Source organism: Streptomyces sp. Act143, assembly GCF_003143935.1.
Lineage (GTDB): Bacteria > Actinomycetota > Actinomycetes > Streptomycetales > Streptomycetaceae > Streptomyces.
Window position 1 is genome coordinate 2,019,587 of the sequence record NZ_QFRX01000001.1, and the last position, 55,108, is coordinate 2,074,694.

56 protein-coding genes (1 of these 56 only partly in view) are annotated in these 55,108 nt (G+C 72.1%); 24 read left to right on the plus strand and 32 right to left on the minus strand.

The features are described 5' to 3' along the window. Together DI272_RS45195 and DI272_RS09020 are read left to right on the plus strand one after the other, a co-directional pair. Nucleotides 1–958, plus strand: a 958-nt coding sequence (locus DI272_RS45195; RefSeq protein WP_309221650.1) for a glycoside hydrolase family 48 protein, incomplete at its 5' end; no start/stop codon positions are given. A 178-nt stretch (nucleotides 959–1,136) separates the two neighbouring features. Beyond that, nucleotides 1,137–3,809, plus strand: coding sequence for a cellulose binding domain-containing protein (locus DI272_RS09020; protein WP_109494839.1), 2,673 nt, complete (start codon nucleotides 1,137–1,139; stop codon nucleotides 3,807–3,809). 64 nt (nucleotides 3,810–3,873) lie between these two features. Here DI272_RS09020 and DI272_RS09025 read toward each other — a convergent pair whose 3' ends face one another. Both DI272_RS09025 and DI272_RS09030 read right to left on the minus strand, forming a co-directional pair. After that, the gene (locus tag DI272_RS09025) at nucleotides 3,874–5,766 is read right to left on the minus strand and encodes a rhamnogalacturonan lyase (protein WP_109494840.1); all 1,893 of its coding nucleotides are present in this window, start codon (nucleotides 5,764–5,766) and stop codon (nucleotides 3,874–3,876) included. A gap of 70 nt (nucleotides 5,767–5,836) precedes the next feature. Next, entirely contained in the window at nucleotides 5,837–6,769 is a 933-nt protein-coding gene (locus DI272_RS09030) for a YafY family protein (protein WP_109494841.1), read from the minus strand. A 72-nt stretch (nucleotides 6,770–6,841) separates the two neighbouring features. On the opposite strand from DI272_RS09030, the gene DI272_RS09035 reads away from it, so the two are divergent. After that, the gene (locus tag DI272_RS09035; RefSeq protein ID WP_109494842.1) at nucleotides 6,842–7,321 is read left to right on the plus strand and encodes a hypothetical protein; all 480 of its coding nucleotides are present in this window, start codon (nucleotides 6,842–6,844) and stop codon (nucleotides 7,319–7,321) included. Continuing rightward, complete coding sequence (locus tag DI272_RS09040; protein ID WP_109494843.1) at nucleotides 7,318–7,779, plus strand: hypothetical protein; 462 nt, start codon at nucleotides 7,318–7,320, stop codon at nucleotides 7,777–7,779. The genes DI272_RS09035 and DI272_RS09040 overlap by 4 nt, the downstream gene beginning before the upstream one ends. Here the strand turns inward: DI272_RS09040 and DI272_RS09045 are convergent. Both DI272_RS09045 and DI272_RS09050 read right to left on the minus strand, forming a co-directional pair. Further along, nucleotides 7,763–8,506 (minus strand): class I SAM-dependent methyltransferase, encoded by a 744-nt coding sequence (locus DI272_RS09045; RefSeq protein ID WP_109494844.1) that lies wholly within the window; start codon nucleotides 8,504–8,506, stop codon nucleotides 7,763–7,765. The genes DI272_RS09040 and DI272_RS09045 overlap by 17 nt on opposite strands. A gap of 4 nt (nucleotides 8,507–8,510) precedes the next feature. After that, nucleotides 8,511–8,816: a 4a-hydroxytetrahydrobiopterin dehydratase gene (locus DI272_RS09050; RefSeq protein WP_109494845.1), complete on the minus strand. Its 306-nt coding sequence runs from the start codon at nucleotides 8,814–8,816 to the stop codon at nucleotides 8,511–8,513. A 152-nt stretch (nucleotides 8,817–8,968) separates the two neighbouring features. Between DI272_RS09050 and DI272_RS09055 the strand changes: the two genes are divergently transcribed. Beyond that, a complete protein-coding gene (locus DI272_RS09055; RefSeq protein ID WP_109494846.1) occupies nucleotides 8,969–9,772 on the plus strand; it encodes a helix-turn-helix domain-containing protein in 804 nt (267 codons plus the stop codon). On the opposite strand, the gene DI272_RS09060 is transcribed toward DI272_RS09055, so the two are convergent. Beyond that, a complete protein-coding gene (locus tag DI272_RS09060) occupies nucleotides 9,754–10,179 on the minus strand; it encodes a hypothetical protein (protein WP_109494847.1) in 426 nt (141 codons plus the stop codon). The two genes, DI272_RS09055 and DI272_RS09060, sit on opposite strands and share 19 nt — an antisense overlap. 227 nt (nucleotides 10,180–10,406) lie before the next feature. Here DI272_RS09060 and DI272_RS09065 point away from each other — a divergent pair, with 227 nt between their 5' ends. The 6 genes from DI272_RS09065 to narI all read left to right on the plus strand — a co-directional run bounded on the left by DI272_RS09065 (nucleotide 10,407) and on the right by narI (nucleotide 18,729). Further along, a complete protein-coding gene (locus DI272_RS09065) occupies nucleotides 10,407–11,270 on the plus strand; it encodes a helix-turn-helix transcriptional regulator (RefSeq protein ID WP_109494848.1) in 864 nt (287 codons plus the stop codon). Between the two features lie 40 nt (nucleotides 11,271–11,310). Beyond that, on the plus strand, nucleotides 11,311–12,126 hold the full coding sequence (locus DI272_RS09070) for an SAM-dependent methyltransferase (protein ID WP_109494849.1): 816 nt from the start codon (nucleotides 11,311–11,313) through the stop codon (nucleotides 12,124–12,126). 102 nt (nucleotides 12,127–12,228) lie between these two features. After that, nucleotides 12,229–15,912, plus strand: coding sequence for a nitrate reductase subunit alpha (locus DI272_RS09075; protein WP_109494850.1), 3,684 nt, complete (start codon nucleotides 12,229–12,231; stop codon nucleotides 15,910–15,912). Further along, the gene (narH, locus tag DI272_RS09080) at nucleotides 15,912–17,519 is read left to right on the plus strand and encodes a nitrate reductase subunit beta (protein ID WP_109494851.1); all 1,608 of its coding nucleotides are present in this window, start codon (nucleotides 15,912–15,914) and stop codon (nucleotides 17,517–17,519) included. Before DI272_RS09075 ends, narH begins: the two co-directional genes overlap by 1 nt. Continuing rightward, nucleotides 17,519–18,007, plus strand: coding sequence for a nitrate reductase molybdenum cofactor assembly chaperone (narJ, locus tag DI272_RS09085; RefSeq protein WP_109494852.1), 489 nt, complete (start codon nucleotides 17,519–17,521; stop codon nucleotides 18,005–18,007). Before narH ends, narJ begins: the two co-directional genes overlap by 1 nt. Further along, nucleotides 18,007–18,729 (plus strand): respiratory nitrate reductase subunit gamma, encoded by a 723-nt coding sequence (gene narI / locus DI272_RS09090; RefSeq protein ID WP_109500749.1) that lies wholly within the window; start codon nucleotides 18,007–18,009, stop codon nucleotides 18,727–18,729. The genes narJ and narI overlap by 1 nt, the downstream gene beginning before the upstream one ends. Nucleotides 18,730–18,732: 3 nt before the next feature. Here narI and dnaK read toward each other — a convergent pair whose 3' ends face one another. From dnaK to DI272_RS09110, 4 genes are all read right to left on the minus strand, one after another. Beyond that, nucleotides 18,733–20,595 carry a molecular chaperone DnaK gene (gene dnaK / locus DI272_RS09095; protein WP_109494853.1) on the minus strand — a complete coding sequence of 621 codons (1,863 nt, stop codon included), beginning with the start codon at nucleotides 20,593–20,595 and terminating at the stop codon, nucleotides 18,733–18,735. A 155-nt stretch (nucleotides 20,596–20,750) separates the two neighbouring features. Next, nucleotides 20,751–21,179 carry an OsmC family peroxiredoxin gene (locus tag DI272_RS09100; RefSeq protein ID WP_109494854.1) on the minus strand — a complete coding sequence of 143 codons (429 nt, stop codon included), beginning with the start codon at nucleotides 21,177–21,179 and terminating at the stop codon, nucleotides 20,751–20,753. A 104-nt stretch (nucleotides 21,180–21,283) separates the two neighbouring features. After that, complete coding sequence (locus tag DI272_RS09105; protein WP_109494855.1) at nucleotides 21,284–23,359, minus strand: alkaline phosphatase family protein; 2,076 nt, start codon at nucleotides 23,357–23,359, stop codon at nucleotides 21,284–21,286. 85 nt (nucleotides 23,360–23,444) lie between these two features. Beyond that, complete coding sequence (locus DI272_RS09110) at nucleotides 23,445–23,846, minus strand: hypothetical protein (RefSeq protein ID WP_109494856.1); 402 nt, start codon at nucleotides 23,844–23,846, stop codon at nucleotides 23,445–23,447. Between the two features lie 83 nt (nucleotides 23,847–23,929). On the opposite strand from DI272_RS09110, the gene DI272_RS09115 reads away from it, so the two are divergent. After that, on the plus strand, nucleotides 23,930–24,703 hold the full coding sequence (locus tag DI272_RS09115) for an MBL fold metallo-hydrolase (RefSeq protein ID WP_109494857.1): 774 nt from the start codon (nucleotides 23,930–23,932) through the stop codon (nucleotides 24,701–24,703). Further along, on the plus strand, nucleotides 24,703–25,332 hold the full coding sequence (locus tag DI272_RS09120) for a DedA family protein (RefSeq protein ID WP_109494858.1): 630 nt from the start codon (nucleotides 24,703–24,705) through the stop codon (nucleotides 25,330–25,332). The genes DI272_RS09115 and DI272_RS09120 overlap by 1 nt, the downstream gene beginning before the upstream one ends. On the opposite strand, the gene DI272_RS09125 is transcribed toward DI272_RS09120, so the two are convergent. The 5 genes from DI272_RS09125 to DI272_RS09145 form a co-directional block, all read right to left on the minus strand. Further along, nucleotides 25,329–25,751 carry an ankyrin repeat domain-containing protein gene (locus tag DI272_RS09125; protein ID WP_109494859.1) on the minus strand — a complete coding sequence of 141 codons (423 nt, stop codon included), beginning with the start codon at nucleotides 25,749–25,751 and terminating at the stop codon, nucleotides 25,329–25,331. The two genes, DI272_RS09120 and DI272_RS09125, sit on opposite strands and share 4 nt — an antisense overlap. Further along, on the minus strand, nucleotides 25,748–26,881 hold the full coding sequence (locus DI272_RS09130; protein ID WP_109494860.1) for an MBL fold metallo-hydrolase: 1,134 nt from the start codon (nucleotides 26,879–26,881) through the stop codon (nucleotides 25,748–25,750). Before DI272_RS09130 ends, DI272_RS09125 begins: the two co-directional genes overlap by 4 nt. Then, a complete protein-coding gene (locus tag DI272_RS09135; protein WP_109494861.1) occupies nucleotides 26,878–28,125 on the minus strand; it encodes an aminotransferase class I/II-fold pyridoxal phosphate-dependent enzyme in 1,248 nt (415 codons plus the stop codon). The genes DI272_RS09130 and DI272_RS09135 overlap by 4 nt, the downstream gene beginning before the upstream one ends. Before the next feature lie 134 nt (nucleotides 28,126–28,259). After that, nucleotides 28,260–28,868 carry a hypothetical protein gene (locus DI272_RS09140; protein WP_109494862.1) on the minus strand — a complete coding sequence of 203 codons (609 nt, stop codon included), beginning with the start codon at nucleotides 28,866–28,868 and terminating at the stop codon, nucleotides 28,260–28,262. A gap of 186 nt (nucleotides 28,869–29,054) precedes the next feature. Beyond that, nucleotides 29,055–29,849 (minus strand): RNA polymerase sigma factor SigF, encoded by a 795-nt coding sequence (locus tag DI272_RS09145; RefSeq protein WP_109494863.1) that lies wholly within the window; start codon nucleotides 29,847–29,849, stop codon nucleotides 29,055–29,057. Between the two features lie 239 nt (nucleotides 29,850–30,088). Between DI272_RS09145 and DI272_RS09150 the strand changes: the two genes are divergently transcribed. After that, nucleotides 30,089–31,885 (plus strand): thiamine pyrophosphate-requiring protein, encoded by a 1,797-nt coding sequence (locus DI272_RS09150; RefSeq protein WP_109494864.1) that lies wholly within the window; start codon nucleotides 30,089–30,091, stop codon nucleotides 31,883–31,885. 21 nt (nucleotides 31,886–31,906) lie between these two features. Here DI272_RS09150 and DI272_RS09155 read toward each other — a convergent pair whose 3' ends face one another. Both DI272_RS09155 and DI272_RS44440 read right to left on the minus strand, forming a co-directional pair. After that, the gene (locus DI272_RS09155; protein ID WP_109494865.1) at nucleotides 31,907–32,884 is read right to left on the minus strand and encodes an ABC transporter substrate-binding protein; all 978 of its coding nucleotides are present in this window, start codon (nucleotides 32,882–32,884) and stop codon (nucleotides 31,907–31,909) included. A gap of 121 nt (nucleotides 32,885–33,005) precedes the next feature. Continuing rightward, entirely contained in the window at nucleotides 33,006–33,146 is a 141-nt protein-coding gene (locus DI272_RS44440; protein WP_181387129.1) for a hypothetical protein, read from the minus strand. 131 nt (nucleotides 33,147–33,277) lie between these two features. Between DI272_RS44440 and DI272_RS09160 the strand changes: the two genes are divergently transcribed. The 5 genes from DI272_RS09160 to DI272_RS09180 all read left to right on the plus strand — a co-directional run bounded on the left by DI272_RS09160 (nucleotide 33,278) and on the right by DI272_RS09180 (nucleotide 37,744). Next, complete coding sequence (locus DI272_RS09160) at nucleotides 33,278–33,658, plus strand: DUF2795 domain-containing protein (RefSeq protein WP_109494866.1); 381 nt, start codon at nucleotides 33,278–33,280, stop codon at nucleotides 33,656–33,658. A 263-nt stretch (nucleotides 33,659–33,921) separates the two neighbouring features. Further along, nucleotides 33,922–34,425, plus strand: coding sequence for a CBS domain-containing protein (locus DI272_RS09165; protein WP_109494867.1), 504 nt, complete (start codon nucleotides 33,922–33,924; stop codon nucleotides 34,423–34,425). Next, nucleotides 34,422–35,087, plus strand: coding sequence for a diguanylate cyclase (locus DI272_RS09170; RefSeq protein WP_109494868.1), 666 nt, complete (start codon nucleotides 34,422–34,424; stop codon nucleotides 35,085–35,087). The genes DI272_RS09165 and DI272_RS09170 overlap by 4 nt, the downstream gene beginning before the upstream one ends. A 6-nt stretch (nucleotides 35,088–35,093) precedes the next feature. After that, a complete protein-coding gene (locus DI272_RS09175; protein WP_109494869.1) occupies nucleotides 35,094–35,648 on the plus strand; it encodes a type 1 glutamine amidotransferase domain-containing protein in 555 nt (184 codons plus the stop codon). Next, complete coding sequence (locus DI272_RS09180; RefSeq protein WP_109494870.1) at nucleotides 35,648–37,744, plus strand: catalase; 2,097 nt, start codon at nucleotides 35,648–35,650, stop codon at nucleotides 37,742–37,744. The genes DI272_RS09175 and DI272_RS09180 overlap by 1 nt, the downstream gene beginning before the upstream one ends. A gap of 71 nt (nucleotides 37,745–37,815) precedes the next feature. Here the strand turns inward: DI272_RS09180 and DI272_RS09185 are convergent, their stop codons facing one another. Further along, the gene (locus DI272_RS09185; RefSeq protein WP_109494871.1) at nucleotides 37,816–38,094 is read right to left on the minus strand and encodes a DUF6158 family protein; all 279 of its coding nucleotides are present in this window, start codon (nucleotides 38,092–38,094) and stop codon (nucleotides 37,816–37,818) included. A 67-nt stretch (nucleotides 38,095–38,161) separates the two neighbouring features. Between DI272_RS09185 and DI272_RS09190 the strand changes: the two genes are divergently transcribed. Then, nucleotides 38,162–39,268, plus strand: coding sequence for a Vms1/Ankzf1 family peptidyl-tRNA hydrolase (locus DI272_RS09190; RefSeq protein ID WP_109494872.1), 1,107 nt, complete (start codon nucleotides 38,162–38,164; stop codon nucleotides 39,266–39,268). Between the two features lie 18 nt (nucleotides 39,269–39,286). Here DI272_RS09190 and DI272_RS09195 read toward each other — a convergent pair whose 3' ends face one another. Together DI272_RS09195 and DI272_RS09200 are read right to left on the minus strand one after the other, a co-directional pair. Beyond that, nucleotides 39,287–40,906 carry an ABC-F family ATP-binding cassette domain-containing protein gene (locus tag DI272_RS09195; RefSeq protein WP_109494873.1) on the minus strand — a complete coding sequence of 540 codons (1,620 nt, stop codon included), beginning with the start codon at nucleotides 40,904–40,906 and terminating at the stop codon, nucleotides 39,287–39,289. A gap of 42 nt (nucleotides 40,907–40,948) precedes the next feature. Then, nucleotides 40,949–41,614, minus strand: a complete 666-nt coding sequence (locus DI272_RS09200; RefSeq protein WP_109494874.1) for a histidine phosphatase family protein — start codon at nucleotides 41,612–41,614, stop codon at nucleotides 40,949–40,951. A 68-nt stretch (nucleotides 41,615–41,682) separates the two neighbouring features. Here DI272_RS09200 and DI272_RS09205 point away from each other — a divergent pair, with 68 nt between their 5' ends. The 3 genes from DI272_RS09205 (at nucleotide 41,683) to DI272_RS09215 (ending at nucleotide 44,325) form a co-directional block, all read left to right on the plus strand. After that, nucleotides 41,683–43,176 carry a bifunctional phosphatase PAP2/diacylglycerol kinase family protein gene (locus DI272_RS09205; protein ID WP_109494875.1) on the plus strand — a complete coding sequence of 498 codons (1,494 nt, stop codon included), beginning with the start codon at nucleotides 41,683–41,685 and terminating at the stop codon, nucleotides 43,174–43,176. 114 nt (nucleotides 43,177–43,290) lie between these two features. Further along, nucleotides 43,291–44,112 (plus strand): class I SAM-dependent methyltransferase, encoded by an 822-nt coding sequence (locus DI272_RS09210; RefSeq protein WP_109494876.1) that lies wholly within the window; start codon nucleotides 43,291–43,293, stop codon nucleotides 44,110–44,112. Nucleotides 44,113–44,154: 42 nt separating this feature from the next. Continuing rightward, nucleotides 44,155–44,325: a hypothetical protein gene (locus tag DI272_RS09215; RefSeq protein ID WP_059195288.1), complete on the plus strand. Its 171-nt coding sequence runs from the start codon at nucleotides 44,155–44,157 to the stop codon at nucleotides 44,323–44,325. A gap of 17 nt (nucleotides 44,326–44,342) precedes the next feature. On the opposite strand, the gene DI272_RS09220 is transcribed toward DI272_RS09215, so the two are convergent. The 13 genes from DI272_RS09220 to DI272_RS09280 all read right to left on the minus strand — a co-directional run bounded on the left by DI272_RS09220 (nucleotide 44,343) and on the right by DI272_RS09280 (nucleotide 54,279). Continuing rightward, nucleotides 44,343–44,627, minus strand: coding sequence for a gas vesicle protein K (locus tag DI272_RS09220; RefSeq protein WP_109494877.1), 285 nt, complete (start codon nucleotides 44,625–44,627; stop codon nucleotides 44,343–44,345). After that, nucleotides 44,624–44,812 (minus strand): gas vesicle protein, encoded by a 189-nt coding sequence (locus DI272_RS09225; protein WP_109494878.1) that lies wholly within the window; start codon nucleotides 44,810–44,812, stop codon nucleotides 44,624–44,626. Before DI272_RS09225 ends, DI272_RS09220 begins: the two co-directional genes overlap by 4 nt. Beyond that, a complete protein-coding gene (locus DI272_RS09230; RefSeq protein WP_109494879.1) occupies nucleotides 44,809–45,564 on the minus strand; it encodes a GvpL/GvpF family gas vesicle protein in 756 nt (251 codons plus the stop codon). Before DI272_RS09230 ends, DI272_RS09225 begins: the two co-directional genes overlap by 4 nt. Beyond that, on the minus strand, nucleotides 45,561–45,887 hold the full coding sequence (locus DI272_RS09235; RefSeq protein WP_109494880.1) for a gas vesicle protein: 327 nt from the start codon (nucleotides 45,885–45,887) through the stop codon (nucleotides 45,561–45,563). The genes DI272_RS09230 and DI272_RS09235 overlap by 4 nt, the downstream gene beginning before the upstream one ends. After that, on the minus strand, nucleotides 45,884–47,017 hold the full coding sequence (locus DI272_RS09240) for an SRPBCC family protein (protein ID WP_109494881.1): 1,134 nt from the start codon (nucleotides 47,015–47,017) through the stop codon (nucleotides 45,884–45,886). Before DI272_RS09240 ends, DI272_RS09235 begins: the two co-directional genes overlap by 4 nt. Next, a complete protein-coding gene (locus DI272_RS09245; RefSeq protein ID WP_109494882.1) occupies nucleotides 47,014–47,691 on the minus strand; it encodes a DNA primase in 678 nt (225 codons plus the stop codon). Before DI272_RS09245 ends, DI272_RS09240 begins: the two co-directional genes overlap by 4 nt. Next, nucleotides 47,691–47,951 carry a gas vesicle protein GvpG gene (locus tag DI272_RS09250; RefSeq protein ID WP_109494883.1) on the minus strand — a complete coding sequence of 87 codons (261 nt, stop codon included), beginning with the start codon at nucleotides 47,949–47,951 and terminating at the stop codon, nucleotides 47,691–47,693. Before DI272_RS09250 ends, DI272_RS09245 begins: the two co-directional genes overlap by 1 nt. Before the next feature lie 9 nt (nucleotides 47,952–47,960). Next, a complete protein-coding gene (locus DI272_RS09255) occupies nucleotides 47,961–48,731 on the minus strand; it encodes a GvpL/GvpF family gas vesicle protein (protein WP_109494884.1) in 771 nt (256 codons plus the stop codon). Beyond that, complete coding sequence (locus DI272_RS09260) at nucleotides 48,728–49,159, minus strand: gas vesicle structural protein GvpA (protein WP_109494885.1); 432 nt, start codon at nucleotides 49,157–49,159, stop codon at nucleotides 48,728–48,730. Before DI272_RS09260 ends, DI272_RS09255 begins: the two co-directional genes overlap by 4 nt. Nucleotides 49,160–49,211: 52 nt before the next feature. Beyond that, a complete protein-coding gene (locus DI272_RS09265) occupies nucleotides 49,212–49,565 on the minus strand; it encodes a gas vesicle protein (protein ID WP_109500750.1) in 354 nt (117 codons plus the stop codon). Nucleotides 49,566–49,649: 84 nt separating this feature from the next. Further along, nucleotides 49,650–50,579, minus strand: coding sequence for a non-homologous end-joining DNA ligase (gene ligD, locus DI272_RS09270; RefSeq protein WP_109494886.1), 930 nt, complete (start codon nucleotides 50,577–50,579; stop codon nucleotides 49,650–49,652). Nucleotides 50,580–50,680: 101 nt separating this feature from the next. After that, entirely contained in the window at nucleotides 50,681–52,528 is a 1,848-nt protein-coding gene (locus DI272_RS09275; protein ID WP_109494887.1) for a transketolase, read from the minus strand. After that, entirely contained in the window at nucleotides 52,525–54,279 is a 1,755-nt protein-coding gene (locus DI272_RS09280) for an FAD-dependent oxidoreductase (RefSeq protein WP_109494888.1), read from the minus strand. Before DI272_RS09280 ends, DI272_RS09275 begins: the two co-directional genes overlap by 4 nt. A 139-nt stretch (nucleotides 54,280–54,418) precedes the next feature. Here DI272_RS09280 and DI272_RS09285 point away from each other — a divergent pair, with 139 nt between their 5' ends. Further along, on the plus strand, nucleotides 54,419–55,108 hold the 5' portion of the coding sequence (locus tag DI272_RS09285) for an LLM class F420-dependent oxidoreductase (RefSeq protein ID WP_109494889.1). Its footprint extends 270 nt past the window's final position; 690 of the gene's 960 nt are visible here — the first part of the coding sequence; the start codon lies at nucleotides 54,419–54,421; the stop codon falls past the right edge of the window.

Here is a 55,108-nt window from a genome sequence, read left to right on the forward strand (position 1 = left end):
GGGCTGGGCCTGGCGCATCGGCTCCAGCCACGCGCACGGCGGCTACCAGAACCCCCTGGCGGCCTACGCGCTCAGCTCGTACGCGGACCTGAAGCCCAAGTCCTCGACGGGCGCGGCGGACTGGGGCACCTCGCTCACCCGGCAGCTGGAGTTCTACCGCTGGCTGCAGTCCGACGAGGGTGCCATCGCGGGTGGTGCGACCAACAGCTGGGCGGGCCGTTACGCGACCCCGCCGGCCGGCAAGTCGACCTTCTACGGCATGTACTACGACGAGCAGCCCGTCTACCACGACCCGCCGTCCAACCAGTGGTTCGGCTTCCAGGCGTGGTCGATGGAGCGAGTGGCGGAGTACTACCAGCAGACGGGGAACGCGCAGGCCAAGGCGGTCCTCGACAAATGGGTCAAGTGGGCGCTGTCCAAGACCACGATCAACCCGGACGGCACCTACCAGATCCCCTCCACCCTGCAGTGGTCGGGCCAGCCCGACACCTGGAACGCCTCCAGCCCCGGCTCCAACAGCGGGCTGCACGTCACCGTCGCTGATTACACCAACGACGTCGGGGTGGCCGCCGCGTACGCCAAGACCCTGACGTACTACGCGGACCGCTCGGGTGACACCGAGGCCGCGACGACGGCGAAGAAGCTCCTGGACGGCATGTGGGGCAACTACCAGGACAGCCTGGGCATCGCGGTGCCGGAGAACCGGGCGGACTACAACCGCTTCGACGACACGGTGTACATCCCGTCCGGCTGGACCGGCAAGATGCCGAACGGCGACGCGATCAACTCCTCGTCCACCTTCGAGTCCATCAGGTCCTTCTACAAGAACGACCCGGCCTGGTCGAAGATCGAGGCGTACCTCGCGGGCGGCGCGGTGCCGTCGTTCACGTACCACCGGTTCTGGGCCCAGGCGGACATCGCCTTGGCCATGGGTTCTTACGCGGAGCTTCTCGAATAATCAGCCCCCGCTAAGGGCTCCGCGTATATCGCCGGGTGGCCCCCTCCCGCACTGGGGGCCGCCCGGCACCTCTCACCCCACGGGGAAAGCGCTTACCACGCCTCTCCCCGTCCCTCCGCACGTCCGCACGTCCCCTCCGCTCCATCCCCCACGTCCCCCGGAAAGGTAGGACACCCCCGTGCGAAGAACCCGCATCCTCACGGCCGTCCTCGCGCTCGCGGCCGGTCTGCTCGCGGGCACCCCGCCCGCACTGGCCGCCGGCAGCGCCGCCAAGGTGACGCTCGCCGCGGACACGTACACCTGGAAGAACGCCCGGATCGACGGCGGCGGTTTCGTCCCCGGCATCGTCTTCAACCGCTCCGAGAAGAACCTCGCCTACGCCCGCACCGACATCGGCGGCGCCTACCGCTGGCAGGAGTCGAGCAAGACCTGGACACCCCTGCTGGACTCGGTCGGCTGGGACGACTGGGGGCACACCGGCGTCGTCAGTCTCGCCTCCGACACGGTGAACCCGGACAAGGTGTACGCGGCCGTCGGCACGTACACCAACAGCTGGGACCCGAAGAACGGTGCCGTCCTGCGCTCCTCGGACCGGGGCGCGAGCTGGCAGAAGGCCGATCTGCCGTTCAAGCTGGGCGGCAACATGCCGGGCCGCGGCATGGGCGAGCGGCTCGCGGTCGACCCGAACAAGAACAGCGTGCTCTATCTGGGCGCGCCGAGCGGCAAGGGCCTGTGGCGGTCCACGGACTCCGGCGCGAGCTGGTCGCAGGTCACCGGCTTCCCCAACGTCGGCAACTACGTGCAGGACGCGAGCGACACCTCCGGCTACGCCAGCGACAACCAGGGCATCGTCTGGGTCACCTTCGACGAGAGGACGGGGACGTCGGGCAGCGCGACGCAGACGATCTACGTCGGGGTCGCCGACCTGCAGAACTCGGTGTACCGCTCGACGGACGGCGGCGCGACCTGGTCACGACTCGCCGGTCAGCCGACGGGATACCTGGCGCACAAGGGCGTCCTGGACGCGGCGAACGGCTACCTCTACCTCGCCTACAGCGACAAGGGCGGCCCGTACGACGGCGGCAAGGGGCGGCTGTGGCGGTACGCGACGGCGACGGGCACCTGGACGGACATCAGCCCGGTCGCGGAGGCCGACACCTACTACGGCTTCAGCGGTCTGACCGTCGACCGGCAGCACCCGGGGACGCTGATGGCGACGGGGTACAGCTCCTGGTGGCCCGACACCCAGATCTTCCGTTCCACGGACAGCGGCGCCACCTGGACCCGCGCCTGGGACTACACGGCGTACCCCAGCCGCTCGAACCGCTACACCATGGACGTCTCCTCCTCCCCCTGGCTGACGTGGGGCGCGAACCCGTCGCCGCCCGAACAGGCTCCGAAACTCGGGTGGATGACGGAGTCGTTGGAGATCGACCCGTTCAACTCCGACCGGATGATGTACGGCACGGGCGCGACGGTCTACGGCACGGAGAACCTCACCAACTGGGACTCCGGCAGCCAGTTCACCATCAAGCCGATGGTGCAGGGTCTGGAGGAGACGGCGGTCAACGACCTCGCCGCTCCCCCGTCCGGCGGGGCGCTGCTGTTCAGCGCGCTGGGTGACGTGGGCGGCTTCCGGCACACGGACCTCGGCAAGGTTCCGTCGATGATGTACACCCAGCCCAACTTCACCACCACGACCAGCCTGGACTTCGCCGAGACGAACCCGAACACGGTCGTCCGGGTCGGCGACCTCGACTCGGGACCGCACATCGCGTTCTCGACGGACAACGGCGCCAACTGGTTCGGCGGGACCGATCCTTCGGGCGTCAGCGGCGGCGGCACGGTCGCCGCGGCGGCGGACGGCAGCCGCTTCGTGTGGAGCCCGACCGGCACCGGCGTGCAGTACACGACGGGCTTCGGCTCGTCCTGGTCGGCGTCGTCCGGCATCCCGGCGGGCGCGATCGTGGAATCGGACCGGGTGGACCCGAAGACCTTCTACGGCTTCAAGTCGGGCAAGTTTTACGTCAGTTCGGACGGCGGCGCGACCTTCACCGCGTCGGCCGCGACCGGTCTGCCCGCCGGGGACAGCGTCCGCTTCAAGGCGCTGCCCGGCACGAAGGGCGACGTGTGGCTGGCGGGCGGCGCGAGCGACGGGGCGTACGGCCTGTGGCACTCCACGAACGGCGGCACGAGCTTCACCAAGCTCTCCGACGTGGAGCAGGCCGACGCGATCGGCTTCGGCAAGGCGGCGACGGGCGCGTCGTACCAGACCCTGTACACCAGCGCGAAGATCGGCGGTGTCCGCGGCATCTTCCGTTCCACGGACCAGGGTTCGACCTGGACCCGGATCAACGACGACGCCCACCAGTGGGGTTGGACGGGCGCGGCGATCACGGGCGACCCGAGGGTCTACGGCCGCGTGTACGTCTCGACGAACGGTCGCGGGGTCATCTACGGCGACACCTCCAACACGGGCGGCGGTGACGGCGGTGGCGGTGGCGGCACCGACCCGACGCCGACCCCGACGGGCGCCTGCGCGGTGACGTACAAGATCACCAACCAGTGGTCGGGCGGCTTCCAGGCGGACGTCCAGGTCAGCAACACGGGCACCAGCGCCTGGACCGGCTGGTCCCTCGCCTGGTCCTTCCCCGACGGCCAGACGATCAGTCAGCTCTGGAACGCCGAGTACACCCAGTCCGGCACGGCGGTGACCGCGAAGAACGTCGGCTGGAACGGCAACGTGGCGGCGGGCTCGTCCGTGGGCTTCGGCTTCACGGGCAGCTGGTCGGGGACGAACGGCAAACCGGCCGCGTTCAAGGTGGGCGATCAGAGCTGCACGGTGAGCTGAGCGGTGACCGACGACAAGGCCCCGCCCGGGAGGTGCTCCGGGCGGGGCCTCGACGCGTGGTGTCTCAGGGGGTGTAGACCGACGGGCGCGGTGCCGTCGCCATCTTGTCGCCGATGAAGAAGCTGGGGTGCGGGGGCTGGTTGTAAGCCGTATTCTGCCAGGCCAGGCCCGTGCGGTACATCGGGTCGTGGAGCAGGGTGGTGATCTTCGTCGTCGTCTCGTACGGCGTCGAGTAGATGCGCAGTGCCGTGTTGTCCGTCGTCGGCCAGACGACCTCCTCGCGCCAGTCGCCGAGGATGTCGCCGGAGAGGGACGGGGTCGCCTTGGTGCCGTTGTTGGAGTGGACCGAGGCGCCGGTCAGCAGGCGGGTGTCGGAGGAGGTGCCGTACTTGTCGATGTGGGTGCCGTCGAGGAGTTCGCGGGTGGTGTCGCCGTCCCACCAGGACAGGAAGTTGACGGACGACGGCTCGCGGCCTTTCGTGGCGCCCGCCTCGTCGCGGATGGAGGAGTCGGAGGCCGACCAGACCTCGGCGCCGTCGTTGCCCGCCCAGATGTCGCCGGCCACGCCGCGGCCGTTGTCGCAGCAGGCGGCCAGCTTCCAGTTGACCGTGCCGTTCGCCGGGTTGATGTACAGCTCGGCGGGCTGGGAGGACGACTCGGAGACCTTGAAGTACTCCAGGCCCGCGTGTGAGGGGTCCAGGTCGCCCAGGTGCTGGGCGTCGCCGTGGCCCGTCTTCGTCGTCCACAGGCCGTTGCCGTTGTCGTCCACCGCCATCGCGCCGTAGACGATCTCGTCCTTGCCGTCGTTGTCGACGTCCCCGACGGACAGGCTGTGCGAGCCCTGACCGTCGTACCCCTTGCCGGAGTTGGTGGAGGAGTTGGTGTCGAAGGTCCAGCGGCGGGTGAAGGCGCCGCCTCGCCAGTCCCAGGCCGCGATGACGGTGCGGGTGTAGTAGCCGCGGGCCATGATCAGGGAGGGGCGGGCGCCGTCCAGGTACGCCGTCCCGGCCAGGAAGCGGTCGACCCGGTTGCCGTAGGAGTCGCCCCACGACGAGACCGTGCCGCGCGCCGGGACGTAGTCCACCGTCCCCATCGCCTTGCCGGTCTGGCCGTTGAACATGGTCAGGTACTCGGGGCCGGACAGGACGTAGCCGCTGGAGTTGCGGTGGTCGGCGGAGGAGCTGCCGATCACCGCGCCGGTGCCGTCGACCGTGCCGTCCGCCGTCTTCATGGCGACCTCGGCCTTGCCGTCGCCGTCGTAGTCGTACGCCTGGAACTGCGTGTAGTGCGCGCCGGAGCGGATGTTGCGGCCCAGGTCGATGCGCCACAGCCGGGTGCCGTCGAGCTTGATCCCGTCGACGATCGTGTTGCCGGTGTAGCCGGACTGGGAGTTGTCCTTGGCGTTGGTCGGCTGCCACTTCAGGACGAAGTCCAGGGCCCCGTCGCCGTCGAGGTCGGCCACGGAGGCGTCGTTGGCCTCGTAGGTGTAGGCGACGCCGTCGGGGGTGGTGCCGCCGGCCGGCGGGCTGATCGGGACGTCCTTGTAGCCGGTGCGGAACTGGATCGCGTGGACGGAGTCGGCCTGTTCCACACCTCCGATGATCGCACGGACCGTGTAGTCGGCCTGGGCCGGGGCGCCGGAGTGGAAGTAGTTCGTCGAGCCGGTGACCGGCGTGGAGTTGACCTTCGTACCGGCCCGGTAGACGTTGAAGGACACGTCGTTCGGGTCGGTGCCGAGCCAGCGCCAGCTGACCAGGTTGCCGGCGTCGGTGTGGACGCTGACGACGCCCCGGTCGAGCTTCTCCACCTGCCGGGCGGTCGCGGCCTCCGCCGTGCCGGGGGTGGCGAGTTGGGTGAGTCCGGCGGCGACGAGCGCCGCGGTGGCGCCCAGCGCGGAGAGAACGGCCCTTCGTCTGCGGTGCTGGTGGGGGTGCGGATGCGGGTGCGGGTGCTGCACGAGACGTACCTCCCGGGAGGACGGACGGGTTCCACTCCCCCGTCGCCGCCGCCCGCCGGAAGGTTGCCGCTCATCCGGCGTACCGAGCGGCCAACTCCCGTACCGTCCGGGCGAGTCGCTCGCGCAGCTCGGGCGGCTCCAGCACCTCGACGCCCGTGCCCATGGACAGCAGCTCGCTCAGGGCGCGGTCGACCGACTCGACCGGCACCCTGGCCTGCCGCCAGCCGTCACCCTGTTCCGGCCCGTACGTCGTCGCCCGCGGGTGTGTCACCCCCGGCGCCAGCCGGACCAACGCCTCCTCCCGGTAGAGGCGTTCGTGGAAGTCGCGCTGGTACGCGGTCCAGTACGCAGCCAGGTCGAAGTCGTCGGGGCGATCGAACTCCTCGTCCGCGGCAGCGAGTTCGAGAATCTGGTCGACGCGGTAGGTGCGCGGTCCCGGCCCCGCGACCACGTACCAGCGGCCCGCCTTCAGGACCAGCCCGTACGGTTCGAGGCGGCGCTCCACGTCCGTCGGCCGGGCCCAGCGGCGGTACCGGACGTGCAGCACCCGGCCGTTCCAGACCGCGTCCGCCACCGCCGGCAGGTAGGGGGTGTCGTCGGTCTCCGCGTACCAGCCGGGCGCGTCGAGATGGAAGCGGGCGCTGACCCGGTCGGCGTGGGCGCGCAGCTCCGCGGGCAGCGCGGCCCGCAGCTTCAGCTGCGCGGCGGCCAGCACCGACCCCAGCCCCAGTTCGGCGGCCGGGCCGGGGGCGCCCGCCAGGAAGAGCGCCTCGGCCTCGTCGGCGGTCAGGCCGGTGAGGCGGGTGCGGTAGCCGTCGAGGAGGCGGTAGCCGCCGGCGTGGCCCGCGTCGCCGTACAGCGGCACGCCGGCCGCGCCCAGTGCCTCCACGTCCCGGTACACCGTGCGCACGGAGACCTCCAGCTCCGCGGCGAGCTGGGCGGCGGTCATCCGGCCCCGGGTCTGGAGCAGGAGGAGGATCGAGACGAGGCGACTGGACTTCACCGGTACAGAGTCCCAGAGATCCCCCGGCTTCACTGACAGAAGGTGTCAGTGAAGCCGCCTTAACGTCCCGTCATGGCTTTCAAGGAGAAGCTCCTGACCGTGCCTGAGCCCATCGAGGTCGCGGGCCGGCACATCAAGCGCTACCACGTCACCAGCGACCCGGCCGGTATCGCGCCCGACGTCGAGAAGGCGGCGTACGACATCCTCCCGGAGCTGCTGCCGGAGCCGGACGGCACGCCGCCCGCGACCTTCGTGGTGCTGCACCGGGGCGAAGACACCGGCGCCTATCTCAACGCCTACAGCTGGGTCTGGGACAACGTGCTGCACTTCCGGGGCGCCGCGGCCGGGCAGCCGGCGCTGTGGTGTCCGGACATCGACCCGACCCACTTCATCACCCCCGCCCTGCCCTGGATCGGCTGCGTCTGGGAGCTGCCGCCGATCCTGCACGAACGGGACGCCTGGGTGCGGCATCTGCTCGCGCCCGACGTCCCGGATCTCGACGCCTACCTGGCCGATTCCCTGCCCGCAGGAACCACTGGAGACCGCTCATGAGCAGCCCGCACGACTTCGACTTCTTCCACGGCGACTGGCAGGTGGCCAACCGTCGTCGCACCGACTTCCTCGACCCCGGCAGCGACTGGGAGGAGTTCCCGGCCACCAACCGCTGCCGGCCGCTGTTCGACGGCGCCGCGAACATCGACGAGATCGACATGCCGCACCTGGGGGCGAAGGGCGCGACCCTGCGGCTCTTCGACCGCGAGAGCGGGCAGTGGTCCCTCAACTGGGCGTCCAGCAGGACCGGAACGCTGTTCCCACCCGTGTTCGGCCGGTTCGCCGACGGGCGGGGCGAGTTCTACGGCGACGACACACACGACGGCAAGGACGTCCGCGTGCGGTTCGTGTGGTCCGACGTCTCCGCGACCGGCGCCCGCTGGGAGCAGGCGTTCTCGGTCGACGGCGGGGACACCTGGCTGACCAACTGGGTCATGGAGTTCACCCGGGCTTCCTGAACGCGCGCAGCGCGAAGACCGGGTCGGCGCGCGGCCGGTCCTGGTCCGGCAGGGCCGCCAGGCGCACGGCGAGCTCCTCGGTGCGCCGGTCGCCGGGCGGCAGCGTGGTGAACCAGCCGCGCCGCAGGTCGGCGGCGGTGCGCCGGGGGCTGCGGCCCTGCCCGAGGCCGGTGAAGCGGGCCCGGCCGGCGGCGACCAGGCCCTGTGCGGCGGCGTACGACTCCACGCGGCGCGCGGCGTCCGGGGCGGGCCGACGCGGGCGCGGGGCGAGGACGGCGTCGATGTCGCTGCCGACGTCGTGCGCGGCGGCCTTGTCGACGGTGGTGACGTAGACCCCGCCGGGCCGCAGGACGCGGGCACACTCGGCGACGATGCCGCGAGTGTGGTCGGGGTCGTGGATGAGGTGCAGCAGCCACACGCTGGTCACCGCGTCGAACACCCCGTCGGGGAAGGGCAGTCGGCGGCTGTCGCCCAGCACGATCGCGCCGGGCAGCCGCGCCGCGGCCCTGCGGGCCATGCCGTACGTCAGGTCGGCGCCCGTCACCCGCAGCGCGGGCCGCGCGGTCGCGAACCGCCGGGTGACGATGCCGGTTCCGCAGGCCACGTCGAGGAGGCGGCCGGCGGCCGGCGGGATCAGACCGAGGACCGCGTCGGCGGCCGCGGCGGCGCGGGGTTCGCCGCCGCGGGTGGCGTCGTAGGCGTCGGCCTCCTTGTCGTAGTCCAGCACGCCGTCACTGGGCTCCGTGCCCGGGGGCGAGCGCCGCCACCCGCTGGGCGAGCTCGAAGTCCTTCTCGGTGACCGCGCCGCCGGCACTGTGGGTGTTCACACTCAGGGACACGGTGTTGTAACCGAGGGTGAGGTCGGAGTGGTGGTCGAGCTCCTCCTGGACCTGGGCGATGTGGACGACCATCGCGGTGGCCGCGAAGTGCGAGGGCAGCCGGTAGGAACAGGTGAGGCGGTCACCGTCGAGCGACCAGCCCGGCAGTTCCGCGAGCCGGTCCTCGATCTCCTTCTGCGACAGCGGTTCGACGGCCATGACGCCGCTCCTTCCTGGGCTGCGGGCGAGCTGCGGGTGTTCTCTCAGCGTGCCACAGGGGGGCCGCGCAGGCCCTGGTCAGAAGGGGCCCGCCGACGTCCGGCACCGATTTCTCTTCGCCCGTGTCCACCGGGTTCGTCTACGGTCGTCGTATGACCACCACCCTTGCCGCCGAACAGGGCGTCGGCCCCCTCCTGCGGGCCTGGCGGGAGCAGCGCCGGGTCAGTCAGCTGGAGCTGGCGCTGCGGGCCGACTCCTCCGCGCGGCACATCAGTTTCATCGAGACGGGGCGTTCGCGGCCGAGCGAGGAGATGGTGCTGCGGCTGGCGGAGCATCTGGACGTCCCGGTCCGGGAGCGCAACGCGCTGCTGCTGGCGGCCGGTTACGCCCCGCACTACCCGGAGACTCCGCTGGCCGCCCCCGCGCTCGGCGCCCTGCGCGACGGCATCGAGCGGCTCATCCACGGCTACGAGCCGTACCCGGCGCTGGTGGTGGACGCGACGTACCACGTGGTCGCGGCCAACCGCGGCATCATGATGCTGCTCGACGGCGTGCCGGAGACCCTGCTCGAACCCCCGCTGAACGCGATGCGGTTGACGCTGCACCCGGAGGGCCTGGCGCCCCGCATCCGCAACCTGCGGGCGTGGCGCGGCCATCTCCTGGAGCAGATGGAGCGGCAGATCGCCCTGCGCCGCTCGGAGCCGCTGCGGGCGCTGTACGAGGAGGTCGCGGCATACCCGCTCGCGCACGACGGCGACGACGAGGAGCCGGAGGAGGAGGCGGCGTACTTCGCGCTGCCGCTGCGGATCGAGCACGAGGGCCGGGTGCTGTCGTTCATCTCGTCCATCTCCACCTTCAACACCCCCATGGACGTGACCGTCGCCGAGCTGGCCATCGAGACGTTCCTCCCGGCCGACCCGGCGACGGCCAAGTACCTTCAGGGGTTCGTGTCCTGACGTGCCCTCAGCGCGATGTGCTGGAGCACGGCGAAGCCGGCGACGGTGAGGGCCTGGAGGACGGTCCACACGGCACCCGCCGTGGTCGGCGACAGCCACAGCGCGAGCGCGGCACAACTCAGCGCGGCCCAGGCGAGGTTGGCCTCGACGACGGCACGGACCGGCAGCGTCGCCGGGCGCGGCCGGGAGGCCAGTCCTCCGACTGCGGCCGCGTAGACCACCAGGAACGCGCCGAGGGCGAGCAGCAGCGTGGAGCCGACACCGAGCAGGCGCCCCAGCGGTCCGGAGGCGGCGAGGTAGGCGAGGCCGTTCGCGCCGGTCACCACCGCGTCCAGGGCGAGGAAGCGGCGCAGCGCGGTGTGCGGGTCGGCGGTCCGGGCGAGGACGGACAGCTGGGTCGCGGACATGATGAATCACCCTTCACCGAGGTCTGGTTGGTCCCGGGTCCCGGGCGGAGTGCGCCGCCCGGGACCCGGTGCCACCACGATCCCGCCGACCGGCGGCCGGGTCGATTACGTTCGAGGTAATGCCCCGCGCGGCCCACGTGGCGAGCGCCTCACCACCGATCACGTGAGACTGTCAGCGGAACATGACACACTGCCTCGGATACTTCGGCGCGTAGGGGAGGCGTGGCGTGAGTGAGCGGCGGCCTGCGCCCACCGTGGGTCAGGTGGTGCTGGGCAAGCGGCTTCAGGAGCTCCGGGAGGCGGCCGGGCTCAAACGCGAGGAGGCCGCGAAGGTCCTGCGCGTGGCCCCGGCGACCGTGCGGCGCATGGAGATGGCCGAGGTCGCCCTGAAGATCCCTTATGTGCAGATGCTGCTGTCGACGTACGGCGTCTCCGAGGAGGAGGCGGACGCGTTCGTCGCGCTGGCCGAGGAGGCGAACCAGCCGGGCTGGTGGCAGCGGTTCCACGACGTGCTGCCGGACTGGTTCAGCCTGTACGTGAGCCTGGAGGGCGCGGCCCGCATCATCCGCTCCTACGAGCCGCACTTCGTGCCCGGTCTGCTCCAGACCGAGGCGTACGCGCGTGCCGTCATGGAGGCGGGGACGATCGCGCAGGCCGGCCCGGACACCGTCGAGCGGCATGTGTCCCTGCGGATGGCCCGCCAGCAGCTCCTGGAGCGCCCGGACCCGCCCCACCTGTGGGTGATCATGGACGAGACGGTGCTGGCCCGGCCGGTCGGCCAGGGCGGCGCGGTGATGCGGGAGCAGCTGGACAAGCTCCTGGAGTTCGCCGAGCGCGACCGGATCACGTTGCAGATCGCCGAGTTCGCCGCGGGCCCGCACCCGGGGACGTACGCACCGTTCTCGCTGTTCCGCTTCGCCGAGCCCGAGCTGCCCGACATGGCGTTCACGGAGTATCTGACCGGCGCCCTGTACCTGGACTCCCGCACCGAGGTCTCCCTGCACCTGGAGGTCCTGGACCACATGACGGCGCGGGCCGCGTCGGCCGAGCGCACCAAGAAGATCCTGCGGGAGCGCCGCGCGACCTACTGAACGTACCGAGGACGACAGAGGACCGAGGAGAAGACACCGCATGACCGGAGCCGACGCCGCGCCCACCATCCTCGACACCACCCGGCCGCATCCGGCCCGGGTGTACGACTGGTGGCTGGGCGGCAAGGACAACTACCCGGTGGACGAGGAGCTGGCGCGCAGAATCCTGGCCACGGACGGCACGGTGGTGCGCGGGGCGCGCGCCAACCGCCGGTTCATGCACCGGGCCGTGCGGACGGCCGCCGAGGCGGGCATCCGCCAGTTCCTCGACATCGGCACCGGCATCCCCACCGAGCCCAACCTCCACCAGGTGGCCCAGGAGATCGCCCCGGACGCACAGGTCGTGTACGTCGACAACGACCCGATCGTCCTGCGGCACGCCCAGGCCCTGCTGCACAGCACCGCCGAGGGCGCCACGGCCTACGTGCACGCCGACGTCCGCGACCCCGACACCATCCTGCGGTCGGCCGCGGAGACCCTGGACTTCTCGCGGCCCGTCGCGCTGTCGCTGGTGGCGCTCACCCACTACCTGGACGTGGACCCGGCCGGCGACGACGCCTACGGCCTGCTCGGGCGGTACGTCGCCGAGCTCGCCCCCGGCAGCTTCGTGATCCTCTCCCAGGTCACCCCCGATCTGAGCCCGGAGGCGATCGGCCGGGCCGCGGAGCACTTCCGGGCCAGCGGTACGCCGTTCCATCCCCGTTCGCTGCCCGAGTTCTCGCGCTTCTTCGACGGTCTGGAGCTGCTGGGCCCCGGCGTGATCCCGGTGACCGGCTGGCGGCCGGACCCCGTCGACGTCGAGGCCCAGGCCGAGGGCATCGTCCCGGTGTACGCGGGGGTCGCCCGCAAGCTCTGACCCGCGTGAGGACCTGGCCGAGCACCCGTACGGGTGCCGTGAACAGGTGCGTTCCCGCCCTCGCCCCTAGCTTCGGAAGCACGGGCCAGCAAGGGAGCGCATGTGACCGACACCCAGACCCCGCCCACCGAGCCGGGTGCGGCGCTGCTGAAGGCCGGGCGGTACTTCCGGCCGGGCGCGCCCGCACCCGACCTGCACAGCATCGAGCTGACCGGCGGGCGTGAGGCGGACGCCTTCTACCGGGACCGCTGGAGCCACGACAAGGTCGTGAACTCCACGCACGGGGTGAACTGCACGGGTTCGTGCCGGTGGAAGGTGTACGTCAAGGACGGCATCATCACCTGGGAGACCCAGCAGACGGACTACCCGAGCGTCGGTCCGGACCGCCCCGAGTACGAGCCGCGCGGCTGCCCCCGGGGCGCCGCGTTCTCCTGGTACACCTACTCGCCGACCCGGGTGCGCTACCCGTACGTCCGCGGCGCCCTGCTGGAGATGTACCGCGAGGCCAAGGCCCGCCTGGGCGACCCGGTCGTGGCCTGGGCGGACATCCAGAACGACCCCGAGCGCCGCCGCCGCTACCAGCAGGCCCGCGGCAAGGGCGGCCTGGTGCGGGCGACCTGGGACGAGGCGGTGGAGATCGTCGCCGCCGCGCACGTCCACACCATCAAGACCTACGGCCCCGACCGCATCGCCGGCTTCTCCCCGATCCCGGCGATGTCGATGGCCTCGCACGCGGCGGGCGCCCGCTTCCACTCCCTCATCGGCGCCCCGATGCTGTCGTTCTACGACTGGTACGCCGACCTCCCGGTGGCCTCCCCGCAGGTCTTCGGCGACCAGACCGACGTCCCGGAGTCCGGCGACTGGTGGGACGCCGCCTATCTGATGATGTGGGGTTCGAACGTCCCGGTGACGCGCACGCCCGACGCGCACTGGATGGCGGAGGCCCGCTACCGGGGGCAGAAGGTCGTGGTGGTCGCCCCGGACTACGCGGACAACGCCAAGTTCGCCGACGAGTGGCTGCACCCGCACCCCGGCACGGACGGCGCGCTGGCCCTGGCGATGGGCCACGTCATCCTGAAGGAGTTCTTCGTCGACCGCGAGACGCCGTTCTTCGCGGACTACGTACGGAAGTTCACCGACCTGCCGTTCCTGGTCACACTCACCGAGAAGGACGGCGGGTACGTCCCGGCGAAGTTCCTGCGCGCCACCGATCTCGGCCAGGACGGCGAGGGCGCCGAGTGGAAGACGGTGGTGCTGGACGCGGCGAGCGGGCGCGCGGTCGTCCCCAACGGTTCCCTGGGCTTCCGCTGGACCGAGTCCGGCAAGGGGCGCTGGAACCTCGAACTCGGCGCGGTCGAACCGACGTTGACGCTGCACGGGCAGAGCATCGCAAGCGGCGTGGAGGTCCTGCTCCCCCGCTTCGACACCGAGGGCGGTGAGCACGGCCAGGGCCGCGGCGACGTCGTCCGCCGGGGTGTGCCGGCGACCCGCCTGGGCGGTCCCGACGGTCCGCTGGTGACCACCGTGTTCGACCTGCTGCTGGCGCAGTACGGCGTCCGGCGCCCCGGCCTGCCGGGCAGCTGGCCCGCCTCCTACGAGGACGCCGAGGCGCCCGGCACCCCGGCCTGGCAGGAGGTGCACACCTCCGTCCCGGCCGCCAAGTGCGTCAAGATCGCCCGGGAGTTCGCGCGGACCGCGGAACGTTCCAAGGGCCGCTGCATGATCCTGATGGGCGCGGGCACCAACCACTGGTTCCACTCCGAGACGATCTACCGGGCCTTCCTGGCCCTGCTCCAACTCACCGGCTGCCAGGGCCGCAACGGCGGCGGCTGGGCGCACTACGTCGGCCAGGAGAAGTGCCGCCCGGTCACCGGCTGGGCCACCCTCGCCGCGGCCTCCGACTGGTCACGGCCACCGCGGCAGATGATCGGCACCGCGTACTGGTTCCTCAACACCGACCAGTGGCGCTACGACCACTTCACCGCCGACGTGCTGTCCTCGCCGCTCGGCGAGGGCCGGTTCAAGGGCATGACGGGCGCCGACTGCCTGGCCCTGTCGGCGCGTTCGGGCTGGATGCCGTCCTACCCGACCTTCGACCGCAACCCCCTGGAGCTGGGCGAGGTCTTCGGCGACCCGGTGGCCAAGGCGGTGGCCGAACTCCGCGCGGGCACCCTGAACTTCGCCTGCGAGGACCCGGACGCCCCCGAGAACTGGCCGCGGGTGCTGACGCTGTGGCGGGCCAACCTGCTCGGCTCGTCGGCGAAGGGCGCCGAGTACTTCACCCGCCACCTGCTGGGCACGCACTCGTCACTGAACGCCGAGGAAGCGGCGGAGGGCGAGCGCCCACGTGACGTGACATGGCGGGACCGGGCCCCCGAGGGCAAGCTCGACCTGCTGCTGTCGCTGGACTTCCGGCAGACCTCGTCGACGCTGCTGTCGGACGTGGTCCTGCCGGCGGCGACCTGGTACGAGAAGCACGACCTGTCGTCCACCGACATGCACCCCTACGTGCACTCCTTCACCCCGGCCGTGGACCCGCCCTGGCAGGCCCGCACCGACTTCGACACCTTCAAGGCGCTGGCCGACCGGCTCAGCGAGCTGGCCGTCGTGCACCTGGGCACCCGCAAGGACCTGGTGGCGTCGCCGTTGCAGCACGACACCCCGGGCGAGACCGCCCAGCCGGGCGGGGTGGTCCTGGACTGGAAGCGCGGCGAGTGCGACCCGGTCCCCGGCAGGACCATGCCGAACCTGACCGTCGTGGAACGCGACTACACCGCGATCGGCGCCAAGTTCCGGGCCCTCGGGCCCCTGGTCGAGCAACTCGGCCTGCCCTGCAAGGGCATCGCGCTCAGGCCGGACGAAGAGGTGCGTCACCTGGGCGAGTTGAACGGCACCGGGCACGAGGGCCGCCCCTCGATCGACACCGCCGTGAAGGCCGCGAACACCATCCTCGCCCTGTCCGGCACCACCAACGGACGACTCGCCACCCAGGGCTTCCACACCCTGGAGGCCCGGACCGGCCAGGAGATGGCCCACCTGGCCGCCGAGCACGAGGGCAAGCGGGTCACCTACGCCGACACCCAGGCGGCCCCGGTGCCGGTGATCACGTCCCCCGAGTGGTCGGGCAGCGAGTCCGGCGGCCGCCGATACACGGCGTTCACCCTGAACACCGAGCACCTCAAGCCCTGGCACACCCTCACCGGCCGCCAGCACTTCTTCCTCGACCACGACTGGATCCACGAGCTCGGCGAGGCGCTCCCGGTCTACCGGCCCCCGCTGGACATGAACAAGCTGTTCGGCGAGCCGCAGCTCGGGCCGGACGGGCAGCGGGAGGTGACGGTCCGTTACCTCACGCCGCACAACAAGTGGTCCATCCACTCCGAGTACCAGGACAACCTCTTCATGCTGGCCCTCTCCCGCGGCGGCCAGTCCATCTGGATGTCCCCGCAGGACGCCGACGCCATCGGCGTGCGGGACGACGACTGGATCGAGGCGGTCAACCGCAACGGCGTGGTCGTGGCGCGGGCCGTGGTCTCGCACCGGATGCCGGCCGGCACGGTCTACATGCACCACGCGCAGGAGCGCACGGTCAACGTCCCGAAGGCGGAGGCCACCGGCATGCGCGGCGGCATCCACAACTCGCTGACCCGGCTGATCCTCAAGCCGTCCCATCTCATCGGCGGCTACGCCCAGTTGAGCTGGGCGTTCAACTACCTGGGCCCGACGGGCAACCAGCGCGACGAGGTGACGGTCATCCGCCGCCGCAGCCAGGAGGTGCAGTACTGATGCGGGTGATGGCTCAGATCGCGATGGTCATGAACCTCGACAAGTGCATCGGCTGCCACACCTGTTCGGTCACCTGCAAGCAGGCGTGGACCAACCGGCGGGGCATGGAGTACGTCTGGTTCAACAACGTCGAGACCCGCCCCGGGCAGGGCTATCCGCGCCGCTACGAGGACCAGGAGAAGTGGCGCGGCGGCTGGGAGCTGAACAAACGCGGCGCGCTGAAGCTCAAGGGGGGCGGCCGCTTCCACAAACTCCTCGGCATCTTCTCCAACCCCAAGCTCCCGGAGATCAAGGACTACTACGAGCCCTGGACCTACGACTACAAGAACCTCACGGACGCCCCGCTCGGCGACGACTTCCCGGTCGCCCGGCCGATCTCGCAGATCGACGGCAAGCCGATGAAGATCGAGTGGTCGTCGAACTGGGACGACAACCTCGCGGGCGCCCCGGCCTACGGCGACCTCGACCCGATGGTCGAGCGGACCCGCCAACAGGCGGCGGAGAAGGTGAAGTTCGAGTTCGAGCAGACCTTCATGTTCTATCTGCCGCGCATCTGCGAGCACTGCCTCAACCCGTCCTGCGTCGCCTCGTGCCCGTCCGGCGCGATGTACAAGCGGGCGGAGGACGGCATCGTCCTGGTCGACCAGGACCACTGCCGGGGCTGGCGGATGTGCGTGACCGGATGCCCGTACAAGAAGGTCTACTTCAACCACCGCACCGGCAAGGCCGAGAAGTGCACGCTGTGCTACCCGCGCGTCGAGGTGGGCCTGCCGACGGTGTGCTCGGAGACGTGCGTGGGCCGCCTGCGCTACCTCGGAGTGATCCTCTACGACGCCGACAAGGTGACGGCCGCGGCGTCCACCCCCGACGAGAAGGGCCTGTACGAGGCCCAGTTGGGCGTCTTCCTCGACCCGGACGATCCCGCGGTGCAGCGGGCCGCCGAGGAGGCGGGGATCTCGTACGACTGGATGGAGGCGGCCCGCCGCTCCCCCGTGCGCGCGCTCATCAGCAAGTACAAGGTGGCCCTCCCCCTGCATCCCGAGTACCGCACCATGCCCATGGTCTGGTACATCCCGCCGCTGTCGCCGGTGGTGGACGCGCTGACCGAGACCGGGCACGACGGCGAGGACGCCGGGAACCTCTTCGGCGCCATCGACACGCTCCGCATCCCGCTGGAGTACCTCGCGGAGGTCTTCACCGCGGGCGACACCGCGCCCGTGCGGGCGTCCCTGGAGAAGCTCGCCGCGATGCGGGCCCACATGCGGGCGATCAACCTCGGTGAGGAACCGGACCCGTCCGTCACCGACGCGGTCGGGATGAAGCCGGGCGAGATCGAGGAGATGTACCGGCTGCTGGCGATCGCCAAGTACGACGACCGTTACGTGATCCCCACCGCCGCCGTGGGCGACGCCCGCCGCCTGGAGGAGTCGGCGCTGCCGGAGGGCTGCAGCCTGGAGTACGAGGGCGGTCCGGGCATGGGCGGCGACGGTCCGTTCGGCCAGGACTCCGGGCAGCGCAAACTGCTGCCGGTGGTGTCCGTGGAGAACTTCCACGGCCTGCGCCGCCGTCAGACGTCCGACGACCCCGCCGACGCCGAGGAGGTCTGATGCCGTCGTACGCCGTGCTGTACCAGGCAGCAGCGCTCTGTCTGACCTATCCCGACGACGACTTCCACGCCCGGCTGCCGCTGCTGCGGGAAGCCGCCCCGCAGCTACGGGAGTTCACCGACCACGCGGCGGTGACCCCGCCGCAGGAACTGGCCGCGCACTACGTCCAGGTCTTCGACTTCAAGAACCGGCACAGCCTGTATCTGAGCTGGTGGCAGGACGGGGACACCCGGCGGCGCGGGATGTCGCTGGTCCGCTTCAAGGACGTCTACCGGGCCGCGGGTCTCGAGTTCACCGGCGAGGAGCTGCCCGACTTCCTGCCCGCGGTCCTGGAGTTCACGGCCCGCACCGGCAACACCGAGCTGCTCACCGGACACCGGGACGGTCTGGAACAGTTGCGCTCCCGGCTCACCTCCTTCGGAACCCCGTACGCGTCCGTCCTGGACGCCGTATGCGCCACACTGCCGACCTGCACCGGGGTGCGCTGATGACCACACTCCTCTGGGGCGTCCTGCCGTACGTCGCCGTCGCCCTGCTCGTCGCCGGGCTCGTCTGGCGCTACCGCTACGACAAGTTCGGCTGGACGACCCGCTCCTCGCAGGTCTACGAGTCGAAGCTGCTCAACATCGCCTCGCCGGCCTTCCACTACGGCATCCTCTTCGTGCTGGCCGGACACCTCGTCGGGCTGTTCCTGCCGATGTCGTGGACGGACAAGGCGGGGATCAGCGAGCACACCTACCACCTGTTCTCGCTCTACGGCGGCACCGCGGCCGGCATCCTCACGGTCGCCGGGATCGCGCTGCTGGTCTACCGCCGCCGCACCCGGGCCCCGGTGTTCCGTGCGACCACCGTCAACGACAAGGTCATGTACCTGGTGCTGGTCGGCGCGATCGTGCTCGGCATGATCGCCAAACTGACCCACGCGTCCGGCGACGGCTACAACTACCGCGAGTCCATCGGCCCTTGGGCGCGCAGCCTGTTCACCCTCCAGCCGGACATCGACCGGATGCAGGGCGTGCCGGTGCTGTACCAGGTGCACGCGGTGGTCGGGATGGCGCTGATCGCGTTCGTGCCGTACAGCAGGCTGGTGCACATGTTCAGCGCGCCGGTGCAGTACCTGTTCCGGCCGTACGTCGTCTACCGGGCGCGCGACCCCAGGAGGCTGGGGCCGCGTCCGGAACGGCGGGGCTGGGAGCGGACGGGGTCCTGACCGTCAGGCGGCGCCGCCCTTCTGCTCCCGGTCGTCGTCGACGATCTCCGCGTCCACCACGCCCTCCTCCTCGGGGTGCGTGGTGGTCTGCTGATCGGTGGGGTGGGGCTCCGACTGGGCCTGCGCGTACATCGCCTGGCCCACCCGCTGGCTGACGGTGGCCAAGTGCTCCACACCGTGGCGCAGCGCGGCCGTGTCGGCGTTCTGCTCCAGGAGCGTCTTCAGTTCCGTGATCGCCGACTCCACCTCGGTCTTGGTCTCGGCGGGGACGCGTTCGTCGTTCTCCCGGAGGAACTTCTCGGTCTGGTAGACGAGTTGCTCAGCCTGGTTGCGGGTCTCGGCCGCCTCCCGGCGCTTGCGGTCCTCCTCCGCGTACTGCTCCGCCTCCCGCATCATGCGGTCGATGTCGTCCTTGGGCAGCGCCGAGCCGCCGGTGACGGTCATCTTCTGCTCGCGGCCGGTCGCGAGGTCCTTCGCGGAGACGTGCATGATCCCGTTGGCGTCGATGTCGAAGGCGACCTCGATCTGCGGGACGCCGCGCGGGGCGGGCGGCAGGCCGGTGAGGTCGAAGACGCCCAACTTCTTGTTGTAGGCCGCGATCTCGCGTTCGCCCTGGTAGACCTGGATGCCGACCGAGGGCTGGTTGTCGGTGGCGGTGGTGAAGATCTCCGAACGCCGGGTGGGGATCGTGGTGTTGCGCTCGATGAGCTTGGTCATGATGCCGCCCTTGGTCTCGATGCCCAGGGACAGCGGGGTGACGTCGAGGAGGAGGACGTCCTTGACGTCGCCGCGGATGACGCCCGCCTGCAGTGCCGCGCCGACGGCCACCACCTCGTCCGGGTTGACGCCCTTGTGCGGTTCCTTGCCGGTGAGTTCCTTGACGAGGTCGGTGACGGCGGGCATCCGGGTCGAGCCGCCGACGAGGATGACGTGGTCCACCGCGGCGAGCTTGATGCCGGCGTCCTTGACGGCCTGGTGGAAGGGGGTCTTGCAGCGGTCGAGCAGGTCGGCGGTGAGCTCCTGGAACTGCGCGCGCGTCATCTTCTCGTCGAGGTGCAGGGGGCCTTCGGCGGAGGCGGTGATGTAGGGGAGGTTGATCGTGGTCTCGGAGGAGCTGGACAGCTCGATCTTGGCCTTCTCGGCACCCTCGCGCAGGCGTTGCAGCGCCATCTTGTCCTTGCCGAGGTCGACGCCGTACTGCCCCTGGAACTTCTTGACCAGGTGCTCGACGACCCGCTGGTCCCAGTCGTCGCCGCCGAGGTGGGTGTCGCCGTTGGTGGCCTTGACCTCGATGACGCCGTCGCCGATCTCCAGGAGCGAGACGTCGAAGGTGCCGCCGCCGAGGTCGAAGACGAGGACGGTCTGCTCCTCGCCCCGGTCCAGGCCGTAGGCCAGCGCGGCGGCGGTGGGCTCGTTGATGATCCTCAGCACCTTCAGGCCGGCGATCTCCCCGGCCTCCTTGGTGGCCTGCCGCTGGGCGTCGTCGAAGTACGCCGGGACGGTGATCACCGCGTCGGTGACGTCCTCGCCGAGATAGGACTCGGCGTCCCGCTTCAGCTTCTGCAGCACCCGTGCGGACAGCTCCTGCGCCCGGTAGCGGGTGCCGTCGACCGTCCCGTGCTCCGGGAACCGCCAGCCGCCGTCGCCCATGTACCGCTTCACGGACCGGGCCGTCCGCTCCACGTTCGTCACGGCCTGCCGCTTGGCGACCTCCCCGACGAGCACCTCCCCGTTCTTGGCGAAGGCCACGACCGACGGCGTGGTCCTGGCCCCCTCCGCATTGGCGACGACCGTGGGGTCGCCGCCCTCCAGGACGGCCACCACGGAGTTCGTGGTCCCCAGATCGATCCCGACCGCGCGTCCCATCGCTGTCCCCTTCCGCCAGGGCACTTCCCGGACTCCAGCACAAAACTTGAGTGGGCTGTTGTCAATGCCGCGTGCCGCGAAAGCCGGGTACCCCGGAAAGCACCGATGCCGCGCCCCCCGGTCCGGGGAGCGCGGCATCGGAACGAACGGAAACGTCAGGCCAACTTCGCCGACAGCGTGATCGGCACGGCCTTGAGGGCCTGGCTGACGGGGCAATTCACCTTGGCCTCCTCGGCCGCGGCGACGAACGCCTCCTCGTCGATGCCGGGCACGGTGCCCTCGACGGTGAGGTGGATGCCCGTGATGCCCTCGCCCGGCTGGAAGGTGACGTCGGCGGAGGTGGTGAGCTTGGTGGGCGGGGTGCCGGCGCCCGCGAGGGCGTGCGAGAACGCCATCGAGAAGCAGCTGGAGTGGGCGGCCGCGATCAGCTCCTCGGGGCTGGTCCGGCCGTTCGCCTCCTGGGCTCGGGAAGCCCACGTCACCGGCTGCTGGGCGATGGCACCGGAGGAGTCGAAGGACACGACTCCGTTCCCCTCGAGCAGGTTGCCTTCCCAGACGGTGTGTGCGGAGCGCGTGGTAGCCACGGTCATTCCTTTCGTGTGGTCCCGGTTCCGGGGTGTGGCCCCCATCCGATCACACTCCGGCGCCCCGCACCCGCCACACCGGCGCCGGACGGTCCGGGCACAGGTCAGGCCGCCCGCCGTTCGTCCTGACGTTCCGGCAGCGGCACCTGGGGGCCGTCCGACTCGCTCAGCCAGCGGCGCAGGACGCGGTGGACGTGTTCGGCGCCGACGAGTTCCTCGGCGTCGCCGACGGGTGCGGACAGGGCGACCGGCGACAGCAGGAACGGCCGTCCCTGTGCGCCGCCGAGGCCGCCGTGCGAGCCGATCTGCTCCTCGAAGGCGAGGACTTCGCCGTCGCCGGGGTCGTACCAGGAGTTGACCATGATGTCGGCGGTGTGCGCGAAGCCGTGCGTGCGGCGTACGGCGGCGGCGGCGCCGGACCCGAAGGCCGCCAACGGGCCGGGGTTCTCCTCCAGTCGGTCGACCGGGATCTCCGTGCCGAACGGCCCCAGCACCACCCCGCCGTGCTCCTCGCTGCGCACCAGCAGGAAGCCGATGCCGGGATGGTTGGCGAGCGTCGTCAGCAGCGCGGGGTGGCGGGCGTCGATCTCCTCCTTGCTCATCCGGTGCGGCACGTCCGGGAAGGAGACCAGGCCGAGGTTGCCGGAGGCCAGCACGAGCGGCTCGGAGCTGCGGCGCGAGGGGCGGTGCTGTTCGCCGCCCTCCTCGACGGGCCGGCGCAGGGCGGCGCGGACGGCCGCGCGGGCCTCGGCGCCGCTGTGGGTGCGCTGCGCCCTGCGCGGCACCGGCAGTCCGCAGCCGGCCCGCACCAGGTCGCCGAGGGTGAGGCCGTAGCGGGCCTGGAAGGTCTCGCCGGGGCTCTGGCCGTGGTCGGACAGCACGACGATGCGGTAGGGGCGCGGGGCGTGCTCGGCGACCTTCTCGATCAACGCCAGGGACCGGTCGAGCCGTTCGAGGACCCGCTCGGCGTCGCGGCTCGCCGGCCCGGAGTGGTGGGCGACCTCGTCGTAGGCGACCAGGTCGGCGTAGACGGCGGTGCGTCCGGCGAGCATGTCGCCCATCACCGCGGCGACCACGACGTCCCGCTCGACGACGGTGGCGAAGGCGCGGATGAAGGGGTAGAGGCCGCCGCGCCGGACCCGCGGCCGGACCCGGTGGACCCGGGCGCGCGTGGACTGACCGATCTCCCGCCCCACTTCCGCGATGAAGGACAGGGCCGTGCGGACGGCGTTGGCGGGGTCGGAGAAGTACGCGAAGTAGCCCGCGCGGGACCGGGTCTCGCGGCTGCGGCGGCGGGTGGCGATGGACAGCACGAGCGCCTGCTCGTCGGCGCCGCCGCTGAAGAGGTTGCCGCGGCTGGCGCCGTCGGCGCCGAGCAGCCCGCCGTCACCGGTGCGTGCGACGGCCCGGCGCTGGAGCTCGGCGGCGCTGGTCGGGCGGTTGCAGACCATCACCTCCCGGCTCTCCTTCTCGTACCAGCGGAAGGCCGGCACGTCCTCGTTGCTGCCGTGCAGGATGCCGAGCTGGCTGGCGCCGGTCTGGCTGGACCAGTCGGTGCGCCACGGGGTGAGGCGGTGGGTGCCGCCGTCCAGCCAGCGGGCGAGGGTGGGCATGACGCCGGTGCCGACGGCGACCCGCAGCACGTCGTACCCGACGCCGTCCAGCTGGAGGAAGACCGTCCCCGGGGTGGACGGGGCGAGCGGGCCGCCTCTGCGGCGGCGGTCGGCGAGCCGGTAGAGCCGGCGCCGGTAGGCGTCGTCGTCGCGCACGGCCAGCGCGGCGCCGGTCGCGGAGGCGACCGCCGACATCACGGCGGCGACCACGACCGCGGTCTCCCAGGCGGCGGCGCCCCGCTCGGTCGGATTGAGCCGCAGCGCCACGAGGAGCAGCGCGCCGTTGAGGAAGAACACCAGCAGCCCGAGCACCAGGGCGGGCACGAGCAGCAGGAGCCGTACCAGGAGCGGCCAGACCAGGGCGGACAGGACACCGAAGGCCCCCGCGCCGAGTGCCGCGGTGACGGCGATGTCGGTGGCGCTGTCGCCGTCCGCGGACCTGAGCTGGAAGTCCGGCAGGATGCCGGCGAGCACGAGCATGGTGATCGTGGAGACCGCCCACACCGCGACGCTCCGCCCTGCCTGACTGGCGACCCGGCGCCAACGCCCGTCTCGCACGCTCCGCACACCTCACGTCCCGGCCCGTCGTCGGTGCGGGCCTCCCCTCACCCTGTCACAACGGGCGGGAGTTCCCCCGGTGGAGCCGGGTGGGCTACCGGCCGTCGTAGCCGGCCGTCGGCATCGACAGCCGGCGGTGGACGCGGGCCTTCATCTGGGCGTCGTAGGACGGTTCCGCCGATCCCACCGTCTCCACGCGCACCCCGCGCCGGGCGCATTCGGCGAGGAACTCCTCCGCGGAGGACAGGGCGCTGTCCAGGACCCTTCGGCTGGGGGCGACGAAGAGGTCCGTCTCGGGGCGGACGCCGTCCCAGAGCGCGCAGTGGTCGGTGCGCAGGCCGCGGACGAGGAGTTCCCGGCTGACGGTGTAGCCGCGCTCGGCGGCCCAGCGGGCGCACATCGCGTGCTGGCTGCGGGAGTCCACCAGGAAGGGGTCGGCCTCCAGCTCCTCCAGCGGAGTCAGACTCGCGATCGCCGTGACGCGGACCGGTCCCATGGCGTCCCCCTCACCTCCGGGTTTCGCCGCCGACCCTACTCCTGCCCGTAGGCTTCGGGGAGTCGCGCGAAGGAGGCAAAGAGGTGCCGGTGGAGATCACCTGGTGGGGTCACGCCACCTGCACGCTCCAGGACTCGGACGTCCGTGTGCTCACCGACCCGCTGTTCGCCCGCCGCCTCGCCCATCTGCGCCGCCGTCGAGGCGCGGTGCCACCGCCCGGCGCCTGGCGCGCGGACGTGGCGCTCGTCTCCCACCTGCACTCCGATCATCTGCACATTCCGTCGTTGCAGCGGCTGTCCCCGGGCACGCGCCTGCTCGTGCCCCGGGGCGCACCCCGTGCGGTGCCCGGACTGCGCCGGCTCGCGCACCTCCAGGTCACCGAGGTGGCGCCGGGTGACGAGACGGTGATCGGGGACGTGGTCGTACGGGCGGTCCCGGCCCGGCACGACGGACGGCGGCTGCCCGTCGGACCGCACCGCTCCCCCGCGCTCGGCTATGTCGTCGAGGGCGAGGCGCGCACCTACTTCGCCGGGGACACGGGGCTGTTCGACGACATGGCGAAGGAGGTCGGGCCGGTCGACGTGGCCCTGCTGCCGGTGGGCGGCTGGGGGCCGTACCTCGGGGAGGGGCACCTGGACGCCGGGCGGGCCGCGGAGGCACTGGCCCGGCTCGACCCGGCCAGCGCGGTGCCGGTGCACTACGGCACGTACTGGCCGATCGGGATGGACGCCGTACGCCCCCATGAATTCCATGCTCCCGGCGCGGAGTTCGTGCGCCTCGCGGCCGAGCGTGCGCCCGGCGTGGCGGTGCATCTGCTGGACCACGGGGAGAGCGTGCGTCCGGAGGTGGCCCGGTGATGCCCACCTGGCTGGCGGCGACCGCCACGACCGTGCCGCCCGAGTCGACGCAGCAGGCGATCGGCTATCCCTCGCTGTTCCTGCTGGTGCTGATCGGGGCGCTGGTGCCGGTGGTGCCGACGGGGGCGCTGGTGAGTTCGGCGGCGGTGGTGGCGTTCCATCAGACGGCGCCGTTCTCGATGGCGTTGGTGTTCGTGACGGCCTCGCTGGCCGCGTTCCTGGGGGACGCGACGCTGTACTGGCTGGGGCGGCGCGGGATGGCCTCGAAGAACGGGTCGCGGTGGCTGGAGGCGATCCGGTCCCGGGCGCCGGAGGACCGGCTGACGCAGGCGCAGGAGAAGCTGGCCGAGCACGGCGTGACGGTGCTGGTGCTGTCCCGGATGGTGCCCGCGGGGCGGATTCCGGTGATGCTGGCGTGCCTGATGGCGAAGTGGCCGCTGCGCAGGTTCGCCCGCGGCAATCTGCCGGCGTGCCTGGCGTGGGCCGTGACCTACCAGCTGATCGGCATCCTGGGCGGGTCGCTGTTCGAGGAGCCCTGGGAGGGTGTGCTGGCGGCGATCGTCCTGACGGTCGCGATCAGCGCGGCGCCGAGCGTGTGGCGCCGGGTGCGCAGGACGGCCAAGGCCTAACGCCGTCGCGCCCCGGCCGCGACGAGGAGTTCGGCGGTCCTGGGGTGCGGGCCGTGGTCGGCCCACTCCAGCGGTGACCAGCCGGTGCCGTGATCCTCACGGAGGTTCGGATCGGCGCCGCGTGCCAGCAGTTCCCGCACGGTCTCGGTGTGGCCCCAGCAGGCCGCCGCGCACAACGGCGTGCCCTCCGAGCCGTCACCTCCGCTCTCCGTGTCGGGCGCGGCCCCGGCCTGCAGGAGCAGGCGGGCGACACCGGCTTCGCCCTGCACGGACGCGGCATACAGGGGAGTGGGCCCGTCGCCGTGAGGGCGCTCCGGGTCCGCGCCGCGCCGCAGCAGCGCCGCCACCCGGGCAGCGTCGCCCTCCAGGGTCGCCTCGAAGAGCTGTCGCGAGAGCTTCTTGCGTCGCCGTCGGTTCATGGCCGGCGAGCCTGGTCCAGGACCCGGGACCCGCCCACCGGCAGGTCCCACAGGTCCTCCCGCGCCAGTCCCGCCTTCTCCCACGCGGCCCGGACCCGGGTGAGCGGCTCCAGCACCGGTTCCGCGGACAGCACGAACGTGCCCCAGTGCATGGGCGCCATCCGTCGCGCCCCCAGGTCCTGGGCCGCCCGCACCGCCTCCTCCGGGTCGCAGTGCACGTCGCTGAGCCACCAGCGGGGGTCGTAGGCGCCGATGGGCAGGAGGGTCAGGTCGATGCCGGGGTAGCGCCGGCCGATGCGGGCGAACCAGTGGCCGTAGCCGGTGTCTCCGGCGAAGTGGACGCGCGCGCCGTCCGGGGCGGTGAGGACCCAGCCGCCCCACAGGCTGTGGCAGGTGTCGGTGAGGGTGCGCTTGGACCAGTGGTGGGCGGGGACGAAGTCGAAGCGGACGCCGTCGAGTTCGGCGGCCTCCCACCAGTCGAGCTCGGTGACCAGGGTGAACCGACGGCGGCGGAACCAGCCGGCGAGTCCCGCGGGCACGAACACCGGGGTGTCGCGCGGGAGTCGGCGCAGGGTGGGGGCGTCCAGATGGTCGTAGTGGTTGTGGCTGATGACGACGGCGTCGACGCGGGGCAGCGCGCTCCAGGCGATGCCGACCGGGGTGATCCGGGCCGGGGTGCCCAGGATGCGACGGGACCAGACAGGGTCGGTGAGCACGGTGAGCCCGCCGATCCGGATCACCCAACTGGCGTGGCCCGCCCAGGAGACGGCGACGGTACGGGCGTCGACGCGGGGCAGCGGTCCCGGTTCGAAGGGCAGCAGCGGGATGTCGGCGAGCCCCTCGCGGCCGGGCCGCACGGAGCCCTCGCGGGCGAACCGGGCCATGGCCTTGAGGCCGGGCAGCGGGGCGGTGAGGCGGTCGTGGAACGTGCGCGGCCAGACCCGGCGCTCGCCGAGCGGGCGGGGTTCGGCGAGCGGCGGGAAGGGGGCTTCGAGCGGGGGCGCGAACGGTGGCCCGGCCGTCGGATCGGCGGCTTCCCGGACGGTCGTGCGGGCACCGGCGGCGCTCGGACCGGCGGTGCCCGAACCGGCGCTGCTCGAACCGGCCGTACTCGTGGACTGCTGCGTCATCGAGGAGGCTCCCATCGCTGAGCGTCGTCGCGGAGATCGTCGAAGACCGACTTCAGGGTGATCAACGCACGGTGCACGTGTGGCAGTTCCAACGGTGTGGTCGTCCTGAGGCATTCCTCGAGCTCCTCGTCCGTCCCGGCGAGCAGCGCGCCCGTCGACAGCCGTACCCGCAGGGCGCCCAGGTCGTCGCCGAAGCGGTGGCCGCCGGGGGCCGGCATGCCGAGCCGGGCGGTGAGGAACTCCTCCAGGTCCTGTGCGTCGCCGACGCCGTGCGCGCCGAGAGCGGCTTTCAGGGGGCCGAGGTCGGCGTAGAGGTGGCGTCCGGCCTGCGGGGGCCGGGCCAGGGCGCCGGCCGAGACGACGACGGTGTGCGCGGCGGCAGCCACGCGCGCGTGCAGGCGTACGACGGCGGCGAGCCGGTCGGTGACCGGCTCGGGTTCGGTGAGCGCGTAGCGGGCCGCGGCGGCGACGGGGGCGGCCACCCGGGCGCCCAGGGCGGTGAGCACGTCGAGCACGCGCGCGTGGAGGCCGTCGCCGGCGTCCCCCTCGGGGAAGCGGGCGACCGCGGCGGGCCAGCCCGGCGGCAGCAGGGCGCCGGCCAGGTCGGTGACGACGGTGACCCGGTCGGGCAGCATCTCGGCGGGGCTCAGCCACATGGTGTCGTGCGGTGCGTGGACGGTGTCGCGCCAGGTCTCGTCGCTGATCAGGTGCAGGCCCTCGCCCGCGGCGGCCTCCACGGCCTCGTGCAGCACCTCGGGCGGCGCCACGGTGGCGGTGGGGTCGTCGGCCACGGACAGCACGAGCAGCCGGGGGTCACCGCCTTCGTCCCGCACCCGGCGCACGGTCTCCAGCAGGGCGTACGGGTCCGGGACACCGCCGCACTCGGCCGGGGTCGCCACATGGAAGACGGGTCTTCCCAGCAGGCGTGCGTACGGCGCCCACCAGGCCGCGCAGGGCCGGGGCACCAGGACGTCACCGCCGAGGGCCGCGGTCAGCGCGAGCAGCAGGGAGGGGGCGCCGGGGGCCGCCACGACCCGTTCGGGCCCGGCGGACAGGCCGCGCCGGGCCCAGTAGCCGCACGCGGCGTCCAGCAGCGCGGGGCCGCCCCCGACGGGTTCGGCGCCGCCCCTGGCCGCCGCCGCGGCGAGCACGGCCGACAGCTCGGGCAGCACGGGCAACCCGTCGTCCGGCGACGGCGGCCCGTAGCGGACCGGCCCGTGGCCTTCGGGGTCCGTGCGCCGCATCCGTACCTCCGGGTGAGCTGCTGTGTCGCGGACCGTGGGGTGTGCCGCGGGGTGCTCTGCCCCGCGTACCCAGGGTGGCGCACGTCGATGGAAGTCCGCTCGCGTTGTGTCGGTCACACCGCGACCGGGCCGCTTCAGGCGTCGGCCCGCGGCATCTTGCGCCGCACCCGGTACACGGCGCCGCCGAGCGCGCCCGCGATGAGCGCACCGCCCGCGACCAGCGCGGGCACGGAGTCGGTGAAGGACCCGCCCGCACCGGCGTGCACGCCCCGCTGGACCGGCGCGCTCGTGCGCGAGCACGGCTCGGCCCGGGGCTCGGTGCAGCCGTGCCGGCCACCGCCGCCGCGGACCACGTCGAACGTCGCGCTCCATGCCTTGCCCTGTGCCCCGGCCGCCCCGGGGCAGGTCCCGTCCACGGTCCACGCCGAGTCGCCCTCGAAGTCCCCCGTGGCCGCGATCCGCGCGGTCCCCCGGTAGGCGGGCCCGGCCACGGCGTCGTCGTTCCCGGGCACCCGCTGCAGCAGCACGGTCTCCTCGTCGAAGGCGGCCGAGGTGGCTTCGATGTCGGCGGGCGCGCCGGCACCGACCGGGTCGCAGGAGACGGACACGGTGACGCTGCCCCCGGGCTCCACGGCGGCGGGGCCGACCTCGGCGGCGGGGTCCGCGTGGGCGACGGGCACGGCACCGCCGAGAGCGGCGCCCGCCAGAACGGCGACGGACAGGGCACGCACGGTGCGGCGCATGAGGGGGGCTCCTTCGACCGCGGACAGGTCACTGCACCCATCACAGCCCGGACCCGCCACGGACGCGCGCGCCGAAGCACCATTTGCGGGACAGCGTGAGGCCGACCGGGTGAAACGTCCCGAGGGCCGCGGGGAGCCGGGCGACAGGCCGGCACCGGCCCGCGCCCGGCACCGCGCCTGTGCGGTCTACGCCGCGTCTTTGAGGACCTGCTCCCGCACCTTCCCGCAACACCGGCTGATCAGCCGGGACACGTGCATCTGCGAGATTCCCAGCTGCTCGGCGATCCGGCTCTGCGTCATGTCCCCGAAGAACCGCATGTACAAGATCGCCCGCTCCCGCTCGGGCAGCGCGGCGAGCCGCGGCCGTACGGACTCGCGGTCGACGACGACGTCCAGCGCCGGATCGGCGGAGCCCAGCGCGTCGCTCAGCGAGTACCCGTCCTCGCTGCCGGGCAGTTCCGCGTCCAGCGACAGCGCGGTGAAGCTCTCCAGCGCCTCCAGCCCCTCCAGCACGTCCTCCTCGCTCATCCGGGCGTGCTCGGCGATCTCCGCGACGGTGGGCCTGCGGCCGGGGATGGTCTGGGAGAGGTCCTGGCTGGCGAAGCGGACGCGGTTGCGCAGGTCCTGGACCCGGCGCGGGACGTGCAGCGTCCACATGTGGTCGCGGAAGTGGCGCTTGATCTCGCCGGTGATGGTGGGCACGGCGTAGCTCTCGAAGGCGTTGCCGCGCTCGGGGTCGTAGCGGTCGACCGCCTTGACCAGGCCGAGGGCCGCGACCTGGCGCAGGTCGTCGAAGCTCTCGCCGCGGCTGCGGAACCGTCCCGCGAGCCGGTCGGCCATGGGCAGCCACGCCTCGATGATCTCGCCGCGCAAGGTGTCGCGCTCGGGGCCGTCGGGCAGTCCGGCCAGTCGGCGGAAGGCGTCCGCGGTGTCGGGGGCGTCGTCGTGCGGGTGGTGCTTCGCGCTCGTACGCGTGGACATGATGCGTCGCAACTCCCTTGGTGGTGCTCTGGGTTGGACGGTCACCGTGGGAGCGCGGCCGGACCGGCACAGCCGTGGCGGCGCGAGGGCCGCTCCCACGGACGTGCCTCCGGTCCGAAGCACTGACAGTGCGCCTGCCCCCGGCCCCCGGCCGCAAACCCGGCGCAGGTTTTCCCGTGGGCCGTGGGGTGACTCGGAAGGCGCTGCCTGTGTATTTCCGACGTCCGGGAGGTCCCTCCATGAGCACCAAGGTCTCCGACCACATCCTGCAGCGGCTGCGCGAATGGGGTGTGGACCATGTGTTCGGCTACCCCGGCGACGGCATCAACGGCCTGCTCGCCGCGTGGGGCCGGGCCGAGAACCAGCCGCGGTTCGTGCAGTCGCGGCACGAGGAGATGTCGGCGTTCCAGGCGGTCGGTTACGCCAAGTTCAGCGGCCGCGTCGGAGTGTGCGCGGCGACGTCGGGACCCGGCGCGATCCATCTCCTCAACGGCCTGTACGACGCGAAGCTGGACCATGTGCCGGTGCTGGCGATCGTCGGCCAGACGCACCGCACCGCGATGGGCGGCTCGTACCAGCAGGAGGTCGACCTGCACACCCTGTTCAAGGACGTCGCCTCGGACTTCGTGGAGACGGTGACCGTCCCCGAGCAGCTGCCGAACGTGCTGGACCGGGCGCTGCGCACCGCGTACGCCCGTCGCTCCCCCACCGCGATCATCATCCCGGGCGACGTCCAGGAGCTCGACTACTCGCCGCCCACCCACGAGTTCAAGATGGTCCCCTCCAGCCTGGACCGCAGTGCGTGGACGGCCGTGCCGTCCGAGGAGTCGCTGCTCCGGGCGGCCGAGATCCTCAACTCCGGTGACAAGGTGGCCCTTCTGATCGGCCAGGGCGCGGCGGGTGCCCGCGAGGAGGTGGCGCGGATCGCCGAGCTGCTCGGCGCGGGTGTCGCCAAGGCACTCCTCGGCAAGGACGTGCTGAGCGACGAACTCCCGTACGTCACCGGCTCGATCGGGCTGCTCGGCACGCGTCCGTCGTACGAGCTGATGCGGGACTGCGACACCCTGCTGACCATCGGATCGTCCTTCCCCTACACGCAGTTCATGCCGGAGTTCGGCAAGGCGCGCGGGGTGCAGATCGACATCGACCCGCACATGGTCGGGATGCGTTACCCGTACGAGGTGAATCTGGTCGGCGACGCGAAGGCCACCCTGGAGCGGCTGATCCCGCTGCTGAACGGCGCGGAGCGCGGGCGCCAGTGGTACGAGACGGTGTGCGACAACGTCCGGCGCTGGCGCGAGGTGATGGGGCGGCGGGCGGAGTTGTCGGCCGACCCGATCAACCCGGAGTACGTGGCCCACGCCCTGGACCCGCTGCTGCCCGGCAACGCGATCGTCTCCTCGGACTCGGGGTCGGCGGCCAACTGGTACGCCCGCCATCTGACGATGCGGCCCGGCATGCGCTCGTCGCTGTCCGGCACGCTGGCGACGATGGGCTGCGGGGTGCCGTACGCCATCGGCGCGAAGTTCGCGCATCCGGACCGGCCGGCGATCGCGCTGGTGGGGGACGGGGCGATGCAGATGAACGGAATGGCGGAGCTGATCACGGCGGCGAAGTACAAGGATCTGTGGGAGGACCCGCGGCTGGTGGTCGGGGTGTGGAACAACCGCGACCTGAACCAGGTGACCTGGGAGATGCGGGCGATGGAGGGCGCGCCGTCCTTCCTGCCCTCGCAGGAGCTGCCGGACGTGCAGTACGCCGCGTTCGCGCGCTCGCTGGGGCTGACCGGCATCCGTGTGGAGAAGCCCGAGGACGTCGAGGCGGGCTGGCGTGCCGGACTTGAGGCGGACGGGCCCGCGGTGATCGAGTTCCTCACCGACCCGGCGGTTCCGCCGATCCCGCCGCACGCGACCTGGGAGCAGATGGAGGCGACGGCCGCGTCGATCCTCAAGGGCGACGCGGACCGCGGGTCGATGATCAAGCAGGGGCTGAAGGCGAAGGTGCAGGAGTTCCTGCCGGGGCGGGACAAGAAGTAGCCGCCGGGCGCGTTCCCCGGGCTACTGGAACAGCGCCTGGATGTCGGGCTTCTTGTCGCCGAAGAGGCCGTCCCGTTCGCCGAGGGCGGCCAGCTTCTCCAGGGAGGCGGTGTCGACCTCGGCGGGCCAGGCGGGCAGGGTGAGCGTGTCCAGCAGGTCCGTGCCGATCTTGGTGTAGGTGGTGAGGATCTGCCGTGCCTCGTCGGGGTGGGCGGAGGCGTACTCCAGCGACTCGGTCATCGCCGCGGTGAACTTCTGCACCAGCTCGGGGTTGTCGCGGGTGATCCGCGTGGAGGTGAAGTACGTCGCGACGGTCAGCTTCGGGTCGGTCTCGGCGAACGGCGACGCCACGATCCGCGCGCCCTGCTGTTCGGCGAGGGACTTCGCCGGGTCGCCCATCCAGGCGGCGTCGACGCGTCCGCCGTCGAGGGCGGCCGGCATCTGGTCGAAGGGGATCTCGACGAACTTCACCTTCGAGGGGTCGCCGCCGGCCTTGCGGACGGACTCGCGGACCGTGGTACTGCCGATGTTCTGCAGGGTGTTGACCGCGACCGTGCGCCCGGCGAGGTCCTTGGCCGACTTGACGGAGCTGTCCTTCCGGACGAGGACACCGGTGACGTCGGCACCCACCTTGCCGTTGGAGGCGGCCCCGTTGACCACGGACTTGACCGGGACGCCCTTCGTCTGGGCGATCATCAGCGAGGTGGTGTTGCTGAACCCGAACTGGAACTGTCCGCTCACCACGCCGGGGATGATCGCGGCGCCGCCCTGCGCGGTCACCGTCCTCAGCTCGATGCCTCGGTCGGTGAAGAACCCCTTCTTCTGGCCGAGATACAGGGGTGCCACGTCGATGATGGGAATGATGCCGACCGTCACCCGCGTCGTTCTGCCCCCGCCGGCGGTCGACGCCGTGCCGCTTCCGGAGTCGGACGAACCGCAGCCGGCGGCGCCGGCGACGACCATTGCTGCCGTGACAAGCCCGAGCACGCGCCGTTGCATGGGTCCCCCTCGGAGACTCGGACGGTCGAAACACCCATGGTGCGCAGATTCTTGACGCCCGCAATGTACACGCCCACCTTGGCCGTGTCAGTCCCCTGGACCGAGGTGAACCACGCGGAGTTCAGCTCTCGCGTGGCTTGGTGAGCGGCACCAGCTCCGTCACCTCGTCCCGCTTCTCCGGCAGCAGCAGCTCCTCGTAGCGGCCCAGCGCCAGTACCGCGCCGAGCATGAGGAGCGGGATGAGCACAGCGAGCATCGCCATGACGGTCTCCCTCCCCGGGATCGCGTGGGGGGTGGCCGCCGGGTCTCCCCTGAACCGGAGCGCAAACCCCCGTGTCGGCGGCGCGTCCTCGGGTACGCGGTGGCCACCCCCGAGGATCTGGAGGGAGAGCTATGCAGCGAGGCAGCGACCGGCTGAGCCGCCACCGCGACGACGAGATGAAACACGAACTCCAGGGACTGCTCCGATCCGGGCACCCGACACGGACCGAGGAGTGGCACGACCCCGAGCCGACCGCCGACGACGATCCCCAGCTCGCGGGCGGCCCCGTGGCCCCGGGCGGTGCCGGGGCGTCCCTGGGCACGGTCCGCCAGGAGCTGGCCCGACACCTGACCCGCAGCGCGTTCCCCGCGCCCCCGAGGCACCTGGCCGGCGCGCTGCGCCGCGCGTACGCCCCGGACATCCTGATCGAGGCCGTGGAACAGCTCCCGTCCGGGGAGCGCTACGGAACGGTCCAGGAACTGGCCGAGGCACTGGTGGCGGAGCAGGCGTAGCGCACCGCCGGCCTTCGGCCCGGCAGCTCGCGCAGGGGCCCGGGGCGGCGCGGAGCGCCGCGCGCCCCTGCCGAGCCGCGCGCTCAGGAACCGGGACGGAAGGAACCGACGCAAGCCCGAGGAACCGCGACGGCGCAAACGCGCGCACCCCGCCGGGGATCGCGCATAGGGCCCCGGCCCGGGGGTACTGCGGGCGGCGTCGGGTCGGCTCCGGCCGCGGTGTCCCCGTCGGCCGGGAAACGGACGGAGGAAGGTCCCAGGTGATGGCTGAATTCGTGAGGGACGTCATGACGCCGGGCGTGGTCGCGGTCCGCCCCGACGCCTCGCTCGTCGAGGCCGCGCAGCTCATGCGGGCGCAGGACATCGGCGACGTCCTGGTGGCCGACGGCCAGGAGATCGTCGGGGTGCTCACCGACCGTGACATCACGGTCCGGGCGGTCGCCGAGGGCGCCGACCCGCTGACCACGAGCGTGCGCTCGGTGTGCAGCGCCGAGCCGGTGCTGGTCGCGCCGGACGACCCGGTGACGGCCGCGTCGGCGCTGATGCGTGCGCACGCCGTACGCCGGCTGCCGGTCGTCGAGGACGGGCTGCCGGTCGGCATGGTGACGCTCGGCGACCTGGCCGAGGCGGAGGACCCCGGCTCGGTGCTGGCCGGCATCAGCCGCGCCGAGCCGGACAGCAGGCCGGGCACCTACGGCGGACCCGGGGCCCACGGCGGGAACCCGCCCGGCGTCCGGCCCGGGCCGCGTGGCCGGGGCGGCGTATGAGGGGCCAGGCCGCCGCGATCAGCGCCTCGGGCGGTACGGCGGGCGGTGCCGTGGACGTCCGCGAGGTCACCACCCGCTACCTGCTCTACGGGCTGCTGCCCAGCTGGTTCGTGCCCGGTCTCGCCGACTGGGTGATGCACCGGCGCACCCGTATCGAGGACACCGCGGGCACCAAGGAGTCACTGATCCACTCGCTGATGATGGCCGAGGTCGGCATCCCGATCGCGGCCACCCTGCGCTACGAGGTCAACCCGGCGCTGCTCGCGGTGCAGCTGGGCGGCGCCGCGGTGCACGAGGCCACGGCGCTGTGGGACGTACGGACGGCCGTGCGCAGCGATCGCGAGGTCCGGCCGATCGAGCAGCACATCCACAGCTTCCTGGAGTCGCTGCCGTTCGGCGCGCTGGCCTCCCTGATGTGTCTGCACGCCGACCAGGTGAGGTCACTCCTGCGCGGCGGGCGCGGCGATCCGGACGCCTGGCGGCTGGTGCCGCGCCGCCCGCAGCTGTCCCGCGGCTACATCGCGGGCATCACGGCGGCGATCGGCGCCTGTGTGCTGCTGCCGTACGGAGAGGAGCTGCTGCGCTGCCGGCGTGCGGCGAAGCGGAGCAAGAAGCGCGCGACGAGCGACGAGGCTCACTGGCGTGTCACGAAAGGACGTTGAGGCATCATGCGTATCGCATTCCTGACCGCACCCGAGGGCGTCGAGCAGATCGAGCTGACCGAGCCGTGGCAGGCCGTCGTGGACGCCGGGCACGAACCCGTGCTGGTGTCGACGAAGCCCGGGAAGATCCAGGCCTTCAACCATCTGGACAAGGCGGACACGTTCCCCGTGCAGGAGGTCGTGGGCGAGACCTCCGCCACCTCCTTCGCCGGGCTGGTGCTGCCGGGCGGGGTGGCCAACCCCGACTTCCTGCGGACGGACGAGAACGCGGTCGCGTTCGCACGGGACTTCTTCGACGCGGGCAAGTCGGTCGCGGCGATCTGCCACGCCCCGTGGACCCTGGTCGAGGCGGACGTCGTCCGCGGCCGGGTGCTGACCTCCTGGCCGAGTCTGCGCACCGACATCCGCAACGCGGGCGGGACGTGGGTCGACGAGCAGGTCAAGGTCTGCGACCACGGCCCGAACAAGCTGGTCACCAGCCGCAAGCCGGACGACCTGAAGGCGTTCTGCGAGGCCTTCCTGGACGTGTTCGCCGCGGCGGAGAGCAAGGAGGCCAGCTGATGGCTGACCGCAAGCAGCAGCAGCGCGACGGCTTCCGGGCGGACGACCCGACGGCCGGCCCGCTCACCACCGACCAGGGTGTGGAGGTCGACCACACCGACGACTCGCTGGCCGCCGGGGAGCGCGGACCGACCCTCATGGAGGACTTCCACTTCCGGGAGAAGCTCACCCGCTTCGACCACGAGCGCATCCCGGAGCGGGTGGTGCACGCGCGGGGCGCGGGCGCGTACGGGTACTTCGAACCGTACGAATCCTGCGCGGAGTTCACCCGGGCGGCCTTCCTCCAGGACCCGGCCGTACGGACGCCGGTCTTCGTGCGCTTCTCGACCGTGCAGGGACCGAAGGGGTCGGCCGACACCGTGCGGGACGTGCGCGGCTTCGCCACCAAGTTCTATACGTCCGAGGGCAATTACGACCTGGTGGGCAACAACTTCCCGGTCTTCTTCATCCAGGACGGCATCAAGTTCCCCGACTTCGTGCACGCGGTGAAGCCGGAGCCGCACAACGACATCCCGACCGGCGCCTCCGCGCACGACACCCTGTGGGACTTCGTGTCCCTCCAGCCGGAGACGCTGCACGCGATCATGTGGCTGATGTCGGACCGGGCGATCCCGCGCAGCTACCGCATGATGCAGGGCTTCGGCGTGCACACCTTCCGGTTCGTGAACGCCGAGGGGCGCGGCACCTTCGTGAAGTTCCACTGGAAGCCGAAGCTCGGCGCGCACTCGCTGGTGTGGGACGAGGCGCAGGAGTGCCAGGGCCGCAACCCGGACTTCAACCGGGGTGACCTGTGGGACGCGATCGAGGCGGGCGAGTATCCGGAGTGGGAGCTGGGCGTCCAGCTCGTGCCGGAGGAGGACGAGTTCGCCTTCGACTTCGATCTGCTGGACGCCACGAAGCTCATCCCGGAGGAGCAGGTGCCGGTCCGGCCGATCGGCCGGATGGTGCTGGACCGCAACCCGGAGAATTTCTTCGCCGAGACCGAGCAGGTGGCCTTCCACACGGCCAACGTGGTCCCCGGTATCGACTTCACCAACGACCCGCTGCTCCAGGCCCGCAACTTCTCCTATCTGGACACCCAGTTGATCCGGCTCGGCGGCCCCAACTTCGCCCAGCTGCCGGTGAACCGGCCGGTGGCGCCGGTGCGGACCAACCAGCGGGACGGCTACGGCCAGAGCAAGATCCACAGCGGTACGAACTACTTCCCGAACTCCCTGGGGGGCGGCTGCCCGGCCCACGCGGGCGCCGACGGCCACGCCTACACCCACTACGCGGAACGGGTCGACGGCGCCAAGATCCGTCGCCGCAGCCCGAGTTTCCAGGACCACTACAGCCAGCCAGCCCTGTTCTGGCACAGCATGACGCCCTGGGAGCAGCAGCACATCGTGGACGCCTTCCGGTTCGAGCTCGGCAAGGTCGACGCGATGAGCGTACGAGCCCGGACGGTGGAGCAACTCGCGCATGTGAACGGTGAGTTGGCGGCTGCCGTGGCCCGCGGCATCGGGGTGCCGGAGCCGGCGGCGGCCGAGGCGGGCACGAACAAGGTGCTCTCCCCCGCGCTGAGCCTGGAGTCGCTGCGCGGCGACGGCTCGATCCGCACCCGGCAGATCGCGGTGCTGGTGGCCGACGGCGTGGACGGCGAGCAGGTGACGTCGGTGAAGGAGGCGCTGACCGCCGAGGGCGCGGTCGTCGAGGCGCTGGCGCCGCAGGACGGCACGGTCACCGGCGCCGACGGCGAGCGGTACGAGGTCGACCGGGCGCTGCCGACCGTCGCCTCCGTGCTGTACGACGCGGTGCTGCTGCCGGGCGGTCCGGTGGGCACCCCGCCGACGGCCTCCGACCAGGACGCGATGCGTTTCGTCCGGGACGCCTACCGGCACGGCAAGCCGGTGGGCGCGCTCGGCTCCGGGGTGGGGGTGGTGACGGCCCTGGAGCCGGAGGGCGTGCAACTGTCCGCCGAGTTCCACCAGGTGGTCGCCGACCGGGGCGTCGTCACGGACACCTCGCCCGGCCCGGCGAGCGAGGAGTTCGTGCACGCCTTCGTCGCCGCTGTGGCCGCCCACCGGCACTGGGACCGGCCCCCGGCCCGCTGCTGACCCCGCCTCGCCTCGGCGTCGGCCCCGCTCGCGACGGGCTGGGCCGACGCCGACGCGCGACCCGGACGGGGTCAGACGCGGGGCGTCTCGGCGGCCCCATGGCCCCGCTCCCGGGCGCCCGCGCGCGTGCGTCCCGAGGCGACCGGGCGCTGCGGGTTGCGCCGCAGGTACTCGCCCTCCAGCTCGGCCATCCGGCCGTTGTGGGCGCGCAGTGCGTCGCTGGAGCCGTACAGCAGGGTGTCGTGGCGTGTGCGGTGGATGTTCTCCAGCTCCTTCATGAGCTGCTGGTCGTCCAGGCGGCTGGGGTCGACTCCGGTCATGGCGTTGTCCCACTCGTCGTGTTCGTTCATGGGGTTCGGGTACCCGCCCGGTGAACACTGCTGAGCACTGCCTCCGAGCGGAATCCGGGAGAGAACCATGGATCTCGCCTATCTGCACCCACTCTACGAACATCCGGGCCCCTGGGCCTCCGTGTACGTCGACACCTCCCGGCACGCGGAGGACACCGCCCACGCCCTTCATCTGACGGCCGCCGCGATGGCCCGCGAGCTGGCCGGGCAGGGCGCGGACGACGCCACCTGCCGGGCCGTGGAGAGCGCGATCGAGGATCTGCGCCACTCCCCCGACCGGTACGGCAGGGCCCTCTTCGCCCGGGCGGGCGAGGTGGTCCTCGACCCCGTGCTGGCTCAGGCCCCGCCGGGCGACAGCCACGCCCACTGGGCTCCCCTGCCGCGCACGACACCGCTGCTGGAGCTGGCCGGGGAGAACCCGGTGTGCGTCGTCGCCTACGTCAACCGCAGGGGCGCCGACTTCGAGCTGCGCAGCGCCGTGGAGCGGCGCCCGGCCGGGGCGGTGGCGGGCCGGCAGTGGCCGGTGCACCGCACGAGCACCGTGGACTGGTCCGAGCGGCACTTCCAGCTGAAGGTGGAGAACACCTGGGAGCACAACGCGGCGGAGATCGCCGACGCGCTCACCGTCTGCCAGGAGGAGACCGGCGCCGACCTGCTGGTTCTCGTGGGTGATCTGCGCGAGCGGCGGGAGGTGCACGAGCGGCTGCCGCAGCGGCTCCAGGACCTGGTGGCGGAGAGCGAGCACGGCACCGGCAGCCGGCTCCTGGACGACGAGGTCGAGCAGGTCCGTGCCGACCATGTGCGGCGGCGGGCCGAGGCGGAGCTGGAGCGCTTCCTCGGGGCTCGCACCCCGGACGAGGAGGGCCGCGCCGGTGCCGTCGAGAGCCTTCCCGAGCTGGTGGAGGCGGCCCGTGAGCACCGGATCGCCGAGCTCCTGCTCCGGCCGGAGGGCCCCGACCTGCACCGCGACGTGTGGATCGGCGAGGACCCCGACCAGCTGGCCACGCGCCGTACGGAGCTGAGGATCCTCGGCGAGCAGAACTCCTGGGCGGCCCGCGCGGACGACGCCCTGATGCGGGCGGCGGTGACGACGGACGCCACGGCGCTCGCGCTCACCGAGGCGGGCGACGAGGTGCTGCCCGGCGGCCTGGGCGCACTGCTGCGCTGGAAGTGAGCGGTCTCCCGCGCGGGATCAGCGCGCCCGCTCCACCCGCCGCTCGTCCCACACCGGCTCCGGTGTCTCGCGGACGCGGCCGTCGCTGCCGAAGACCAGGTAGCGGTCGAAGGAGCGGGCGAACCAGCGGTCGTGGGTGACCGCGAGGACGGTGCCGTCGAAGGCCTCCAGGCCCTCCTGGAGGGCCTCGGCGGACTCCAGGTCCAGGTTGTCCGTGGGCTCGTCGAGCAGCAGCGCGGTGACGCCCTCCAGCTCCAGCAGGAGGATCTGGAAGCGGGCCTGCTGGCCGCCGGAGAGGCGGTCGAAGCTCTGCTCGGCCTGGTTCGTCAGCTCGTAGCGGCGCAGCCGTGACATCGCCGCGCCGCGGTCCTGGGAGTGCTCGGTCCACAGGATGTCGAGGAGCGGGCGGCCCATCAGCTCGGGGTGCGCGTGCGTCTGCGCGAAGTGCCCGGGCACGACACGCGCGCCCAGCTTCCACTGCCCGGTGTGCGCGACCTGCTCCCCGGCCAGCAGCCGCAGGAAGTGCGACTTGCCGGAGCCGTTGGAACCGAGCACGGCGACCCGCTCGCCGTAGAAGACCTCCAGGTCGAAGGGCTTCATCAGGCCGGTGAGCTCAAGTCCCGCGCAGGTGACGGCCCGTACGCCGGTACGGCCGCCCTTGATGCGCATCCTGATGTCCTGCTCGCGCGGGGGCTCGGGCGGCGGCCCGGCCTCCTCGAACTTGCGCAGCCTGGTCTGGGCGGCGCGGTAGCGGGACGCCATGTCGGGGCTGTTCTCCGCCGCCTGCCGAAGCGTCAGCACCAGCTTCTTGAGCTGGGCGTGCTTCTCGTCCCAGCGTCGGCGCAGCTCCTCGAAGCGGGCGAACCGGGCCTGCCGCGCCTCGTGGTACGTGGCGAAACCGCCGCCGTGCACCCAGGCGTCGGCGCCCGCCGGCGAGGGCTCCACCGAGACGATCTTCTCGGCGGCGCGGGCGAGGAGTTCGCGGTCGTGGGAGACGAAGAGAACCGTCTTGCGGGTCTCCTTCAGCTTCTCCTCCAGCCAGCGCTTGCCGGGCACGTCGAGGTAGTTGTCCGGCTCGTCGAGCAGCAGCACCTGGTCGGTGCCCCGGAAGAGCGCCTCCAGCACGAGCCGTTTCTGCTCACCGCCGGAGAGCGTCCGGACCTCGCGGAACTGCGCCTTCTCGTACGGCACCCCGAGCGCGGCCATCGTGCACATGTCCCACAGCGTCTCCGCCTCGTACCCGCGTACCTCCGCCCAGTCGGCGAGGGCCTGGGCGTACTTCAGCTGGGCCGCCTCGTCGTCGACGGTCATGATCAGGTGCTCGGCCCGGTCGACGGTCTGCGCGGCCTCCCGGATGCGCGGCGGCGCGACCGACACCAGCAGGTCGCGTACGGACGTGTCGTCCCGTACGGAGCCCACGAACTGTCGCATCACGCCGAGGCCGCCGCTGACGGAGACGGTGCCGCCGTGCGGCTTCAGCTCGCCGGAGATCAGGCGCAGCAGGGTCGTCTTGCCGGCACCGTTGGGCCCGACGAGGGCCACGGCCGCCCCTTCGCCCACCCGGAAGGACACGTCGCCGAGCAACGCCCTCCCGTCAGGGAGGTAGTACTCGAGGTGCGCGGCTTCCAGATGTCCCATGAGGCCGCATTGTGCGGGCCGGGGCCCACGGTGGGCAAACCGTTATTCGACCTCGTCGAGGGGCCGGCCGGCGGGTCCGCCCTCGGTGCCGGGGCCGGTGGCCGCCACGGCCGCGCCCTCCCACGACAGGACCTTCCAGCCGTCGGCGGGCGAGCCCTCCAGGACCACCACTCCGGTGTTGTCCAGGGGGCGGGCGGCGGCGAAGTCGATGTCGACGTTGGCGGCGCGGGCCGCGGTCCACATCCGGATCGCCGCGCCGTGGCTGACCATGGCGACGGTCCCGGCGCCGCTGTCGGCGGCCTCGGCGATCACGGCGTCGTACCGGGCGAGGGCCTCGATGCCGTTCTCGCCGCCGGGCATGCGCCGCGCGGTGTCCCCGGCGGACCAGGCGAAGACCGTCTCCATGTAGGTGTGCCCGGCCCGGGAGTGGCCGTCCAGCATCTCCAGGTCCCCGGCGGAGATCTCCCGGATGCCGTCGCGGACGAGGACGTCGAGGCCGCGGGCGGCGGCCAGCGGGGCGGCGGTGAGCTGGGTGCGGACCAGGGTGGAGGCGTAGAGGGCCTCGATGTCCTCGCCGGCGAGGGCCTCGGGCAGCGCGGCCGCCTGCCGCTCGCCGAGCGGGGTCAGGCCCGCCCCGGGTATCGCGGTGTCGAGGAGGAAGGCGACGTTGGACGGGGTCTGGCCGTGCCGGACGAGGAGCAGTCGCATGCGGTGAGCCTCCGTTGTGATGACCGCCCCCGGACAAGAAACGGCCACTTCAGGGTACCCGCAGGCGCATGACACCTGACGTGGACCTCACCGTCCCGAAGCCCGGCCGGCACGCCGTGCGCGACGCGCTGCTGGCCCTGGACTGCCGGCTCTTCGAGTTCACCGCCGAGCGGCACTGGCCGCTGACCGCGCCGGTCCTGCCGCGGCTGAGCCGGAGCGCGAACCACGGCGTGCTGTGGTTCGCCACGGCCGCCGCGATGGCGGCGAGCCGCACCCCGCGCGCCCGCCGGGCCGCCGCCCGCGGCGTGGCCTCGCTGAGCCTGGCCTCGCTGACGATCAACACCCTCGGCAAGCGGTCCGTACGCCGTCCCCGCCCCGTGCTCGACGCGGTGCCGCTGGCCCGGCGGCTGAAGCGGCAGCCGATCACCACGTCGTTCCCGTCCGGGCACTCGGCGTCGGCGGCCGCGTTCGCCACGGGCGTGGCGCTGGAGTCGCCCGCCTGGGGCGCGGCGGTGGGGCCGGTGGCGTGGTCGGTGGCGCTGTCCCGTGTCTACACCGGCGCGCACTTCCCCAGCGATGTGCTCGCGGGCGCCCTGCTGGGGGCGGGCGCCGCGTTCGCCGTGCGGGGGCTGGTGCCGACCCGCGCGCAGCTCGGCACGCCGGCCCGGCCGCGCGCGGAGGTGCCGGCGCTGCCCGACGGCGAGGGGCTGGTCATGGTGGCGAACAGCGCCGCGGGGACCTCGGAGCGGGTGCGCGCCCTGCAGACGGCGCTGCCGCGCTCCGAGCTGGTCGAGTGCCGCCCGGACGACATGCTGGCCGAGCTGGAGAAGGCGGCCGGCCACGCGCGCGTGCTCGGCGTGTGCGGGGGCGACGGCACGGTGAACACGGCCGCCGAGGTCGCCCTGCGGCACGGTCTGCCGCTGGCGGTGCTGCCCGGCGGCACCCTGAACCACTTCGCCTACGACCTGGGTGTGGAGGGCGCCGACGACCTGAGCCGGGCCGTCCGTGGCGGCGAGGCCGTCCGGGTGGACGTGGGCCGCTTCCGCAGCGGCGGGACGCGCGGCGTCTTCCTCAACACCTGCAGCCTGGGCGTCTATCCGGAGCTGGTGCGGGTGCGGGAACACTGGTCGCGGCGGATCGGAGGCTGGCCGGCCGGGGTGCTCGCGGCCCTGCGCGTGCTGCGCGCCGACCGGCATCCGCTGGAGGCCGAGTTCCGCGGCCGGGCCCGCCCGTTGTGGCTGCTGTTCGTCGGCAACGGCACCTACCACCGGATGGGCCTGGCCCCGGGCCGCCGGCTCGACCTCGCCGACGGGCAGCTGGACGTCCGGGTCGTGCACGGCGGGCGGCGCCCGGCGACCCGGCTGCTCGCCGCGGCCCTCGCCGGTCCGCTGACCCGCTCTCCCGTCCATGCGGCGGTCCAGGTGAGCCGGCTGCGGCTGGCGGGCGTGGCCCCGGGCACGCTCCTCGCCTACGACGGCGAAGTCACCGAGGTGGCCGACGAGGTGACGCTGGAGAAGCTGCCCGAGGCCCTCACGGTGTATCGACCGCTGCCCGCCGCCTGAGCACCCGTCAGTCCACATAGTAAAACGCGGGTCTCATCATTCGACATGCGGGCGTACGGTGAGGACGTACCGATCAACCGGTACCGACACCGCGTCGAACAGGGGAGTTCAGCCATGTCGAAACCGCAGGAGACCGCCGTCTACACGCACGGGCACCACGAGTCGGTGCTGCGCTCGCACACCTGGCGCACCGCCGCCAACTCCGCGGCCTACCTGCTCGGTTCGCTGAAGCCCCACATGAAGATCCTGGACATCGGCTGCGGCCCCGGCACCATCACCGCCGACCTGGCGGAACTGGTCCCCGACGGCCATGTCACCGGCGCCGACCACGCCCCCGGCATCCTGGACCAGGCCCGGGCCACGGCCGCCGGACGCGGCCTGCACAACGTGGACTTCACGGTCGCCGACGTGCACGCCCTGGACTGGCCGGACGACACGTTCTGCGTGGTCCACGCCCACCAGGTGCTGCAGCACGTCGGCGACCCGGTGCGGGCGCTGCGCGAGATGAAGCGGGTCACCAGGCCGGGCGGGTTCATCGCGGTCCGGGACTCGGACTACGCGGCCATGACCTGGTATCCGGCGTCCCCCGGGCTGGACGACTGGCAGGACCTGTACCAGCGCGTCGCCCGCGCCAACGGGGGTGAACCGGACGCCGGGCGCCGACTGAAGTCATGGGCCCTGGCGGCGGGCCTGACCGACATCACCGCGACCTCGGACACCTGGACCTTCGCGACCGCCGAGGAGCGGGCGTGGTGGAGCGGGCTGTGGGCCGACCGCACGGTGGCCTCCGCGTACGCGGACCGGGCGACCGAGGGCGGCCACGCCACGGCGGAGGGCCTGCGGGCGATCTCGGACGCCTGGCGGGAGTGGGGCCGGCAGGAGGACGCCTGGTTCAGCGTGCTGCACGGGGAAATTCTCTGCCGCAAGGACGCCTGAATCCCCGTTTCCGGGAAACCCGGAACACAGGAGGTTCACACTATGGTTGCCATTCTTCTTGTACTGCTTCTGGCATTGATTCTGTTCGGTGCCGGATTCGCAGTGAAGATTCTCTGGTGGATTGCGCTGGCAGTTCTGGTTCTCTGGCTCCTGGGATTCCTGATGCGCGGCACAACCGCAGCCGGAGGCCGGGGCCGCTGGTACAGGTGGTGATATTCCCCGGCGGAAATTCATTCCCGGGGTAGCAGCGGTCCCAGCGGCCCGAGGTCCAGATTCAGGTCCTCGGGCCGCAGGCCGTAGCGCTCGCGCAGCTCGGTCATGCGGTCGTCGAGCAGCATCAGGGTGAGCCCGATGCGCTCCTCCTGCTCCTCGGTCAGACCCCCGTCGTCGAAGCGGCGCAGCGCCTGGCGCTCCATGAGCTGGCGCAGCAGCTCGACGACGGTCAGGACGAGTTTGACGAGGTCACGTTCGACGGTGTCCGGTTCGAGGTCGAGCCGGTTGCGGGCCCGGGTCACAGCAGCTCTCCCCACGGCGACGGAACTTGTTCGTTCACGGAACTGATCAGGGCGTTGAGGTCGATGCGGACGAGGTCCACGTCCGCGATGCGCAGGGTGATGTCGCCCGTGATGACGACCCCGCCGGCCAGCAGCCGGTCGAGCAGGTCCACCAGGGCGATCTCTCGGCGTTCGACGACGGTCAAGGCTTCTCCCCCGCGAAGGAATAGGCGGCCCACGGGCCGGTGAGTTCCACTCGGAAATCGGTCGCCTCGTCCTTCGTCCGGTCGACGAGTTCCACGAATTCCTCGGACCTGGACCTCGGCACCAAATAGGCCGCATTCAGCACGTTACGGCCCGCCGCGCCGGAGAGCGTGGCGTTCTGCGGAGCGTGCAGCCGGGAATCGTCGGCGACCGCCGAGAGTGTCTCGTGAAGTCGGTTCGCGAATTCCTCGGCCCGCTGCCACAGATCCTCGTGCGCCCTGACGCTGGTGCGCCGCTGCCGCAGATAGTCCCGGCCGGTCGCCGGCTTGGCGGCCGGCGCGCCGGTGTCCGCGGGCGGGGCGTCCGCGTACAGCTTGACGCCCCACTCCACGCGCCCCTCCAGCCGGTCCAGGGTGCGCCGGAAGTCGGCCTCCCTGGCCTGGAGCATCGTGCGGACCCCGCTGTCGTCCCGGAAGACGGTGGCCAGCCGGAGCGGCAGCGGGGTGGTGACGACGGTGAGGGCGTCGATCACGCCCTGATGGGCGCGGGCCGTCGCGGTGAGCCAGTCCAGGTCCTCCAGACGGGACCGGAGCGGCTCCTCAGCGAAGTCCCGCTCCGGCACATGGCTGACGACGGCCACGAGGCCGTGGTGGGCGAGCAGTCTGGGCGGGTCACCGGCCACGCCCGTCAGCTCGGCCTGCAACGGCGTGCCGAAAGGCCGGCAGACGGCGTACACATAACGCAGTCCGGTCATCGGGCCTCCTCCTCGGCGTGCCCGGGCTCCAGTCGGGCGATGCGCTCGCGCAACTCGGCGTTCTCCCGGGCGAGTTCCTGGTGGCGGGCGCGGGAGGACAACGCGGGGTCGTCCTCCCACCAGTCGATGCCCATCTCCTTCGCCTTGTCGACGGAGGCGACGATCAGCCGCAGTTTCACGGTGAGGAGTTCGATGTCGAGCAGGTTGATCCGGATGTCGCCGGCGATGACCACACCCTTGTCGAGCACCCTCTCCAGGATGTCGGCGAGGTTCGCACTGCCGTCGCGGCCGTAGGGTTCGGGCAGCCGGCCGGGCGTCGTCATCGACGGCTCCCGCCCTCGGCGTACTCGTACTCCTCGTCCTCCGCCTCGTCCTGCGCGCCCTCGGCCTCGTCGTCGTACTCGTCCTCGGGCTCTTCTTCGCCTTCGTCCTCGCCTTCCTCTTCCCCTTCGTCCTCCTCCTCGTACTCGTCCTCGGGCTCCTCCTTGCCGGTCTCCTCCTCGGCGTAGGGGCCCTCCTGCTCAGCTTCCTCTTCCTCGCCCTCGTACGCCTCCTCGCCGCCCTGCTCGTCCTCCTCCTCGGCCACCGCGTCCTCGTGGCTGCGGACGACCTCGCCGTCGCGGATCTCACCGCGCCAGCCGTCCTCGGCCTCGCCCTTGAGGGTGACGTACCGGACGTAGTTCTTGAGGTCGAGGCGGGCCCGGCGGCCCTGGGCGCGCCAGATGTTGCCGGTCTTCTCGAACAGGCCCTTGGGGTAGTACTCGATCACCAGCAGCACCCGGGTGAGGCTGTCGGCGAGCCGGTGGAAGGAGACGACGCCCTTCGTGGTGCCCTTCGCGCCCTCCGACGTCCAGGCGATGCGGTCGTCGGGCACCTGCTCGGTGGTGTGCGCCTTCCAACTGCGGTTGGACCAGAAGACCTTCAGCTGCCAGTCGGAGGTCGTGTCGTCGGCGCGGTTCGCGCTCTTCACACCCTTGGCGAAGGTGCTGAAGTCCTGGTACTGCGTCCACTGGTCGTAGGCCGTGCGCAGGGGGACGCCGACATCGACGTACTCCATGATCACGGTGGGCTTCTTGCCCGCCCCGCCCTTGCGTTTGCCCTTGCCGCCCCCCAGGTTCTTCAACGCGCCCATGACGTTCTCCTTGGCGCGGGAGGCGCCCACCTCCAGGGCGGTGCGCAGTGGTCCCTTGCCCTCGGCGAGCTTGCGGCCGCCGTCGAGGGCGAGCTTGGCGAAGCCGGGGCTGTTGCCGTCGGCGATGTCGTTCAGTTTCACGGTGGTCTCGCCGAGCTTGCGGCCCGCGCCGATCAGCAGGCGCTGGGCCTGAGCGGCGAGGTACTCCTGCGCCTCGCCCTTGAGCCGGTCGACGGCCTCGCTGCGGGCGACCCCGCCGAGCGGGCCGGCCTTCGTGGCCCCGCGGGCGGCGGAGGTCGCGGATCCGACGGTGTCGGTCATCGGTCACCGCCTCCCTTCGGCAGCCGCGTGCGCGCCCCACTTGCGGTGCCGCGCGCCGCGGCCGTCTTCTTGGCCGCGGTCTTCTTCGTCCCGGCCGTGGCCTTCTTGGCGGGCGCCTTCGCCGCGCTCTTCTTGGCGGGCGCCTTCTTGGCGGCGGTCTTCTTCGCCGTCGCCTTCTTGGCCGGCGCCCGCTCACGGGGCGGCTCGGGCTCCTCGTCCCGCTCGGCCTCGGGCTCGCCGCCGCTCTCCTCGTACTCCTCGGCCCCGGCCTCGTTCTCGTGATCGTTCTCGTCGTACTCGTCGGTGCCCTCGTCGTCCTCGTCCTTGCCGAACCCGAGGTCCGACCCGTCCGGCACGACGCCCGCGAGCTGGTCGCGGACCTGGGCGGTACGACCGTGCAGCCGGTCGGCGAGGGCGTCGATCTGCCGCTCCACCATGGCGCCCGAGGCCGCCTTCCCGACGCCGCGCAGGTCCTCGCGCAACTGGTCGCCGATCTCCTTGAACTGCGGGTTGTTCCGCAGCTGTCCGGAGACCAGGTCCGCGAGCGCCCGCGGGCTCAGCTGCATCCGTTTGCCGGCGACCAGGGTGCCGACGGCGAAGGCCATCTTCAACTTCTTGGTACGCCCGAGGACGTATCCGGCCCCTACCGCGAGGCCCAGTCCCACTCGGTTCATCAACTCATCCAGTCGTTGGTCAACGCGCCTGAGCGCGAGCCGGTCTCCAGTCGGTCCAGGAGCTCGTCCTCCAGCCGGTCGAACTCCTCCTCGTCGATCTCGCCCGCCTCCAACCGCTCTTCGAGACGGGCGAGTTCGGCCCGGACCGTGGCCGGGTCGTAGTAGATGCGCTCGGCCTCTCTCAGCACCTGTCCGATCACCCACGCGCTGCCGCGCACGGGCGCGAACGGCAGCAGCAGTACCTCTCCGATCAGTCCCACGCCCTCACCTCACTCACCGGAACTCTCGGCGCCGGCCGTGCTGCCCGCGGGCTCCGCGGGGCCGGGCTCGACGAAGCTGTACGGCGGCAGCGGGCCGTTGACCCGCAGTTCGAGGTGGGGATGGGTCTTGCGGACCTGCTCGACCGCGGCGAGGAACGGCTCCGCCGCGTCGCGGGCCACCAGGAACGACACGTTGGCGAGCCAGCCGGTGGACTCCGGACCGTTGCTCACCGCCGCGGCGGTCGGCTCCAGAGCCTGCTGCACCTCGGCCGCGTCCTCGACCTCGCGGGCCTTGACGGCGGCCACCACCATCTCGCCGAGCCGCAGCTTCTCCTCGTAACTCCCGCCGCCCGCCTGCCGGTTGGCCTCGGTCAGCGACCGCAGCTCGGGGTTCTCGGCCATCACGCGATGCAGTACGGCCTCTTCGTCGTGGATGGCCTTGACGTTGTACTCGACCTTGCCGTCCAGCGCCCGCAGGCGCTCCTTGTAGTGCTCGGCGCGTTCGGCGAGCACTCCGGTGACGGTGGCGTCGTCGGGCGCCACGCTGCCGAACCGCATGGGCAGCACACAGCCGTCCGCGCCGGCCTCGGCGAGCACGTTCTGGTGGGCGAGCAGATCCTTGCGCTTGGGCCGCAGCCCCTCGGGCGCGTCACTGACGACGGCCGCCAGACCGCTCTCCTCGAGTATGCGCACGGGCCGCTGCGGGTCGCCGACGCCGGCCAGGTCCTCGGGCAGCGAGGAACGGGAGCCGTCGATGATGCCGTACACGTACGTGCTCACTCCTGCTCCTCCTTCCTGCGGGCGGCCGTCGACTTGCGGGCGCGCGGCCGCTGCTGTTCGGCCTCGCCGCCCTCCTCACGCGCCTGCTTGAAGGCGTCCGAGATGGTCTGCGCGGCTCCGGACAGCGCACCCTTGGACTTGCCGCGGGCGCCGGACTCGGTGATCTCGCCGACGAGGTCGGGCAGGCCGGGGCTGCGATGCGGCCCCGCTTCCAGGTCGAGGCGGTTGCACGCCTCGGCGAAACGCAGATAGGTGTCCACGCTGGCCACGACGACCCGGACGTCGATCTTGAGGATTTCGATGCCGACCAGGGAGACCCGCACGAACGCGTCGATGACGAGACCCCTGTCGAGGACCAGTTCCAGGACGTCGTAGAGGCCACTCGTGCCGCCTCCGCCGCCGGTCTGTTGTGCCGGGACAACGGTCATGCCGACCGCGCCTCCTTGCCTGTGTTGTCGGGTTGAGGATCGGTTCGGCGGCCTACCGGCCGCCGGGCCTGTGTGCGTCGGCACGTCCGCGTTCGTAGCGGCGGACGCGCCGGTAGCCGGTGAGCTGGCCTTCGGGGTCGAGGTCGACCTGGTAGCTCGCCATCAGGCTCATGGTGTCGGGCACGCGGGCGAGTTCGAGGACCTCGACCTCCAGCGACCAGCCGTCCTCCGTCTGCTCGAAGGACGACACCGTCTCGGCGGACATCCCGGTCAGCTCCGCGAGCTGGGTGCGTGCGTTGCGCAGCACCTGCATGGGGCCGGGCCGGTCTTCCGTCGTGTCGCTTTCCGCCCGCTGGGAAGATTTCTGTGAATTCTGCGCGTTTGATGTGTTTTTTGTGTTCGTCATGGCCACCTCTAGCTCCGGGTGGCCGCATGTCCGCCGGTCAAACCTCTGAGGTGCGTGGAGGTCGGCGAGGCGCCGCGGGGGGCGTCAGCCGCGCATCGCGTTCAGCCTGCGCCGGGCCGGTCCCAGGGCGCGGCCCTTGCCCATCACCCCGGCCCACGGGTTGGTGCGGGCCTGGTCGACGGCGTCGGCGATGGTCCAACGGCGGGCGTCGAGACCCGGATCGTCCAGCTGGTCCCAGGACAGCGGGGTGGCCACGGGGGCGCCGGGCCGGGCCCGGACGGTGTAGGGGACGACCGCGGTCTGCGCGTAGGCGTTGCGCTGGACGTCCAGGTAGAGGCGGTCGCCGCGGTCCTTCTTGCGGGCGGCGGTGGTGAGCCGGTCGGGGTGGCCGGCGACGAGGAGGTCGGCGACGTCCTTCGCGAAGTCCCGTACCTCGTCGAAGCCGTCCTGCCCGGTCAGCGGCACCACGACGTGCAGCCCGCGCGAACCGGTGGTCATGAGCGCCGACGGCAGTTTCAGCTCGTCCAGCAGCTCCCCCAGCAGCCCGGCCGCCGCGTGCACGGGCGCGAAGTCCTCGCCCTCGCCGGAGGGATCGAGATCGAACACCATCCGGTCCGGCCGCTCCAGGCGCCCGACCCGCGACAGCCAGCGGTGCAGGGTCAGGCAGGCCTGGTCGGCGAGGTACACGAGGGTTGCGGAGTCGTCGCACACCGTGTGGCAGACGGTGCCGCCCTCCTTGGGCACCTCGACGCGGGTGATCCAGTCCGGATAGTTCTCCGGGGTGTTCTTCTGCATGAACCGGGGGCCGTCGACGCCGTCCGGGTGCCGCTCCAGCATCAGCGGACGGCCGCGCAGATGGGGCAGCATGAAGGGGGCGACGGCCCGGTGGTACTCGGCGAGATCGCCCTTGGTGTACTCCTTGGCCTGTCCGGTGCCGGGGAAGAGCACCTTGCCTGGCCGGTGCACCTCGACCGTGCGGCGCCCGGCCCGCACCTTCCGCACGTCGTCCGTCATCGCCCGACCGCCACCTTCCGCACGACGTCCGTCATCGCCCGACCGCCACCTTCCGCACGACGCCGGTCATCGCCCGACCGCCACCTTCCGCACGACGCCGGTCATCGCACGATCGCCTCTTCCACCAGCAGCTTTCCGGCCGCCGCGATGCCCGCGGCGTCGATGCCCGCGGTGTGCAGCTGCTCCTCGGGGGAGGCCGAGCCGGGCATCGTGCGCACGCCGAGGCGCACCAGGCGCGGCACGGGCCGCCCGTCGAGGAACGCGTCGAGGACGGCGTCACCGAGGCCGCCCTCCTCGTGGTGGTCCTCCACGGTCATCAGACAGCCGGTCTCCTCGGCGGCCCGGCGCAGGGTGAGCCGGTCGACGGGCTTGACGGAGTACAGGTCGACGACCCGGACCGGGATGCCGTCCCGCGCCAGGGTGTCGGCGGCGGCCAGCGCCTCGTGCACGGTGACGCCCGCGGCGACGACGGTGAGCCGGTCGCGGTCGGACGAGCGCAGCACCTTGCTGCCGCCGACCGGGAACTCCTCGTCGGGGCCGTAGATCACCGGGCTCTTGCCGCGCGAGGTGCGCAGATAGCGGATGCCGTCCAGGCCGGCCATGGCCGCGACGAGCTGCGCGGTCTGCGCAGCGTCGCACGGGTAGAGCACGGTCGAACCGTGCACCGCCCGCATCATCGCCAGGTCCTCCAGACCCATCTGCGAGGGCCCGTCCTGTCCGATGGCGACACCCGCGTGCGAGCCGACGAGGTTGATCCCGGCACCGCTGACGGAGGCCATGCGGATGAAGTCGTGGGCCCGGGTGAGGAAGGCGGCGAAGGTGGCCGCGTACGGCACGAAGCCGCGCGCGGCGAGCCCCACCGCGGCGGCGACCAACTGCTGTTCGGCGATGTAGCACTCGAAGTAGCGCTCCGGGTGCTCCTTGGCGAAGAGCTCGGCGCGCGTGGAGTCCCCCACCTCGCCGTCGAGGGCGACGACGTCGCCGCGCGCGGTGCCGAGGGCGGTCAGGGCGTGGCCGTAGGCGTCGCGGGTGGCGACCTCCTCGCCGAGGTCCCAGGTGGGCAGGTCGAGGTGTCCGGCGCGCACGGCGTGCAGCATGCGCGCGGCGGGCGGTTCGTGCACCCGGACGCGCAGGTCGCGGGGCCCGCCGAGCTCGGCGATCGCCTCATCGGCGTCGGGCAGCGGCTTGCCGTGCAGGCCCTCGCGGTCCTGGACGGCCTCGACGCCCTTGCCCTTGAGGGTGCGGGCGAGGATCGCGGTCGGCTGGCCGGTGGTGGACAGGGCCTCGCCGTACGCGCGGTCGAGGGCGTCCACGTCGTGGCCGTCCACCTCGACGGTGTGCCAGTCGAAGGCCTGGAAGCGGCGGGCGTAGGCGTCCAGGTCGTGACCGTGCCGGGTGGGGCCACGCTGGCCGAGCCGGTTGACGTCGACGATCACGGTCAGGTTGTCGAGGTGCTCGTGGCCGGCGTGTTCGGCGGCCTCCCACACCGAGCCCTCGGCGAGCTCGCTGTCACCGCACAGCACCCACACCCGGTAGCCCGCCCGCTCCAGCCGCTTTCCGGCCAGCGCGATGCCGACCCCGACCGGCAGCCCCTGGCCGAGCGACCCGGTGGCGGTCTCGACCCACGGCAGCCGTCGGGGCGTGGGGTGCCCCTCCAGCCGGCTGCCCAGCTCCCGGAAGGTGAGCAGTTCCTCGTCGTCGATGGCACCGACGGCCTTGTAGGCGGCGTACAGCAGCGGCGACGCGTGTCCCTTGGAGAGGATGAAGCGGTCGTTGCCGGGGTGGGTGGGGCGGTCGAAGTCGTAGCGGAAGTGGTGGGCGAGGAGTACGGCCATCAGGTCGGCGGCGGACATCGACGACGTCGGATGCCCCGACCCCGCGGCATCGGCGGCGCGCACACTGTCGACGCGCAACTGCTGTCCCAGGTCGACGAGTTCGGCGGACTTCATGAGTCTCCTTCCGCGGGAGTCGCGGGGGTGTCGGGAGTGGCGGGGGTGGCGGGGGCATCGGCGCGCTTGACCGGGCCGGGAGGTTCCGAGGGATGCGCGGGCTCGGCAGGGGCGGCCGGCCGGGCGCCGGGCTGGTTCCTGGCGGGCTCACCGCCGGGTTGGTTCTTCGCGGCCTCGCCACCCGGCTGGTTCTTCGCGGCCTCGCCACCCGGCTGGTTCTTCGCGGCCTCGCCGCCGGGCTGGTTCCTGGCAGGTTCGCCGACCGGCTGGTGCCCCGCGGGTTCGCCGGTGCCTTCCGAGGCCGTCGAGGTGTCTCCCATGTCTGCCTCCGCATCGGTCTCCGTGTCGGTCTCCGCATCGGTCTCCGTGTCCGCCTCGACCGCCGCTCCCGGCCCCGAACCCACCACGTCCTTCTCCTTCTCCGTCTCCTTCTCTCGCCGTTCCGGCGCCCCCGGCACCCGTGCCAGCTCCGGTGACGCCGTGTCCAGCGGTACCGACCAGGAGCGCACGAGGCCCAACTGGACGGCCTGACGCGGGAGTACGGCGTCCAGGAACCAGTCGGCGGCCACCCGGACGCGGTTGCCGGGCATCGCGGCGAGGTGGTAGCCGCGGGCGACGGGCCCCGCCAGTGGGCCGGGCAGCGGCACGCCCAGCGGGTTGGCCGCGGCCTTGGTGCCGCCGAGGTCGACGACGAAACCCAGTCCCCGGTGGCGGTAGGGCCGCCGCACACCGATGCCGAGCGAGGCGGCGACGTTGCGGGCCGCGGTCTGGCCGTGCCGCCAGGCGTGCTGTGCGGTCATCGGCGTGAAGGAGCCGGGCTTCTCCAGGTCCGGCACCGCGGCCGCGTCACCGCACGCGAACACCTCGGGCCGGCCGGGCAGTTGGAGGTACGGGTCGACGACCAGCCGCCCCCGCTCCAGGGGTTGGCCGACACTCTCGACGAGCGGGTCGGGACGTACGCCGACGCACCACACCAGCGTGCGGGTGCTGACGAACTCCCCGTCGCTCAGCAGTACTCCGTCGTGCGTGGCCTCCTTCACGGAGGTGCCCATGCGCACGTCGACGCCCCGCTCCCGCAGCACCCGGTCGGCGGTGCGGGAGAGCCGTTCGTCCATCTCCGGCAGGACGCGGGGCGCGATGTCCAGCAGCATCCAGCGCGGCCGTACGCCCTGGCGCAGCGGCTGTTTGCGGACCTGGGCGTCGGTGTAGATCTGGCCGTGCGCGGCGACCTCGGTACCGGTGTAGCCGGCGCCGACCACCACGAACGTGCAGCGGGCGGAGCAGCTCTTGGGGTCGTCGGCCGCGGCGGCGAGCTCCATCTGCCGGGTGACGTGGTCCCGCAGGTACAGCGCCTCGGGAAGACCGCGGAAGCCGTGGGCGTGCTCGGCGACACCGGGGATCGGCAGGAGTTTGTTGACACTGCCGACGGAGATGACCAGCCGGTCGTAGGGCAGGGTGCCGACGCCGCCCTCGGGGTCGGTGTAGTGCACGGTCCGCCCGTCCAGGTCGATGCCGTCGGCCTCGCCGAGCACCAGCCGCACCCGGGGCAGGGTGCCCGACAGGGAGACGGTGACCCGGCGTGGCTCCAGGACTCCGGCGGCGACCTGGGGCAGCAGGGGCAGATACAGGAAGTAGTCGGTCGGGTTGAGCAGGGTGATCTCGGCCTGGTGCCGGGTGAGCCTGGACAGGGTGCGGGCCGTCCGGTACCCGGCGAAACCGGCGCCGACGATCACGATGCGGGGTCGACTCACGGTGCGCCTCCGGGGCTGTCGCGTACCTCGGGAGCCTTCCGCGTCCCCCTGGTCAGGGTGGTCAAACGTCGGCCGGTTTCCGCCGTCGCCGCCGGGTACCCGGAGCGTGCCGTCGCACCGCTGTCGTAGGAGGTCCCCCATGCCCGAGTACGGCTACTTCCTGTCCTGCGAGGAGTTCGGCCCCGCGGACCTGATCGAGCAGGCACGCATGGCCGAGCAGGCCGGGTTCCGCTCCCTGTGGATCTCGGACCACTACCACCCGTGGAACGACGCGCAGGGCCAGAGCCCGTTCGTCTGGTCGGTGCTCGGGGCGCTCTCGGAGGCGGTGTCGCTGCCGGTGGAGACGGCCGTGACCTGCCCGACCGTGCGCACGCATCCCGCGGTGATCGCCCAGGCCGCGGCGACCACGGCGGTCATGACCGAGGGCCGCTTCCGGCTCGGCGTCGGCAGCGGCGAGGCCCTCAACGAGCACATCCTGGGCCATGTGTGGCCGCCGGCGAGCGTCCGCCTGGAGATGCTGGAGGAATCCATCCAGATCATGCGCCGGCTGTTCACCGGCGAGGAGGTCAGCCACCACGGCACCCACTACACGGTGGAGAACGCCCGCCTGTACACCGTCCCCGACGAGCCCGTGCCCATCGACATCTCGGGCTTCGGCCCGGCGGCGACCGCGCTCGCGGCCCGGGTGGGCGACGGCTACATCACGATGATGCCGGAGGCGTCGATGGTGGAGCAGTTCCGCAAGGGCGGCGGGGGCGCGAAGCTCGTGAGCGGCGGGACGAAGGTCTGCTACGGCACGGACCGAGAGGAGGCGGTACGGACCGTGCAC

Bases quoted from the DNA above. Each gene is read 5' to 3' on its own strand.
- DI272_RS09035 (WP_109494842.1), top strand. From the start codon at position 6,842: ATGGCTTTCAAGGAGAAGCTCCTGACCGTGCCTGAGCCCATCGAGGTC.
- DI272_RS09040 (WP_109494843.1), top strand. From the start codon at position 7,318: ATGAGCAGCCCGCACGACTTCGACTTCTTCCACGGCGACTGGCAGGTG.
- DI272_RS09050 (WP_109494845.1), bottom strand. From the start codon at position 8,816: ATGGCCGTCGAACCGCTGTCGCAGAAGGAGATCGAGGACCGGCTCGCG.
- DI272_RS09055 (WP_109494846.1), top strand. From the start codon at position 8,969: ATGACCACCACCCTTGCCGCCGAACAGGGCGTCGGCCCCCTCCTGCGG.
- DI272_RS09060 (WP_109494847.1), bottom strand. From the start codon at position 10,179: ATGTCCGCGACCCAGCTGTCCGTCCTCGCCCGGACCGCCGACCCGCAC.
- DI272_RS09070 (WP_109494849.1), top strand. From the start codon at position 11,311: ATGACCGGAGCCGACGCCGCGCCCACCATCCTCGACACCACCCGGCCG.
- narH (WP_109494851.1), top strand. From the start codon at position 15,912: ATGCGGGTGATGGCTCAGATCGCGATGGTCATGAACCTCGACAAGTGC.
- narJ (WP_109494852.1), top strand. From the start codon at position 17,519: ATGCCGTCGTACGCCGTGCTGTACCAGGCAGCAGCGCTCTGTCTGACC.
- narI (WP_109500749.1), top strand. From the start codon at position 18,007: ATGACCACACTCCTCTGGGGCGTCCTGCCGTACGTCGCCGTCGCCCTG.
- dnaK (WP_109494853.1), bottom strand. From the start codon at position 20,595: ATGGGACGCGCGGTCGGGATCGATCTGGGGACCACGAACTCCGTGGTG.
- DI272_RS09110 (WP_109494856.1), bottom strand. From the start codon at position 23,846: ATGGGACCGGTCCGCGTCACGGCGATCGCGAGTCTGACTCCGCTGGAG.
- DI272_RS09120 (WP_109494858.1), top strand. From the start codon at position 24,703: ATGCCCACCTGGCTGGCGGCGACCGCCACGACCGTGCCGCCCGAGTCG.
- DI272_RS09125 (WP_109494859.1), bottom strand. From the start codon at position 25,751: ATGAACCGACGGCGACGCAAGAAGCTCTCGCGACAGCTCTTCGAGGCG.
- DI272_RS09130 (WP_109494860.1), bottom strand. From the start codon at position 26,881: ATGACGCAGCAGTCCACGAGTACGGCCGGTTCGAGCAGCGCCGGTTCG.
- DI272_RS09135 (WP_109494861.1), bottom strand. From the start codon at position 28,125: ATGCGGCGCACGGACCCCGAAGGCCACGGGCCGGTCCGCTACGGGCCG.
- DI272_RS09140 (WP_109494862.1), bottom strand. From the start codon at position 28,868: ATGCGCCGCACCGTGCGTGCCCTGTCCGTCGCCGTTCTGGCGGGCGCC.
- DI272_RS09145 (WP_109494863.1), bottom strand. From the start codon at position 29,849: ATGTCCACGCGTACGAGCGCGAAGCACCACCCGCACGACGACGCCCCC.
- DI272_RS09150 (WP_109494864.1), top strand. From the start codon at position 30,089: ATGAGCACCAAGGTCTCCGACCACATCCTGCAGCGGCTGCGCGAATGG.
- DI272_RS09155 (WP_109494865.1), bottom strand. From the start codon at position 32,884: ATGCAACGGCGCGTGCTCGGGCTTGTCACGGCAGCAATGGTCGTCGCC.
- DI272_RS44440 (WP_181387129.1), bottom strand. From the start codon at position 33,146: ATGGCGATGCTCGCTGTGCTCATCCCGCTCCTCATGCTCGGCGCGGTA.
- DI272_RS09160 (WP_109494866.1), top strand. From the start codon at position 33,278: ATGCAGCGAGGCAGCGACCGGCTGAGCCGCCACCGCGACGACGAGATG.
- DI272_RS09165 (WP_109494867.1), top strand. From the start codon at position 33,922: ATGGCTGAATTCGTGAGGGACGTCATGACGCCGGGCGTGGTCGCGGTC.
- DI272_RS09170 (WP_109494868.1), top strand. From the start codon at position 34,422: ATGAGGGGCCAGGCCGCCGCGATCAGCGCCTCGGGCGGTACGGCGGGC.
- DI272_RS09175 (WP_109494869.1), top strand. From the start codon at position 35,094: ATGCGTATCGCATTCCTGACCGCACCCGAGGGCGTCGAGCAGATCGAG.
- DI272_RS09180 (WP_109494870.1), top strand. From the start codon at position 35,648: ATGGCTGACCGCAAGCAGCAGCAGCGCGACGGCTTCCGGGCGGACGAC.
- DI272_RS09185 (WP_109494871.1), bottom strand. From the start codon at position 38,094: ATGAACGAACACGACGAGTGGGACAACGCCATGACCGGAGTCGACCCC.
- DI272_RS09190 (WP_109494872.1), top strand. From the start codon at position 38,162: ATGGATCTCGCCTATCTGCACCCACTCTACGAACATCCGGGCCCCTGG.
- DI272_RS09195 (WP_109494873.1), bottom strand. From the start codon at position 40,906: ATGGGACATCTGGAAGCCGCGCACCTCGAGTACTACCTCCCTGACGGG.
- DI272_RS09200 (WP_109494874.1), bottom strand. From the start codon at position 41,614: ATGCGACTGCTCCTCGTCCGGCACGGCCAGACCCCGTCCAACGTCGCC.
- DI272_RS09205 (WP_109494875.1), top strand. From the start codon at position 41,683: ATGACACCTGACGTGGACCTCACCGTCCCGAAGCCCGGCCGGCACGCC.
- DI272_RS09210 (WP_109494876.1), top strand. From the start codon at position 43,291: ATGTCGAAACCGCAGGAGACCGCCGTCTACACGCACGGGCACCACGAG.
- DI272_RS09215 (WP_059195288.1), top strand. From the start codon at position 44,155: ATGGTTGCCATTCTTCTTGTACTGCTTCTGGCATTGATTCTGTTCGGT.
- DI272_RS09230 (WP_109494879.1), bottom strand. From the start codon at position 45,564: ATGACCGGACTGCGTTATGTGTACGCCGTCTGCCGGCCTTTCGGCACG.
- DI272_RS09235 (WP_109494880.1), bottom strand. From the start codon at position 45,887: ATGACGACGCCCGGCCGGCTGCCCGAACCCTACGGCCGCGACGGCAGT.
- DI272_RS09240 (WP_109494881.1), bottom strand. From the start codon at position 47,017: ATGACCGACACCGTCGGATCCGCGACCTCCGCCGCCCGCGGGGCCACG.
- DI272_RS09245 (WP_109494882.1), bottom strand. From the start codon at position 47,691: ATGAACCGAGTGGGACTGGGCCTCGCGGTAGGGGCCGGATACGTCCTC.
- DI272_RS09260 (WP_109494885.1), bottom strand. From the start codon at position 49,159: ATGACCGTTGTCCCGGCACAACAGACCGGCGGCGGAGGCGGCACGAGT.
- DI272_RS09265 (WP_109500750.1), bottom strand. From the start codon at position 49,565: ATGACGAACACAAAAAACACATCAAACGCGCAGAATTCACAGAAATCT.
- ligD (WP_109494886.1), bottom strand. From the start codon at position 50,579: ATGACGGACGACGTGCGGAAGGTGCGGGCCGGGCGCCGCACGGTCGAG.
- DI272_RS09275 (WP_109494887.1), bottom strand. From the start codon at position 52,528: ATGAAGTCCGCCGAACTCGTCGACCTGGGACAGCAGTTGCGCGTCGAC.